This window comes from Vagococcus lutrae (assembly GCF_003987555.1).
Lineage (GTDB): Bacteria > Bacillota > Bacilli > Lactobacillales > Vagococcaceae > Vagococcus_A > Vagococcus_A lutrae.
In genome coordinates this window covers 173,014-230,502 of the sequence record NZ_NGJW01000002.1, presented here as the reverse complement: position 1 = coordinate 230,502, position 57,489 = coordinate 173,014, and the positions used below count along the sequence as shown (strand labels likewise).

The window sequence follows — 57,489 nt, the reverse complement described above, 5'->3', positions numbered from 1 at the left end:
ATTATGGATGCTTTCAGAAGCAAAAATCACGTGTCATTTATCCAACAACTAAAAGAACTACCTGAAACATTAGATTCAGAATTTCGTAAGAAACTTCAAAACCTTTTAAACTATGAAGAAGGGATTCTTAATTCCTTAATATATCCTTATTCAAACGGTAAGATTGAAGCTAAAAACACACATATTAAAACCTTAAAACGGGTATCCTATGGATTTAAATCATTTGAGAACATGAAATTAAGAATATTCATGATGAATCGTCTCATTGAAGTAAAATAAAAAAGATGAATGGAACGAGTTCCACTCATCTTTCGACTTCATTTTGACTCATCAGTCCTATTTGACAAAGAGCCATAATTCCATTAGTGAATGAGCTTTTATTTTAAGTGTAATAAATGTTAGTAAGCCCATTTAAAAAGATACAACATTATAAAAACTAATTGAGTTTTATTAGAAACCAAAATTAATTCTTAAAATACTCTTTAGCTAGGGTGGTATCCAAATACTTATTAGAAATTAAAATCCAGTCATCAACACCACTGAATTGTCCCATATAAGGCATATATTCCAACTGTCCATTCTCATTTACTCTAAAAGTCCCTGCTCCATCAGTTTGGTCTATACCAACATATACATATGCTAAGTTATCATCCTCATTTATATCAACTGTTAAGATGTATTTTGTTGGTGGTGGAGGAGTTAGATCTAAGATGGCCATAACCCACTTTTTTAGTTCTGCTTCTGTTAAAGTTAATTCTTTTACGAAAGAATTTTTTGTAGAAGAACTATTGGATTGATTATTTGAAAGGATTGTACTTGAATAATGTTCAGCTTTATTTTTGCGAATATTATTTTGGACTTGAGTTTTATAAAAATACAAAAATCCTAATAGTATAAGAATAATAAACGATAGTATATATACTTTTTTCTTTTTTTGTTTATTACTATATAAAGTTTTTCGAGTTAATTCTTGTGGCATATTCGTAAAGTTAGGATTTCTATTCACTTTATGGGATAAATTATTTTTTCTTTTTGAATTTATTTTTCCGTCTCTATTCATGTTACTCTTTCCCTAATGTTTTATATTTATTATATCAAGGTTATGATTAAAATCAAAAGTATTATAATAAGTCAAACAATTGATTTTTAGCTTATTTAAAAAGGGTTGGAAATAAGATAATAATAATTTAAGAGATATTATAACTGATTCAGGTTATAGTGTCTCTTTTTTGTCTAGATGTTTAGTATCTTTGAGCAAATTGATGAAAAATTAACAAAAACAGTTATTTAGTAAAAATAGTTCTGTTTTTTGTTAAAAAATATAGTAAAATAGAAAATAAGTTTCTAAAATAATTATAAAGGAGAGATAATATCGATGGAATGGATAAAACTTATTGGGATTGTCATTATAGTGCTAGGCTTTATCTTCAAGTTAGATACGATTGCGGTCGTCGTCATCGCAGGGTTTGCTACAGCATTAGTATCGGGCATTACCCCAGTTGAATTTTTAGAAGCGTTAGGACAAGCTTTTGTCAATCAACGGATTGTTACGATTTTCTTTTTAACACTTCCGCTAATTGGATTAGCTGAAAAAAATGGTTTGAAAGAACAGGCGGTTAATTTGATTAAGAAAGTGAAGGGAATGACCTCTGGTACTTTCCTGTCAATTTATTTAATAATTAGAGAAATTGCTGGTATGTTCTCGATTCGTCTAGGAGGACATCCGCAGTTTGTTCGCCCATTAGTTCAGCCAATGGCAGAAGCAGCAGCTGAAGCGAAACACGGTGAACTAGATGCAGCCGACAAGGAAACAATTAAAGCGAAATCAGCAGCAATGGAAAATTATGGGAACTTTTTTGGTCAAAATACTTTCTTAGGAGCTGCAGGTGTCTTGTTAATTGTTGGGACATTGGACTCTTTAGGATATAAGGTGTCAGGAATTGCGATTGCTAAAGCGTCGTTACCTATTGCGATGATTATGTTAATTATTGGTGTGACGTCGAACATTTTATTTGATCGTAAGTTGAAGAAAAAATATCAAAACAAAGGAGAAGGAAAATGACACAATTTTTTGATAATTTATTAGAATTTTTCTTTGTTTTAATCGGGTTGCAATTAATGTATACAGCATTTAAAACGGCGAAGGATACTTCTAATTCAAAACGAATGGGTTCGACAATATTTTGGTTGGATTTAGGCTTGTTATTTATGTTTGGAAAAGTGCTTCCGAGTGTGGTTAGTGGCTTGTTAGTTGTTTTATTAGGGATTATAACGTTATTTAAACAATTTGAAATTAGTCAATTTACGCCAGTTAAAGCGGAAGTTTTAGAATCACGAGCTAAAAAGTTTGGGAATTGGATATTTGTCCCTGTGTTATCACTAGCGGTGGTTTCTGTTGGATTAGCGATGAAAATAGAAGCATCAAGTAAGTCGGCTATTGGTGTCGCAGCTATTTTTAGTATTATTTTAGCGATGATTATTTTTAAATCAACACCTAAAGAAATGGTTCAAGAAAGTAATCGAATGATACAAGCGATGGGAACATCTGGGATTTTACCACAATTATTAGGAGCATTAGGTGCGATTTTTGCTTTAGCAGGTGTCGGTGACGTAATTGCGCAAATTATCGGTGGGTTTGTTCCGGAAGGCAATCGATTATTTGGTACTATTGCTTATGTTCTTGGTATGGTTGTTTTCACGGCTATTATGGGAAATGGTTTTGCTGCTTTTACTGTTATCACGGCAGGTATTGGCGTGCCGTTCGTTATTATGCAAGGAGCAGATCCAGCGATAGCAGGAGCTTTAGCCTTAACAGCTGGTTATTGTGGAACCTTGTTAACACCAATGGCGGCTAACTTTAATATCTTACCGGCATCATTATTAGAGATGGAAAAGCCTTATGGCGTGATTAAAGAGCAAGTTCCTGTTACGATTATTATGATTGTGATCCATATTGTCTTAATGTACTTTTGGGCATTTTAATAGCAAATAGGAAGGAAATGATAGAAATGAAAATTTTAGTAACTGGTTTTGACCCATTTGGGACGGATACAATGAACCCGGCGATTGAAGCTGTTAAGCGATTGCCTGATACTGTTAATGGAGCAGATATTATTAAATTAGAGATTCCAACAGTCTTTGGTAAAAGTGCAGAAGTCGTGCGTCAAGCTATGACGGAACATGATGTTGACTATGTTTTAAATATTGGCCAAGCTGGAGGTCGTTTTGATATGACACCAGAACGTGTTGCGATTAACTTAGATGACGCTCGTATTGCTGATAATGAAGGGAACCAACCTATCGATGTTCCAATTAAAGCAGATGGAGAAGCAGCTTATTTTAGTCAGTTACCGATAAAGGCTATGGTAACAGCGATGAAAGAAGCAGGTATTCCTGCCTCTGTTTCTAACTCAGCAGGAACGTTCGTATGTAACCACATTATGTATCAAACACTTTATTTAACACATACGGAGTTTCCAAAAGCAAAAGCAGGATTTATGCATGTGCCATTTTTACCTGAGCAAGTTTTAGAACGACCAAATACGGCATCTATGAGTCTAAGTGATATTGTCAAAGCGATTGAAGCATCACTTGAAGCGATTGTCGATTATCACGGCAAAGACGATTTAAAAGTTGTCGGTGGTAAAACGCATTAAAAATAGTTGTAAATCCAGGTGCATACGTACCTGGATTTTTGTTTTGATCAAAGTATATGGTAAAATGGAAAAGAAATAATGAGAAAAAAGGAGTAGATGATGAAAGAGCCTAAAATATATCAAATGTCGTTTGGCTCCGTGTATCCACTTTACGTTAAAAAAGTGGAGAAAAAAGGACGAACACAAGCAGAAGTAGATGAGGTGATTAGTTGGTTGACGGGATATTCGGCCGAAGAATTGTCTTTACAAATAGAAAAAAAGAAAACATTTAAGGCGTTTTTTGATGAAGCCCCCCTGATTCATCCAAATGCTTGGAAAATTAAAGGGATGATTTGTGGCTATCGAGTGGAAGAAATCGAAGAGCCTTTAATGCGTAATATTCGTTACTTAGATAAACTAATCGACGAATTAGCGAAAGGAAAGAAAATGGCGAAAATTTTGCGTTCTGATGATTTATAAAAAGTTTAAAGTAGATAGGATGTGTTTTATGAAAAAAGTGGGTTGGAGTATTTTGATCATAGTATTAGTATTCATGGTTGGTGGGCTCATTTATGGCGTACGATATTTATTTAATTACGCCATTGTTTCAGGGGACAAAGATTTTATAAAAAAAGATAATGTTGTCCAGCTTGAAAAAGAGTGGGAATTTGCACCATATGAAACAGTTTCGTTAGTGTCACGCGATGACTTGAAGCTAAAGGCGCGTATGATACGTCATCCCGAAAAAACTTCTAAAGTCGCAGTGTTAGCTCACGGTTATATGGGACAAGCGGCACAGATGGGGGAATATGCTCATTACTTTTATGAATTGGGTTATGATGTGTTGGTTCCAGATAATCGAGCGCATGGCAAAAGTGATGGTAAGTATGTAGGATTTGGTTGGCTCGACCGACTTGACTATGCTGATTGGATTAACCAAATCAATGAACTGTATGAAGAAGAAGCGGATATTGTTTTATTTGGGATTAGTATGGGGGCAGCCACAGTCATGATGACCAGTGGAGAGCCGTTACCTCCTCAAGTACAAGCTGTGATTGCGGATTGTGGTTATGATACGGTTGAGAATGAATTAAGATATCAATTGAAGCAAATGTTTAATTTACCGGCTTTTCCTCTAGTTCCACTGACCTCGCTTTATACGCAATATAAAGTTGGTTACGGATTTAAAGAAGCTAGTGCAATTAAGCAATTAGAAAAAAATAAGTTACCACTACTGATTATTCATGGCGATCAAGATGATTTTGTTCCCACTTCGATGACTGAAAAGCTGTATCAAGCCACCAAAGGACCAAAAGAGTTGGTTATTATTAAAGGAGCAAAGCATGCCGAAAGCTGGGATGTAGATAATGAGCAGTATAAACAGGTGGTTCGACAATTTTTAGAAAGACATGAAAATACTTTAGAAGCAACTCACTAAAAAGGTGAGTTGCTTTTTTGATTTAATTCGAAAGAGTTAGATTAAAAAACTCTGTGAAAAAGCATTGATATTCGAAAAAAGATGTAATTTTCTGACAATTAAAACGTTGTTAAATCAACGATGTAAGCGTTATAAAAGTTTTTAATATCGGAATTAAAAATAACAATTAGTCAAACAAAATATTCTCGTCTATTCTAAATGTAAGCGGTTGCTAAATAATGAAGAGGTGAGAAGATGAAAACAATTTCAGTGGCTGGAGGTTCGCAACCTGAAATATTAGAGCTTGTCAAAGAAGCGCACAAACGTTATCCAAACGAGCTTGAGTTTGTAGTATTTGATACAAACGAAAATATTGATAATGAAAATTTATGGCGTTATGAACAATGTCAAGATGAAAAAGAAATGGTCTTTCGCGCAGTTTCTTTAGTCGCCAAGGGTGAAGCCCAGCTGTTATTAAAAGGAATCGTACAGACACATGCTATTTTGAAAGAAGTTTTACAAAAAGAACACAACTTACGGGATCAGAAAGTTTTATCACATGTCGCAATGATTGACATACCTAAGCTTAATCGCACTATCTTACTGACAGACTGTGGCATGAACATTGCGCCTGATACGGAAACATTATCGAGTATTGTCGATAACGCGGTAGGTGTTGCACATAAAATTGGATTGACGCATCCTAAGGTGGCGTTGTTAAGTGCCGCAGAAAATGTCAATCCTAAAATGCCGTCATCTGTTTTAACAAAAGAGGTAAGTGATCGCTATCAAAATAGTAAAGATTGCACCGTTTATGGTCCGATTTCACTCGACTTAGCATTATCACAAGAAGCAGTTGCTCATAAAAAATTTGAAGGACCGGTAGCTGGAGACGCGGATATATTAGTTGTTCCTTCTATCGATACAGGAAATTGCTTGTATAAGTCGCTAACACTTTTTGGTGATGCATTAGTTGGAGGAACGATTGTTGGGACAAAAGTTCCAGTCATACTAACATCGCGAAGCGACAAAATAGAAAGCAAACTTCACTCATTATCATTCGCATTAAAGCAAGTTTAAGAAGCAGGGGGGAAAAGAATGGGAGCTATTTTAGTTATTAATCCGGGTTCAACATCAACGAAACTAGCAGTTTTTGCTAATCATGAATTACTAGCTGAAGAAACAATACGACATACGGTAGATGAAATCGAACAGTTTGAAGGTGTGATTGATCAAACTGCTTTTCGCAAACAGTTGATACTTGAATTTATTGAAACCTATAATTTCGCCGACGAATTGGTGGCGATTGTTGGGCGTGGTGGTTTATTAAAACCTATTCCAGGCGGCACGTATTATGTAGATGATGCGATGCTTGAGGATTTATTGACAGAAAAATATAACACGCACGCTTCAAACTTAGGTGGTATTTTAGCACATGAATTTGGTCAAGAATATCATGTTCCTGCCTTTATCGTAGATCCAGTAGTCGTCGATGAGATGATGCCAATTGCACGTATCTCAGGCTTAAAAGGAATTGAGCGTCGTAGTGTTGCTCACGTCTTAAATCAAAAAGCAGTAGCAAGAAAAATACTCGAAGAAAATAGTCTGACTTATGAAGATGGGCGTGTGATTGTGGCACATTTAGGTGGCGGTATTAGTGTTGGTGCCCATGCAAACGGCAAAATGATTGACGTCGTAAATGGTTTGGATGGCGAAGGTGCTTATTCACCAGAAAGAAGTGGGACATTACCACTGATTGAGCTATCTAAAATTATTATTGACAATGAAATGACGTTAGCAGAAGTCAAAAGTTTAATCGCAGGTCATAGCGGTTTGAAATCATATCTGAATGAAACAGACTTACGAAATATTCAAGAAAAAGTCGATAATGGTGATGAAGTTGCAAAATACTATTTAGATGGTATGTGCTATCAAGTAGCAAAGAGCATTGCCGAAATGTCTGTCACTTTAGAAGGAAAAGTAGATTACATTATTTTGACAGGCGGAGCGAGTCACTCTAAATATATTTTAGAAAAAATCAATCAATATGTTTCTTGGATGGCGCCTGTGGAAGTCTATCCAGGAGAGATGGAGATGGAAGCATTATATGAAGGAGCTAGACGTGTATTAGAAGGCGAAGAGGAAGTTCGTCATTACGCAAATGAAACAATATCAAGAGTGGGAGTGAAATAGATGGCAGAAGAAACAGATTTACTTATTTTAGGTGGTGGAACGGGCGGTTATGTAGCTGCAATAAGAGCAGCACAAAAAGGCATGAGTGTGACAATCGTTGAAAAAAATAAGCTAGGAGGAACCTGTCTTCATAAAGGGTGTATTCCAACAAAAGCGTTATTACGCAGCGCGGAAGTCTATGACACCTTAAAAGACGCTGAATCGTTTGGTTTAGAAGGGATAGGAAAACCAACCGTTAATTTTAAACGAATTCAAGAGAGAAAACAAAACATTATCAATCAACTACATATGGGAGTTGAAGGATTATGTAAGAAAAATAAGATTCGTATTCTTGAAGGGGAAGGTGCGGTACTTGGTCCCTCCATTTTCTCTCCAGTATCTGGTGCTGTGGCGGTAACGTTTAACGACAAAGAAAAGGAAGAAGAAATCATTGTTCCTAAAAAAGTATTAATTGCAACTGGCTCACGTCCGAGAACATTGCCTAATTTACCTCTTGATGAAGAAATGATTTTATCTTCTGACGGTATGTTAGAATTAGAAACTTTACCAAAATCCATGGCTATAGTAGGTGGCGGTGTGATAGGAGTAGAGTGGGCGTCTCTTCTCAATAGTTTAGGAGTAGAGGTCACATTGATTGAATTTATGGATCGCTTATTAATCAATAAAAGTACCACTGTTTCGCGCGAATTGAAAAAGCAGTTTGAACAGCGTGGAATCAACGTCATGTTGGGAACGAAAGTGGAAGAAGCGAAAGTAAATAAAAAGAGCGTTGTTTTACAATTAGGAGAAAAAGAAGAACTAAAAGTGGAGAAAGTCATGGTTGCGATTGGACGTCAGCCAAATGTTGACGGAATTGGCTTACAAAACACTTCAGTAAAATATGATGAAAAAGGAATTCATATTAACGAATATTATCAAACAACTGAAGGACATATTTATGCAGTTGGTGATTGTATTGATACGTTACAACTCGCGCATGTTGCGATGAAAGAAGGAGAAATTGCGGTAAGTCATATGTTAGATGAACAAGTTGACACTATTCATTATCATAATGTACCACGTTGTGTCTATACGCAACCAGAAATCGCTAGTGTGGGTTATACGAAAGAAAATGACCCTGAAGGAAAAAATGTTAAAGTGGGAACATTTAACTTTGCAGGAAATGGAAAGGCGTTGGTATATGGAGAAGGTTCAGGATTTGTAGAAGTCATTCGCGATACGGACACGGATGATTTACTAGGTGTCACAATTATCGGCCCTCATGCAACAGATTTAATCTCTGAAGCAAGTACGTCGATATACATGGATGCAAGTCCAATAGAAATTGGAGAAGCGATTCATCCGCATCCAACCATGTCCGAAGTGATTCAAGAAGCAGCATTAGATACGTATGGTAAAGCAATACATAAATAGAAAGGTTGATGAAAAATGAAAGCGCTAAAAAAATCAGGCTTATCAAAAGAAGAGATTATTCAAGCATATCGTGAAGTGTTGAGAGGTCGTCGTTTAGATGAACGTTTATGGCAATTAACACGTATCGGAAAAACATCATTTAATATTTCAGGTCAAGGAGCTGAAGTTGCACAAGTTGCGATGGCAATGGCTTTTGATCATCAAAAAGATTATTTCTTACCGTACTATCGTGACATGACGGCTTGTCTCGTATGGGGAATGACACCAAAAGATATCATCATGGGTTCTTTCGGTAAAGAAGATGATCCATCATCTCATGGTCGTCAAATGCCAAACCACTATGGCTCAAAAGAACATAATATCGTTTCATTTGCTTCAACGGTAAGTACACAAATGCCGTTAGCGACAGGAGTGGCTTATGGTGCTCAATTAGCGAATGAAGATTTTGTCGCTCTAACGACAACAGGGGAAGGTTCTGCTAACCAAGGGGAAGTCCAAGAAGCGATGAACTTTGCCGGTGTTAAAAAATTACCAGTTATTTTCGTTGTTGAAAATAACGAATATGCAATCTCAGTAGGAATTGAAGAACAATATGCTAACGAAAAAATGTCAGACCGTGCACATGGTTATGGTTTTAAAGGAGTGACGGTAGACGGTAATGACTTTACAGAAGTGTATTTAACTTTCAAGAAAGCAGTCAAAGATGCTCGCGACAAAAAAGGACCAATGTTAATTGAATTGATGGTATCACGTTTAACATCTCACTCTGCAGATGACGATCAATCAGTTTACCGTTCAAAAGAGGAGTTAGAAAAACTAAAAGAAACAGATGCGCTCCTAGTCTTTGAAAAACAATTAATAGATGAAGGATATTTAACAAAAGAAGAAATTGCCAAAATCGATGAAGAAGTAAAAGAAGAAGTTAACAAAGCAACAGACGAAGCGGAAGCAATGCCAGATCCAAAACCAGAATCAATGATGGAACAAGTTTACGCTGAATAATTTGATAAATTCGAGAGAGGGATGAATAAAATGGCAGAAATGACATATTTAGAGGCAATTAACTTAGGTATCTCTGAAGAAATGGCTCGTGATGAGAAAGTCGTAATCTTTGGAGAAGACGTAGGTGGCGATAAAGGTGGCGTGTTCGGTGTCACGAAAGGTTTAGCAGCAAAATATGGAGATGACCGTTGTTTCAACACTCCATTAACTGAGGGATTAATCGGGGGGCTAGCAGTCGGTTTAGGGTTACTAGGGTATCGCGCTATTGGGGAATTCCAATTTGCTGATTATATCTTACCAGCTACCAACCAAATCTTATCTGAAGCGCGTACAATGCGTTATCGTTCAAAAGGTGATTGGACAGCACCGATAGTTTATCGTACGCCTTATGGTGGTGGTGTTCGTGGTGGACTATATCACTCTCAATCAACTGAAAAAGTTTTCTGTGGTCAACCTGGCTTACGTGTCGTAACACCGTCAAATCCTTATGACGCGAAAGGCATGATAAAAGCAGCGATTCGTTCAGATGATCCAGTTATCTTCTATGAACATAAACGCTTATATCGTTTGCTAAAAGCAGATGTACCAGAAGAGGATTACATCGTGCCAATCGACAAAGCAAATGTTGTGCGCGAAGGATCAGACATTACAGTTATTGGCTATGGAATGGTTTTACAATACGCAATCTCAGCTGCTGAGCAATTAGCAAAAGAGGGCATTGAAGCTGAAGTAGTTGACGTTCGTTCGCTGTATCCTTTAGACCGAGAAACGTTAGTAGAAGCAGCGAAGAAAACTGGAAAAGTTTTATTAATTACTGAGGACAATAAAGAAGGCAGTGTCATGAGTGAAATTGCAGCCATGATTTCAGAAGATGCTTTGTTCGATCTTGATGCACCAATTCAACGTTTGGCTGGGCCAGACTGCCCAAGTATGCCTTATGCTTTATCGCTTGAGCGTGAGTTCTTAGTCAATGAAGAACAAGTATTAGAAGCAATGAGAAACTTAGCAGAATTTTAGAGGGGGAAAAATATATGGCAATCAAAGAAGTATTAATGCCGAATTTAGGAGAAAGTGTGACGGAAGCATCTGTTACCAATTGGTTAGTAAAACCTGGAGATAAAGTGAAACGCTATGATCCTTTAATGGAAGTCGTTTCAGATAAAGTCACAACAGAAGTACCGTCTGATTTTGATGGTGAAGTGAAAGAATTCTTGATTGACTTAGATCAAAGTGTTCCAATTGGGACGGCTATTTTAACATTAGAAGTTGAAGGAGCGGCTGATGAAACCCCAGCTGTTGAAGAGAAACAGAGTGAAAGTAGTCAAGAGAAACCAAAAGCCACTCAACCAACACCTGCTAAAGCAGAAAAACCTAAAAATATCGGACGCTTGTCGCCAGCTGTTGTTCGATTAGCACAAGAAAAGGGAATCGACCTAGAACAAGTAACAGGTACAGGTTCAGGTGGTAGAATTACGCGTAAAGATATTATGAACTTTAATCCAGAAGACCAAGTTGTTTCTGGAGCTGAAATGCCAGTGGATATTGAACCAAAAGAGCAAGTTAATGTCGACGTACCACAAGAAAATAAAGCACCTGCGCCAAAACCAAAACATGAAGAACCTGTATCTAGCAGTCATGCAGAAAGCGTTCCTGCTGATGGTGTGAGAAAAGCTATCGCGAAGAAAATGGTTCAAAGTGTTAATGAAATCCCACATGCATGGATTATGGTCGAAGCAGATGTCAGCAATATTGTAAAACTTCGTAATGAAGTGAAAGAAGACTATAAGAAACGTGAAGGTCATTCACTAAGTTTCTTCCCATTCTTTGCTAAAGCGGTTATTCAAGCATTGAAGAAAAATCCAAAAATCAATACGTCTTGGGATAATGGAAATATCAATTACCACAAAGACATCAATATGTCGATTGCTGTCACAACAGATGAGCATCTATATGTACCGGTGATTCATCAAGCGGATAACTATTCAATCTCAGGGTTAGCAAAAGAAATCAATCGATTAGCTGGAGATGTCCGCAAGGGAACACTAAAATCTCAAGACATGCAAGGTGGCACATTTACACTTAATAACACAGGTTCAATAGGATCTGTTCAATCAATGGGAATTATTAATCATCCACAAGCAGCTATATTGCAAGTAGAATCTATTAATAAACGCATTGTACCAACTGCTGATGGTGGATTTAAAACAGCTGATATGGTGAACCTATGCTTATCAATTGACCATCGTATTTTAGACGGTCAACAAGCTGGAAAATTCTTAAAAGATGTCAAAGAAAACTTGGCACGTTTCTCATCGGAATCAGACGTTTACTAATTAAAAAGAAAGAGATAAGACTGAGAAAGTAGAAAAGGGGGACAGCCTTATCTTGTACTAAAATCTAATAAATAAGTGAAACGTGAATTCTTCGTTATGAGTCCTAAGCTATCTCATTACCAGAAGAATTCACGTTTTAAAATGAAAACGATTAGGAGAATGAATCATGACAGAAAAAGCAGAAAAAATCACACCTAAAATATTTATGAACAAAGTTCTTGCAGGGACAGCACTAGGTACGATTGTGGCACTTATTCCAAACGCTGTGTTAAGCGCGATTTTAAAATATTTTGCTCAGTACAAAATAATCGCAATGATTATAGATGCAGCTGTTATTTTTCAGTTAGCAACACCTTTGATAATTGGTGGATTGATTGCGGTTCAATTTGGTTTTAATCCAGCTAAGATCATGGTTACAGCAGGGGCAGCCTTTGTTGGCTCAGGTGTTATTAAATTTAATCCAGATATGAAAGTTTTTGTAGGGGCTGGTACAGGGGATATCATTAATATTATGTTGACAGCGTCAGTAGCTGTTTTAATGTTACTCTATATTGGTGATAAATTTGGATCAGTGGCAATTATTGGTTTACCGATTGTCGTCGGCATTGGTGCCGGTGTTTTCGGTATGTTGACCTACCCATTTGTGACCCAAATCACAGTAGCAATTGGAAAAGTGATTAATAACTTTACCGATTTCCAACCTGTTATCATGAGTATCTTGATTGCTTGTTCGTTTGCTGCGTTAATTATTTCACCGATTACAACGGTAGCGATTGGCTTAGCTATTCAGCTTAACGGTGTTTCGGCAGGAGCGGCAGCAATGGGAATTGCTGCGACAACAGTCGTCTTGGTGATTAACTCTTGGAAAGTCAATGAATCTGGTGTCACACTAGCGATTGCATTAGGTGGAATGAAGATGATGATGCCTAACTTGTTTAAGTATCCGATTATTTTACTGCCTTGTCTCTTTACCGCGACTATTTCAGCGATTCCAGTCGCCATGCTGTCGATTTCAGGAGTACCACAATCAGCAGGGTTTGGTTTAGTTGGCTTGGTTGGCCCGCTTGCCTCACTTGATGCAGGTCTTAATATTGTAGCCGTCATCGTGTGTTGGTTTGTTATTCCTATTATAGCGGGCTTTGTTTCCAAGTTTTTATTTGAAAAGACATTGAAACTATACGATAGCTCAGTTGTTTTTGCTTTCCAAGGTTAGTTTTCTTTTAAAATTGAAATAAATTTATCAATCAGTTCCGTGCGATGGAAATCTTTTCGTAAGGCAATGCCGATAGAAAAGTAATTGCAGCGATCTTTTAATGGAATCCATTTTACACCTTCGACTTCACTGACTACCCGATACTCTATCGGCAGTAGGCAGATGGAGTCGTTTTTCTTTAAACTATATAAAAGCACCTGTAAATCATCATTATGCATGACAACATTTGGTTCGAAACCAAAAGCTCGAGCTCGGTCAGTAAGCATACGTCCAATCATATAATCGTCAGTAAGAGATGAAAAGCGTTCATTTTTCAAATCGTTAAAAATAAGCTCGTCATATTCAGAAAGTGGATTTGTTTCAGGCACGACCACATATACATGATACCCCTTTGTCGTCGTTTCTAATGGTTCAATGGTGATGGATTCGGGATGATAGTTTGGGAATGAAATCAACCCTAAATCAATTTGCTTATCGACGAGTAAATCTTGCAGTCGATGTGATCCATCTTGTTTGATTACTAACTCAACATTGGGATGAGTGGCTAAAAACTGTGAAATTTCTTTCATAAATTGAATCGCAAATAACGTCGTCAGCCCTAATCGAATCGTTTGCTTCGTCGGTTTGCCTTGCATATCATAAATGTCATCAATAAGTTGGTCAAATTGGCGTACGAGTTCTCGCCCACGATTATACAAAACAAGACCTGTATCTGTAAGTTGGAATGGACTATCAGTATGAACAAAAAGTTTGGTATTTAAATCGTTTTCCATTTTTTTTAGAGAGAGGGAGAGAGTTGGTTGCGTAACAAATAAGTTGCGTGCAGCATCTGAAATATTACGCGTATTCGCAATTTCTACAAAATAACGTAACTGTTGAATATTCATGTAATCTTCCTTTCTTCACAAACATAAGACTCACTCATATCATACGAAAACGTAGATGTTTATTCAATTGAAAACCCTTACTTTTATCTGAAAAAACGCTGTTATGATGAAATTAATTTTGATGTTTTATTAAAGTTAATTACAACAATATATTAAATTAATCAACAGAGCGGTATCTATTTTATTTCTTGCGAATATGTTTAAAAATGTTTGCATTTGTGTTTACATTTGTTTTAAGTTGTGATATATTGAATCTAACAAATGATTGAAAGGGGTTTCAGTATGGATAGAGAAGAAGCGCAAATGTTGGGTTTTGAAATTGTAGCTTATGCCGGTGAAGCTACGTCCAAGTTAATGAAAGCGTTACAATTGTTTTTGGAAGAAAATTATGATGAATCAAGATCGATTTACAATGAGGCAGTAGAGTGCATTGTTAGTGCACATAATGTTCAAACATCAATGTTACAGAAGGAGGCAATGGGAGAAGAGATACCTTATAGTTTTACAATGGGACATGGACAAGATCATTTAATGAGTTCTGTATTATTGAGAGAAGTTATGGACACATTATTAAAATCTAAGAATGTTTAAAAATGTTTATTTATGAATAGGAGGATTAAAAATGAATGCAGTAATTAAACAATTAGAAAAAATGAAACCATTTTTCGATAGATTTACAGCAAATACTTATGTAAGTGCTATGAGAAATGGGTTAATTGCACCGATGTATGTTTTATTATTTTCGAGTTTATTTATGATGATTGGATATATCCCTAATACATGGGGTTTTTACTGGAGTGACGAGATTATGTCGTTAATCTTAAAACCTTACGACTTCACAATGGGAATGTTTGGTTTAATTATTACGATGACAATTTCTAAATCATTAGCAGAAATTTTGAATCAAAAAATGCCTGTTGGGAAAAAAATTAATGTAGTAGCTACAATGGTTTCTGCAATTTCTGTTTATTTAATCATGATGGCAGATCCTATTGAAGGTGGTATATCGATTGAGTATTTGGGTTCATCAGGTATGTTAGCAGGGATGATTATTGCATTTATCATTCCAAATATTTATAAATTTGCGATTAAAAGAAACTTGACTATTAAGTTGCCTGATGAAGTACCTCCAAATATATCAGAAACATTTGCGAGTCTGATTGCCTACTCATTAACAATTGCTTTTTTCTGGATATTCGATATTATTTTCCGAGAGCTTTCTGGAGGTATGAACGTTGCTGAGGCGCTGATTAGTGTTTTAAACCCAATTTTTAGTATGGCAGATTCATATTTTGGTTTATCATTATTATTTGGTGCTACTGCATTCTTCCAATTTCTTGGATTGAATGGTCCGGATGTTGTTTTTCCAGCTGTAAAGCCGGCTATGTTTATGAATTTGGCAGCCAACCAAGATGCATACGCTGCAGGATTACAACCAACTCATGCTTTGACTAATTCAAGTTATGATATGGCCATTGCTATGGGAGGGACAGGAGCGACCTTAGTTTTAGTACTTATGTTCGCTTTTCTTGCGAAGTCTAAAGCAAATAAAGCGGTAGGTAGAGCAGCTACGATACCTGTGCTATTCGCTGTTAATGAACCTTTGACCTTTGGAGCTCCATTAATTATGAATCCGATGTTCTTTATTCCTTTCATGTTAGCTCCAATTGCTAACAGTATACTTCTGAAATTTTTCATTGATGTTCTTGGAATGAGTGGATTTATTATGGAAGTTCCTTGGACTATGCCGGGGATTTTAGGCTTGCCATTAGGAACAAATTTAGATCCTCTTTCATTTGTTTTAGTCGGGGTAATATTATTAGTGGACGCTGTGATTTATTATCCGTTCTTTAAAGTTTATGATAATGAACGTTATCAAATGGAACAAGAAGAAAAGGATAACGACAATAATGATGATAATGAAATTTCACTTACTGAGTTGAAAGGAAGAATTGGCTCTGTTAAAAAAGATTTAAATGTTCTTGTTTTATGTGCAGGTGGCGGAACAAGTGGTTTGTTTGCCAATAGTTTGAACAAAAATAAAGAAACTATAAAAGAAACTTTTGATATTGATGTCAATGCTCAAGCATCACATTATGGACAACATAGTAGTATTATACAAGACTATGATGTTATTGTTTTAGCTCCTCAAGTATCTAGCCATTATGAAAATTTAAAAGAGGAGGCAGCTCAGTATTCTGCGAGTGTTATAAAAACATCTGGAAAAGAATATATTGAATTTACTAGAGATAGTGATAAAGCAATGAGATACATTTTAAATATAATTTCAGAAGGAGAAGATAAAAATGACTAAACAATTTCCAAAAGATTTTATGTGGGGAAGTGCTTCAGCCGCTTATCATTTTGAAGGAGCTTACAATAAAGACGGAAAAGGACTAACAGTACAAGATGTTACTCCATATGGAGCGCGCGGTTTAATAACTGATGGGCCTATAAAAGAAAACTTGAAGTTAGAGTCAGCTAATTTTTATGAGAACTATAAGGAAGATATAAAGCTATTTGCAGAAATGGGATTCAAAGCTTTCAGAACATCTATCTCTTGGGCAAGAATATTCCCGAACGGAGATGATAAAGAGCCTAACGAAAAAGGACTTGAATTCTATGATAATGTAATAGATGAATTATTAAAATATAATATTGAACCTGTTATTACACTTTCCCATTATGAAACACCTTTAGCTCTTGCAAAAAAATATGATGGTTGGATGGATAGACAACTAATAGAACATTTTGCTAACTATGCCAAAGTTGTTTTTGAAAGATATAAAGAAAAAGTAAAATATTGGATCACATTTAATGAAATTAATGCTATTTTGGAAACGCCTTTTATTGGTGGGGCAATTCTAACGCCAGAAGAAGACTTATCACCTTCAGAATTATATCAAGCTGCACATCACCAACTTGTTGCAAGTGCTCTTGTCACAAAGATAGCAAAAGAGGTTAATCCAGAATTTCAAATTGGTTGTATGATATCTTCTAAAGGAGTATATCCATTAAGACCTCATCCGGAAGATGGCGTTCAAGCCATGTTAAAAGAACAGGAACTAGATTTTTTCACGCATGTTCATGTAAGAGGAACATATCCTAACTATATGAATCGCTTTTTCAAAGAGCAAAATATAAATATAGACATCACGGAAGAAGATAAAAAAATACTTAAGGATTATCCTGTCGATTATATTTCTTTAAGCTATTACAGAAGCTGCTGTTGTACAAGTTTAGGAGATGATATGCCTGATGTAAGAGATGTTTCAGAAGACACTTTTACTGTTAAAGAAGTAGCGAATCCATTTTTGGATGAGAGTGAGTGGGGATGGCAAATTGACCCAATTGGGTTTAGGATTTTATTAAATAATATGTGGGAAAAGTATAATGTTCCTATTTTTATTGTTGAAAATGGATTAGGTGCTAAAGACACATTGGAGAAAGATAATGAAGGTAATCTGACTGTTAAAGACCCGTATAGAATAGATTATTTAAAACAACACATTCAACAAGTTTATGAGGCTATCGAGGACGGTGTCGAGATAATGGGTTATCTAAGTTGGTCTGCAATGGATGTTGTAAGTACAACTGAAGGATCTATTGAGAAACGTTATGGTTTTATTTATATAGACCTAAATCAAGATGGATCAGGAACGAGAAATAGAATTAAAAAAGATAGTTTTTATTGGTACAAGGACTTAATCGAGCAAAATGGTACAAATATCTTATAATAATGTTTGTAATGAATAAGGAGGATGTATGTCAAATAAGGTAAAAGGGACATTAGCTGTATTGATTGCAGCAATGATTTGGGGTGGTGGCTTTATAGCCACTTCCAAGTCATTAGATAGTTTCCCAACTCTAACAATGTTAGCTATTAGATTCTCTTTATCGGCAATCCTTATATTACTTTTATTTTTTAAAAGAATAAAACTAATGAAAAGACAGGAATTTTTAAAAGCATTACCTTTGGGAGTTTTTCTATTTTTAGCTTTTGCAACACAGACTTATGGCTTGAACTTTACAACAGTATCTAACAATTCATTTTTGACAGCTATGAATGTTGTGTTTACCCCTTATTTAGGGTGGCTATTATACAAAAAAAAGCCTAGTAAAACTATTTTCTTTGCTAGCGTATTATCACTAATTGGCGTAAGTCTGTTAACGCTAAATGGATTTAGTTTTAAATTAAATATAGGTGATGGCATTACACTTATTGCAGCCATATGTTTTTCTTTACATGTATTATGGGCTAGCAAAGTCTGTGATATAGATCATGTTATTACAACATTTGTTCAAATGTCGGTTGCAGGAGTTATCTCTTTAATTGGTGCATTATTATTTGATTCAGAGATAAAAGAAGTATCTCTGAGTTCCCTTTATTCACTTGTTTATTTGATAATTGTGGCAACGGTTGTGTCATATTTGTTACAAATGTATGGTACTAAGCACATAAGCCCTAGTATGGTTTCAATATTATTGTCAACCGAAGCAGTATTTGCTACAATTCTGTCTGTCATTTTGTTAGGCGAGAAAATAGACATAAAGTCGTTTATAAGTATATTGTTAATGAGTATAGCTGTTTTTATAAGTTCGAGAGACGAAAGTGCTTTGGACACTATAGAAGAGCCAGTTTAAAATAGAAGGGTGATTTCAATGTTAAAAACTGAAAGACATAATATTATATTATCTGTATTAAAAGAAGAGGGTGTAGTTTCAGTTTCTGCATTGAACGAGTTACTACATGTATCATCAATGACTATTAGACGTGACTTATCGGAACTAGAGGAAGCTGGTTTATTATTAAAAGTCCATGGCGGAGCTCAAAGTATAGATTTTAATAAACAATCAGAGTTATCTCATTATGAAAAAAAAGAGATAAACATTGATGAAAAAAGGGAAGTTGCAGAAATAGCAGCGAGTTTAATCAATGAAAAAGACACAATATTTTTAGGACCAGGAACTACAATTGAATTGATGTCAGAGTTTATTCAATGTGACTACATAAGAATCGTAACAAATAGCTTACCTGTTTTTGAAAAATTTAAAGATAATTCAAGTTACGAGATTTATTTAATTGGTGGTGTGTATAGGGAACGAACTGGAGCTTTTGTCGGTGGATTGACATCTGAGATTATAAAATCTTTAAAATTTCAAAAAGCCTTTATCGGTACTAATGGGATTAAAAATAAAGACATTTATACTGCTAACATCGAAGAAGGTAGTAATCAAAAACTTATATTGGATAATTCATTATATAAAATAATAGTGGCAGATCATCATAAATTAGGCAAAGAGGATTTTAATGCTTTTTATACTTTGGATAAGGTGGATTTACTTGTAACAGATCGAAGTATATCGAATTCTAAGAAAAAAACTTATGAAAAGTACGTAAACATATTACATGATATAAAGGATGTGTAGAAATGAAAGTAATTATTGGTGCAGATAATGATGGTTTTGAACTCAAAGAAAAAATAAAAAATGTTTTAACAGAGGAAGGATTTAGTATTTTAGATGTTTCTGAAAAAGCATCTGATACTTTTGTAGAATCGACCGAAAAAGTAGTTAATGAGTTGAAAAAGAATAAAGATAATTTGGGTGTTAGTTTTGATGCATACGGCGCAGGAAGCTTCATGGTAGCAACAAAACATAAAGGTATGATTGCAGCTGAGGTGTCTGAAGAAAGATCAGCATATATGACACGAGAGCATAATAATTCTCAGATGATTACTATAGGTAGTCAAATTGTAGGAGAAAAACTAGCTGAAAACATTGTACTAGCGTTTTTAAAAGCTGAGTATGATGGTGGAAGACATCAAATAAGAGTAGATATGTTGAATAAAATGATATAAAGGAGAATCTATATGAAAATAGCGATTGGATGCGATCATATTGTTACGGATGTAAAAATTGCTGTAGCTGACTTTTTTAGAAATTTAAACTATGAAGTGATTGATGTAGGGACATATGGTTTTCAAAGAACACACTATCCAATTTATGGAAAAAAAGTAGGCGAGTTAGTTGCATCAGGAGAAGTTGATGCAGGTATTGTGATTTGCGGAACAGGTGTAGGTATTACAAACGCAGTTAATAAAGTGCCTGGTGTGAGAGCTGCGCTAGTGAGAGATATGACAAGTGCAATCTATGCCAAAAGTAGTCTTAATGCTAATGTTATAGGGTTTGGTGGTAAAATCACAGGAGAATTTTTAATATGCGATATTGCTAAAGCCTTCTTTGAAGCACAGTATCAAGAAACAGATATGAGTAAAAAAGTCATCAATCATTTAGAAGAGTTAGATAGTGAAAAGGAGATTGTTAAAGAACAAGAACTTTTTGATGATTTATTAGAGAAATGGGACAACGGCGAGTATACTGATTAGGAGTGATTATATATGTTATTATCTAAAAATAAACGTCAACATATGGAGAATCTATCAACGAAAGATGGTGTAATTGCTGCATTGGCCATAGATCAGCGTGGAGCTTTAAAAAAAATGCTGAATAAAGAGCAGTATACTGGTGATGAAGATTGTGCTATTACTGAGTTTAAGAAGTTAGTTTCTAAAGAACTAACGCCATATTCATCATCAATATTGCTTGATCCTGAGTATGGAATTCCAGCTAGTCAGCTCAGAAATTCAAAGGCAGGCCTAATAGTTGCATATGAAAAAACAGGGTATGATACTAGTGAATCGGGTCGATTTCCTGATTTGATAGATGATATATCTGTTTACCGTTTGAAGGAAATGGGAGCGGATGCTGTGAAATTTCTTCTTTATTATAATTCAGACGATAATGATAAAATAAATCAAAGAAAACACGCGTTCGTTGAGAGAATTGGGTTAGAGTGTGTAGGGGCGGATCTTCCGTTCTATCTTGAGTTATTATCGTATGATAATGAAATTACTGATAATAATAGCAAAGAATTTGCGAAAATTAAACCTAATAAAGTAATAAATATGATGAAAGAATTTTCAAAAGAACGCTATCATGTGGATGTATTGAAGGTTGAAGTACCAGTGAATATGAATTTTGTTGAAGGCTTTACCAATAGAGATGATGTCGTATACAGTAAAGAGGAAGCCTTAGAACATTTTCGTAATCAAAGTATGTCTACTCACTTACCATTCATTTTCTTAAGTGCAGGTGTAAGTGCTGATTTGTTCCAAAAAACATTATATTTTGCAGCTGAAGCTAACTCTGAATTTAATGGTGTTTTATGCGGAAGAGCAACATGGCAAAATGGCTTACCTGCTTATGTGCGTGGAGGAGAAGAAGAAGCAACTGAATGGTTAAAAACAGAAGGAAGAAAAAATATAGAAGATTTGAATAAAGCTGTCTTCGAAACCGCAAGCTCATGGCATTCTAAATTTAAGTGAGGTAAGAAAATGATATTAACAGTAACAATGAATCCTTCTGTAGATATCTCATATCGCCTCAATCAATTAATGTTAAATAATGTCAATAGAGCAGAAGAATATGAAAAAACTCCTGGTGGAAAAGGGTTAAACGTGACACGTATAATAAAGCAAATGCAAAAACCCGTTTTAGCTACAGGATTGGTGGGTGGAGCTAATGGAACGTTTATCACAGAAGAGTTATTAAAAGATAGAATAAAACACGACTTCACGTTCACTAAAAAAAATACTAGAAATTGTATAGCTATACTTCATGATGGGAATCAAACTGAGGTTCTTGAACGAGGACCATTCATCGAAAAAAGTGTGCAAAATGATTTTTTGGATAAATTTTCTGAGCTAGTGAAGTACGCAGAAGTAGTCGTGATATCTGGAAGTGTTCCTAATGGTGTAGAAACTAACTTTTACAGAACATTATTAGAAGAAGCCGAAGAAAATCAGAAAGTAATAGTAGATGCTTCTGGAGAATTATTACAGAGTGTAATTAGATCTGAAAAGAAACCATTTGCTATAAAACCTAATGAGTCTGAAATATGCGAACTATTACATGTTGAGGTTGAGGAATTTGAGATTAACGCTAAAGATATCGTATTAAATAACGTCTTGTTAAAAGAAATACCTTTAATATTAATTTCTAGAGGGAGCAAAGGTGCTTATGTCAAATATTATGACGACTTTTATGAAGTTAATATACCTACAGTTTCGGTGGTTAATCCGGTAGGTAGTGGAGATGCAACTGTCGCAGGTATTTCGGTAAGTTTATTAGAAAATAAATCAATCGAGGAAGTAATGAAGTGTTCTATGTCCTTAGGTATTTTGAATGCTATGGAGAAGAAGACTGGTTACGTTAATTTAAAAGAATATGAAAACATCTATAGTTCTGTTAAAGTAGTTAAGTTATAATGTTAGAAAACTCATAAGGAGCCTTAATATGAATCCTTATGAGTTTACTTTTGTTTATATAGGGTGAAAGGGCGGTGTTAAATGATGAAAGTGGCTATTATTGGTTATAGTGGGAGTGGAAAATCGACTTTAGCTCGTGAGATAGGAGTAGTGAATGACATTCCTGTACTTCATCTCGATACCGTCCAATTTTTACCGAATTGGCAAGTTAAAGAAGATAAAGAAGCTCTTAAAGAAGTAAGTGACTTTATGGCAAGAGAACAATGGATTATTGAGGGGAATTATACACGATATCATCAAGCACAAAGATTGGAAGAAGCAACGTGGATTATTTGGCTGAAGTTCTCGCGTTGGGCTTGTTTAAAGCGTGTTATTAAACGTTATATAAAATATCAAGGAACGACAAGGCCAGACATGGCAAAAGGCTGTGAAGAAAAACTGGATTGGGAGTTTATTACTTGGGTTTTATATAAGGGAAGAACGCGAGACAAACAGCAACATTATCAAAATATTGTCAATAGATATCCTGATAAGATGACGCTTATCAAGAATCAACGACAATTAAATAAAATAAAAAACGTTATGCTTAAACATTAGCATAACGTTTTTTGCTTACATAAGTGGGGCAAAAACATTTAAAACAGCTCGTCCTAAATGTCGCCACCAACCAACTCGTCTTACTTCATCAATAGTAATTTCCTGACATAACGCTTGGGTCGCGATAAAGTCATCATATACTTCTTGGACCGCTGTCGTTTTATACATCCATACGCCACATTCAATATGAAGATATAAACTGCGATAATCCATGTTAATCGAACCGACCACCGCATATTCGTCATCAACCACAAATGTCTTAGAATGGATAAAGCCAGGCGTGTATTCATAAATCTTTACACCTGCTTCTATTAGTTGGTCGTAATTAGAGCGTGTGACAGCATGTACATACCATTTATCAGGAATATGAGGTGTTTGAATTCTAACATCAACCCCACTCTTCGCGGCATTACATAGAGCTTCCATTAATAAATTATCAATAATCAGATACGGTGTTGTAATGTAAACATAGTGATCCGCTCGATTAATAAGTGATAGATAGACATTACTGCTGAGAGACTCTTCATCAAAAGGGATGTCAGTATATGGTTGATAAAATCCTTCCTCATCAGGAAGTTCTGGAAAATGACCAGGATGATAGTCTTCATAGACGTCATTCTCACCACGGACAAAATCCCAAAGTGTTAAGAACATCAGTGTAAATCCCCAAGCTGCTTCACCTTCTAAGCGAATCGCCGTATCTTTCCAGTGACCGAATCGCTCAATTTCATTAATGTATTCATCAGCTAGATTAGCGCCGCCAGTAAACGCTACTTTTCCGTCAATCACGGTAATTTTTCGATGATTACGATTATTGAAAATAGAAGAAAGAACTGGAACGAAAGGATTAAACACACAAGATTTTATTCCCATTTTTTCTAGTTCAAGATCATAGCGATGAGGAAGTGTAAACATACAGCCAAAGTCGTCGTACATTAATCTGACATCAACGCCTTGTTCAGCTTTTCGGACGAGTATTTCTAGTATTTCGTCCCACATTTTTCCTTTTTCGATAATAAAGTATTCCATAAAAATGTATTTTTCAGCTTTTTCTAATTCGATCTTCATCGATTCAAACATATCTTCACCTAGTGGGAGGTACTGACTCTTTGTGTTTTTAAATAAGGGTACAAGACCGTAGTTGGTGAGATAGTTTGATTGAATGATTGCATCCATATCATTTTCAGGCAAAGCGACTTTTTCTACCGTTTGTTCGATTGCTCGCGTTTCAGCCACTTGTACTTTACGCATGCGATTAACAAAATCGCTCCGTACATATAGATGACCGAAAATAAAATAAATCACCACACCTATATAAGGTAATAACATGACTGGGATAAGCCATGCAATTTTATAAGCTGGATTGCGACGACTATTAATAATACTTAAAATGGCAAATAAAGCTGCGATAACGTAAACGGCATAGAAGTAAACGAAGTACTCTTGAAATTGCCAAAGAATCCCGACAATTAGCAATAGTTGAATTAATAATAAAACACCAATTAAAAAGACTCGATTTGTTATAATTTTTAATAATTTCATACATCACCACTCTCTGAATCGTTACTCCCATGCCTTATTATAACTGATTTTATCTAATAGTGTTATTAAAATATCGGGTAGTTAAAAAATAAATTTATGAAAACGGTGTTATAATGCAGAAAGCCTTAAAAACACAACTGTATTAGTACAGAGAAAGGTAATGTTTGAAACAGTTAAAACAATCATTTTATATAAATTTGTGATAAGCATAACATTTTAAAATGTTGATATTAATAGCTTTATTCACTTTTTTTAAAATAAAAAAAGAAAAATAGATTATTTTCACACAAAATGCTTGTGATATTTTTATCTTGTGTTATACTGTAATTGTAAAGCTGTTACAAAGATGTAAAAAGAAAGAGGAGGTCCAGTTAATGGGACATTGGGATGGATTTAAAGGCGAAGCGTGGAAAAAAGAAGTTAACGTACGTGACTTTATTCAAGCAAACTACACTGAGTATCGCGGAGATGACAGTTTCCTAGAGCCAATCGCACCAAGCACAGACAAATTATGGACTAAATTACAAGAACTTTTTGAAATTCAACATGAAAAAAATGGCGTATACGACATGGATAGTAATATTCCTGCAACGATTACGTCGCATGAACCAGGTTATTTAATCAAAGAAGAAGAAAAAATTGTCGGATTACAAACAGACGTACCATTGAAACAAGCATTCATGCCTTTTGGTGGAATCAAAATGGCAAACAATGCCTTAACATCAAACGGTTATGAAACAGATGAAGAAATGACGAAAATCTTTACTGACTGGAGAAAAACACATAACCAAGGTGTTTTCGATGCTTACACACCAGAAATGCGTGCTGCTCGTCGTAACAAAATTATTACTGGTTTACCAGACGCATACGGACGTGGCCGTATAATCGGTGACTACCGTCGTATTGCTTTGTATGGTATTGACTTCTTAATGGAGCAAAAAGCCAAAGATCATGCTAACACTGGTAACAAAGTGATGACAGATGATGTTATTCGTTTACGTGAAGAAATCACAGAACAATATCGTGCATTAGCACAAATGAAAGAGATGGCAGCTTCTTATGGATTTGATATTTCTCGTCCAGCTGAAAATGCAAAAGAAGCTATTCAATGGCTATACTTTGGTTATTTAGCTGCTATTAAATCTCAAAACGGTGCTGCAATGTCTATCGGACGTATCTCAGCATTCTTAGATATTTATATTCAACGTGATTTAGAACGTGGATTAATCACTGAATTCGAAGCACAAGAGTTAATTGACCACCTAATTATGAAATTACGTATGGTTAAATTCGCTCGTACACCAGAATATAACCAATTATTCTCTGGTTACCCAATTTGGGCAACACTAAGTATTGCGGGTATGGGATTAGATGGACGTTCATTAGTAACGAAAAATGATTTCCGTATTTTACATACATTAACAAATATGGGACCATCTCCAGAGCCAAACTTAACTGTTTTATACTCATCAAGATTACCAGAAGGTTTCCGTACTTTTGCTGCAAAAATCGCAAAAGAAAGCTCATCTATTCAATTTGAAAATGATGATTTATTACGTGAAAACTGGGGTTCAGATGACTGCGCTATCGCATGTTGTGTGTCTGCAACAGTCGTTGGTAAAGATATGCAATTCTTTGGAGCACGTGCTAACTTAGCTAAAGCTGTTCTTTATGCGATTAACGGTGGTGTCGATGAAATGACAAAACAACAAGTGGCACCTCGTTTCCGTCCAATGACTGGTGATAAATTAGACTACGATGAATTTATCGAAAACTACAAAGATATTATGGACTGGTTAGCAGAATTGTACGTTAACACATTAAATGTTATTCACTTCATGCATGATAAATATGCATATGAAGCACCTCAATTAGCTTTAATGGATAGCGACTTAAAACGTACTTTCGCAACAGGTATTGCAGGTATCTCACATGCTGCGGATAGTTTAATGGCTATCAAACATGGTAATGTTGAAGTAATTCGTGATGAAGATGGTTTAGCAGTAGACTATGTACCAACAAACGAATTCCCTACATACGGTAATGACCAAGAAGAAGCAGATGCTACAGCAAACTGGATTCTTGAATACTTTATGACACAAATTAAACGTCAACACACATACCGTAATTCAACACCAACAACATCATTATTAACGATTACATCAAACGTTGTATACGGTAAAGCAACAGGTAATACACCTGATGGACGTCGTGCAGGTAAACCATTAGCACCAGGTGCTAACCCAAGTTACCAAGACGGTAAATATTTAGGTGAGAAAAATGGCTTGTTAGCTTCATTAAACTCAACAGCACGTCTTGATTATACAAATGCTCTAGATGGTATTTCTAATACTCAAACGATTAACCCTAATGGATTAGGTAAAGATGATGCAACACGTATCAATAACTTACGTAATGTAATGGACGGATACTTTGACAAAGGTGGTTACCACTTGAACGTCAACGTCTTCACAAATGAGTTATTACTTGATGCACAAGCACATCCAGAAAAATATCCAAACTTAACGATTCGTGTATCTGGTTACGCTGTTAAATTCCGTGACTTAACACCGGAACAACAAGCAGACGTTATCGCAAGAACATCACACGATCACATGTAATAAAAAATAATGGGATGGCGAGAGTCATCCCTTTTTTAAAAAATGGAGATGAGAAAAGATGTCGAAACAAGTTGTCGGAAGAATACATTCCACTGAAAACTTCGGAACCGTAGACGGTCCTGGTGTACGCTTTATTATTTTTACTCAAGGGTGTCAAATGAGATGCCAGTTCTGTCATAACCCTGATACATGGAAAATCGGTGGGGGACGTGAAGTCACGGCAGATGAGATGATAGAGGAAGCTTTAAAATATCGTAGCTATTGGGGAGCAGAAGGGGGCATCACAGTAAGTGGTGGCGAACCTTTACTTCAGTTAGATTTCTTGCTAGATTTATTTAAAAAAGCTAAAAAAGAAGGTATTCATACGACTATCGACACTTGTGGGAAACCTTTTACTCGTCGCGAACCATTCTTTAGTAAGTTTGAAGAATTAATGCAGTACACAGATTTGCTGTTATTTGATATCAAACATATTGATAGTGATGGACATCGTGAATTAACATCCCATCCAAATGAGAATATTTTGGAAATGGCACAGTACCTTTCAGATATTAATCAACCGGTATGGATTCGTCACGTCCTTGTTCCACAACGTACAGACTACGATGAATATTTAATACGTTTAGATGCTTTCATCAAAACATTAAATAATGTTGATAAAGTCGAAGTATTGCCTTATCACACAATGGGGATATACAAGTGGCAAGAGTTAGGCTTGGATTACCCGTTAGAAGGTATCAATCCACCTGCTCAAGAGCGTGTTAAAAATGCTCAGCAACTATTACATGTCGATGATTACAAAGGCTATCAAACACGTGTATGGTCATAAAAGTTTAAAAAGACGTCTATTTTGACGTCTTTTTTATTTGCTCGTTTAAAACGGTATAACATATAAGGTGATTTATGATATAATGAAACCACATGAAGAAAGAAGGAGTTTTTGTATGTCAACGATTTTAATTTTTGGTCATAAAAATCCGGATACGGATACTATTACTTCAGCTATTTCAATGAGCTACTTACAAAATCAATTAGGTCTTAAAACAGAAGCGGTTGCATTAGGTGCTCCTAATGAAGAAACACAATTTGCGTTGGATTATTTTAAAGTAGCTGCGCCACGTATTATAGAGCGTGCGAGTGACGAGACGAACCAAGTTATGTTAGTGGATCATAATGAAGCACAACAAAGTGTCGACGATATTAAGGACGTCGAAGTTTTAGCTGTTGTTGATCATCATCGTATAGCTAATTTTGAAACGGCGAATCCACTGTACTATCGTGCAGAGCCAGTTGGTTGTACGGCGACAATCTTATATAAAATGTATCAAGAAAATGACATTGCTATTCCTAAAGAAATTGCAGGATTAATGCTTTCTGCTATCGTTTCTGATACGCTTTTATTCAAATCACCAACATGCACGCATCAAGATGAAAAAGTTGCAAAACTTTTAGCTGAAATAGCAGATGTTAATTTAGAAGAATACGGTCTGGAAATGTTAAAAGCAGGCACGAATCTTGCTACAAAAACAGATGAAGAAATTTTAGACTTAGACGCGAAATCATTTACGATGAATGGCAAGATTGTGCGTATTGGTCAAGTTAACACAGTGGATGTGGCGGAAGTTTTAGCACGTCAAGCGTCATTAGAAGCATTGATGACTGAAAAAAATTCCAAAGATGGCTTTGACTTATTCGTTCTTGTTATTACTAATATTTTAGATAGCGATTCCGTTGTTTTAGCTATTGGAGAAGAGATTGCGGCTGTTGAGAAAGCCTTTAACGTGACCTTAGAAAATCATACTGCGTTACTTCCTGGTGTTGTTTCTCGTAAAAAACAAGTCGTGCCACAATTAACTGAAGCATTTTAAAACCTAACAGTCAAGCCACTCTTCTGAGAGCTTGGCTGTTTTTTAAGTCGTAAGAGAAAGAGGCGTTCTAAAGATGAAAAAGGCAAGATTGATGAGTCATCAACATGCAAATCCTTCGCAACTAATACAGCATGAGCAAGCCGACGCGATTCGTCTGAATAAGTACATTAGTCAGTCAGGCTTTTGCTCGAGAAGGGAAGCAGATCGCCATATCGAAAGTGGTGCTGTAAAAATTGATGGTCAAGTAGCAGAAGTGGGAACTAAAGTTTTTGCTCACCAACACGTTACAGTCAATGGACAAGCTATTGTACCGAAGCAAGCGCATGTATACTTGGCATTAAATAAACCAGTAGGAGTTACCTCAACCACCGATACTAAAGTTGAGGGGAATTTAACTGAGTTTATGGATTATCCCGAGATGATTTTCCCAATCGGTCGTTTAGATAAAGAGTCTACGGGACTTTTATTGATGACCAATGACGGAGATATCGTCAATAAAATATTAAGAGAAGAAAATGGACACGATAAGTCGTATAAAGTGGCCGTAGACCAGCCAATTTCCGAAGAGTTTTTGAAACAAATGGCGCAAGGGGTGACAATTTTTAATCCTGTAACAGGTAAGCATCAGAAAACTAAAAAATGTCAGGTGAAACAAGTATCGACTTATCAGTTTGAGATTACGTTACAACAAGGGTTGAACCGTCAAATAAGAAGAATGGCTCAAGCACTTGGTTATCACGTGACAGCCTTAGAAAGAACACGCGTGATGATGATTGAGTTAGGAAATTTAAAGCCAGGTTACTATCGTTATCTATCAGAGAAAGAGCTGATTGCTTTAAACGAAGCTCTTAAAAATTCAACGAAGTGAGGAGTGAAAAAATGTTAGATGAGATTTTTTCATTGTTTAAGATCCAACAAGATGCACAAGGTCGAACGTTGTTAGAACGTTATTTACATCCGAATAATCGTTGGTCGCACGACAGACAGGAAACAGTTCAGCAGTACTTGACGGACAAATTTAAGCAGATAACCTCTGTTTTTGACTTGGAGGCCATAGAGATATTTAGTTACTGGTCGGATTTAGAAATCCGCACGCGTTGTGGTGGCTATCGTGTAGAGGAATTTAGCGAAGCCATTATCGATTTTCAAAAAGGAGAAGCTGGTTTTACCTGAGGGGCGAAACGGCCGGTCGCAGTTCTTAGCGACCATTTATTCGAGTATTATAATATTGATTTAAGTCAGTATGAACAAGTTTCATCTGACATGATTGCTGAAACTTTTTGTCTTACTAAGATTAAGAAATGAGGAATGAATATGACAACCTATCAATGGGGAATCGTTGGTTTAGGAAATATCGCACATCGTTTTGCTAGTACGATGAATGAACATGGTTTACAACCATATGCCGTAGCATCTCGTAATCAAGCACGTTCAGATGAATTTAAAGAGAAATTCAACGCTGTTAAATCATACGGGGATTACACGTCACTCTTTCAAGATGAAGATGTGGATGTCGTCTATATTGCGTCAATTAATAGTCAGCATTTTGCGTTAATTAAAGAGGCGCTTGAGAATGGCAAACACGTGTTGTGTGAAAAGGCTATTTGGCACGACAGCCGTGAATTAGCGCTTTTAAAACAATTGGCCGACGACCGTCAACTTATTTTAGCAGAAGCGATGACGATTTTTCATATGCCTTTAATGCACGAGTTGAAACGATTGATTGCGAGTGGTAAATTAGGTGAGATTAAACAAATTCAAGCTGATTTTGGTAGTTTGAAAGAAGATGATCCGACTAACCGCTTTTTCTCTAAAGAAAAAGGGGGCGGGTCAATGTTGGATATTGGAACGTATGCCTTATCTTTCTTAAGTTTCTTTTCGGGTGGCGCTCTTGTAGAGTTGGATAGTTTCATGATTCCTTATGCGCCAACAGGTGTCGATGAGCGATGGGCTATTTCAATGCGCACGACGGACGATATTATGTTGATCTCTAATTTAAGTTTTCGTGCGAAATTACCAAAGCGTGCATTGATTGCTGGAGACTTAGCATATGTTGAAATTATGGAGTATCCACGGGCAGATGAAGCAACGATTGTTTATCCAGATGGTTCGGAAGAAGTCGTTCGTGCAGGTCGAACTGAAGACGCTTTATGGTATGAATTAACGAATATGGAAGAGGCGATCGCGGGTAATCGCGAAGCCATTCTTTATGAAAAAACAGCGCAGACAGTTGACTGGATGTCTACATTGCTGAAGCGCGAACATTTAATCTAAAAGAGAAATTAAAGGGTTAGGAGAGAGTAACATGCAACGAAGTGATATCTATGCAGTGGTTGATTTGGAAACCACTGGCGCAAATATTGAAGAGGATGCATTAATTCAAATTGGGTGTGTCTTTGTTCAAAATGGCATAACGATTGACCATTTTGTGACCGACATTAATCCTAACCGAACACTCTCTCCACATATCCAACAATTAACTAAAATTACGAATGAACAGTTGGCAACAGCCCCTTATTTTGAAGAAGTGGCTGCCGATTTATATCAACGTTTGCAAGGTTGTGTTTTTGTCGCACATAATGTGCATTTTGATTATCAGTTTTTAAATGAGTCTTTTTCACGGGTTGGATTGCCTCGCTTAAATATTCTGGCGATTGATACGGTAGAATTAGCTCAGATTTTTTATCCTAGACTTGCTAGTTTTCGCTTGACGGATATTGCCAATGAACTGCAGTTAACACATGAGCGTCCGCATCAAGCTGATAGCGACGCTGAAGTCACGGCACAGTTATTACAAAAAATTACGGATAAGGCATTATCTCTTCCTCTTGTAACACTTGAACGTATTACGGTTTTAAGCACGATGTTGGCGTTTGATACACGCGAATTCTTGCAAATGCTTTTAGCGGAAAGTCGGCAACAAAAGAAAGATTTACCTGAGGAGCTATTTATCCATTATGGTATAGCTTTAAGAAAAAAAGAAGTTTTTTTAAATGAAAAAATCGCTAATCCAGAAGACTATCCGAAAACACGTGCCGACAAGCAACGAATATTTGCTGGAGAGATTGAGTATCGAGATGAACAAGTAAAAATGATGGATGAGGTCTTTGATTATTTTTCACAAAAGACGAAAAACAGACCGTTTGTATTAGAAGCACCAACGGGAAGTGGTAAAACAATAGGATATTTGTATCCTTTAAGTTACTTAGCTACGTCTACTAACCCAGTGGTTGTAAGTACGCGCTCGATTTTATTAGAAGAACAACTCATGCTATATGCAGTTCCTGAAGTAAACCGGCTTCATCCGGATGCGTTACAAGCCACATTAGTGAAAAGTCATCGTCATTATCTTGATTTGACACGCTTTGCTGAAACGCTGTCACATCCAGTTGAACAAAAGCAATACTTGCTTTATCAAATGGGGGTTCTCGTGTGGCTGACAGAAACAGTCACAGGAGATTTAACAGAACTTCAATTGGCTAACTACGAACACTTATTTTTTGAACATGTTCGACATAGAGGAGAGCAGTGGTTAATAGCGACCGACCCGTTTTATGATGTAGATTTTTATCGTCATTTGAAAGAACGACAACGAGTATCGAATGTCATCATCGTCAATCATGCTTATTTAATAGAAGAAGATAGACGTGAAACATTTCAGTTGCCTTGTAGTGATTTTCTTATTATAGATGAGGCGCACCACTTACCAGACATGTTGTGGCAACGAAATCAAGAAACGAGTAACAAACGCCTTCTTTTTTATCAAGTAACAGAGTTATTGAAAGGGCCTGAGTTAAGTGTTGCTCAGTTGTTAAAACATGATGAGTGGGGCAATCTTTTACAACATATGACCTTAATTTTGACAGAGATACATACTTATTTAGAGCATGTTTTTTCTGATATTACGGAAATAGCGCAAATTGATTATGGTCTAGCATACGGTGAAACGTATCATTTTAAACCAGATGAAAAACGTCGTTTACCTTTATATTTAGAAAGCGATTTGGCAAATTTACTGTCATGTGTCAATGAATTACAAGAGTTGATAAATGAAGCGAAAGAGACCTTTGAATCACATCAAGAGAAATGGCTTTTATCGGAAAGACTGGCGTTTAGTCGTCAAATAGAATTGTTAGAACAATTCATTGAGCGGTTTCGTATTTTACAGTTATGGCAAGATGATGTTGATACTATTTTTTGGATACGTCTAGAGAAAAAACATGAAAATGTTGTGATAGGATGTTTGTCAAAAGGGAAAATAGAAGTCACTGAGCAAGTCTGGTATCAACGTTACCGTCAATGTTTATTGACAGGTGGCACGTTGCAAGTCAACCGTGACTTTCATTTTTTGATGAATCAATTAGGAATTCAGACGTTTCAAGAACTGACTTTAAAAGAACCATATGCTTACGATGAACAGGCATGTATTATGACGTTAGAAGATAGTCAGGATTATTTTTACCAGTCGCCGTTTGTCTACGCAAAGTATTTAAGCCGTTTAATTACCGCTATTGCACGTGAAAAAAAGGGGTCGATGTTGGTTCTCTTCACTTCACATGAACAGTTAGCAAAAGTTTATCAAATGACGCACGAAGTTCTTTTACAAGAGGGCATTGAAGTATATGCTCAATCGATTTCGGGAACGAATGAACGAATAACTAAGCAATTTAAACGCAAACCTAATAGCATTTTACTTGGAACGGATACATTTTGGGAAGGAATCGACTTACCGAGAAACGAATTAGAAATTTTGATGATAACCCGGCTCCCATTCGAGTCACCTGAGCGATTATCAGCGCGCATGCGTTTAGACGAAATTGAGCGAGCAGGTGGGAATGGCTTTTATAATTATACGTTACCTAAGGCGACGTTGCGTTTAAGGCAAGGTGTCGGAAGATTGATACGGTCGATAGATGACCGTGGCATTATTATTATGACCGACCCACGTTTTACACGTGCGAGCTATGCGTCAATGATGCAAAGGTCTTTACCACGTGACTTACCGATTCACCTAACGTCTTCAGATGACATTGCTACAGATGTACGTGATTTTTTTGAGAATGTGTCATCAGAACGTGACAATTAAAAATCTAATTTGTTATAATAGACGGTAAAAGAGAAAGAGGTGTCCTTTTGAAAAAAACAATGACCTTTATCAGTGTAATGCTATCGCTATTTATCTTGTTTTCTACTGTTTTTTACGTTAGGGCACAGCGTCCTTATCGACAAGCGAAACAAGAGGCTATCGAGGTAGCGCAAGCACATACTAATTTAAAACATGTCGATAAATTTTATTGGTATAATCGTGAAGAAGATTACTTTTCACTCTTAGGAAGAAGTGAAAAGGGCGAAAAAATGTATGTGATTATTCCAAAATCAGGAGAAAAAATACAGTTGCTTGACCCGGAAAAAGGTTTATCGGAATATGAAGCGTTGAAATTAGTGGAAGATGAGTTTAAACCACATAAGTTGTTAAAGGCAACAATTGGCCTTCACCGAGATATACCGACTTGGGAAGTAGTGACTCAAAACAAAGATAAATCACTAAATTATTATTTGATTAACTTTGAAGATGGTCAGTTACAAACGGTACTAGAAAACGTATAGTAAGGAGGTTTTTATCGATGAAATTATCCGCTAAAGCACAAAATATGTCAGCATCTGTTACGTTAGCAACTGCTGCAAAAGCACGTCAGCTAAAACAAGCTGGTCATGATGTCTTAAATCTGACGTTAGGCCAACCAGATTTTCCGACACCTTTAACCATTCAATCAGAAGCCATTCGTGCTATTTCATCTGGAGAGGCGAGTTATTACACGGCATCTGATGGGATTTTACCTTTGAAGCAAGCCATTCAAAAACGGACGAAGCTCGACTATGGTTTGGACTATGATTTGTCAGAAATTGTGGTAACTGATGGCGTCAAGTTTGGTCTTTTTGCTTTGTTTCAAGTGTTGCTAGATGAGGGTGATGAAGTGCTCATTCCAGTCCCTTACTGGGTTAGCTATGCTGAACAAATCAAATTAGCAGGCGGACGACCTGTCTTTGTAGAGCCTTCAGATGAAGTGAAGATGAAAATAACGGTCGAAGAGCTTGAAAAAGCACGGACGGACAAGACGAAAATAATCGTATTAAACTCTCCTTCCAATCCAACGGGAATGATTTATTCCGCTGAAGAGCTTCGCCAAATAGGTGAATGGGCTGTGTTACATCAAATAATCATTTTAGCAGATGATATTTATGCCAAATTGGTATATAATCAACATGAGTTCACGTCGATTGCAACGCTTTCTGATGACATCAGAAAGCAAACGATTATTCTGAATGGTGTTTCAAAAAGCTATGCGATGACAGGTTGGCGAATTGGTTATTTATTAGGTAATCAATCTGTTATAAAAGCTGTGACCAAGCTGATTAGTCAATCGGTTAGCAATAGCGCAGCCGTCAGTCAATATGCTGCCGTAGAGGCATTAACTGGTGATCAGTCTGCCGTAGAGCAGATGCGCTTGGCATTTGAAGCGCGCTTAAATAAGTTTTATCCCAAAGTTGCTGCTCTAACTGGTTTTGAAATCGCAAAACCAGAAGGTGCTTTTTATCTGTATCCTAATATCAAAGAATGTTTGACTCTTTGTGGGTATCAATCTGTCACGCAATGGGTGAATGATTTACTCGAGGAAGAAAAAGTGGCAGTGGTAACGGGTGAAGGTTTTGGTAGCGCTCATCATATTCGGATTAGTTATGCTTCTGATGATGAAACATTGGAACGTGCAATACAACGTATTCAGGCTTTTATAGCAAGAAAAATGAACGATACGCAACAAGCGTAAAGAAATGGAGAGACACTGATGGAAAGAATTCGTATAATTGATTCAAAAAAACACGTGGGAGAAGTTGTAACGATAGCGGGTTGGATTGCTAACAAGCGCTCAAGTGGTAAAATAGCTTTCTTACAAATTCGTGACGGTTCTGCTTTTTTCCAAGGGGTAGTAGTCAAAAACGAAGTAGGAGAAGAAGTTTTCGACTTAGCTAAGTCATTAAACCAAGAGACATCTGTTATTATTACAGGTGAGATTCGTGAAGATACACGCTCTAAATTCGGCTATGAAATTGGCGTGCAAGGTATTGAAGTAGTTGGAGAAAGTCATGACTATCCGATAACACCAAAAGAACACGGAACAGACTTTTTAATGGATCATCGTCATTTATGGCTACGTTCTAGTCGCCAACATGCTATCATGCAAATACGTAATGAAATGATTCGTGCGACTTACGAATTTTTCAACACGCGTGGCTTTATTAAAATTGACCCACCTATTTTAACAAGTAGTGCACCAGAAGGGACGACAGAATTGTTCCACACTGACTATTTTGGAGAAGAAGCTTATCTTTCTCAAACAGGCCAGTTATACTTAGAAGCTGCTGCGATGGCTTTTGGAAAAGTCTTTTCATTTGGGCCAACATTCAGAGCGGAAAAATCTAAAACACGCCGTCACTTAACGGAGTTTTGGATGATGGAGCCAGAGATGGCATTTGTCAAACATGATGAGAGTTTAGAAATTCAAGAACAATATGTGGCCTTTATGATTGAATGTGTTTTAGAGAATTGTGATTATGCTTTAGATGTCTTAGGACGAGATAAAGACTTATTGAAATCTTACACAGAATTGCCATATCCACGCATTAGTTATGATGATGCTGTCACATTGTTACAAGAAAATGGATTTGAAGATATTGAGTGGGGCGATGACTTTGGTTCTCCTCATGAAACCTTTATTGCAAATCATTTTAGCAAGCCAGTTTTCATCTTAAACTATCCGAAATCCATGAGTCCTTTCTACATGAAGCCACATCCAGATCGCGATGATGTTGTTATTCGTGCTGATATGATTGCGCCAGAAGGTTATGGTGAAATTATCGGTGGTAGTGAACGTGCTATTGGCTACGATTACTTGATGGAACAATTAGAAAAAGATCAACTCAACTATGACGATTATGCTTGGTACTTAGATTTAAACAAATATGGTCCTGTACCACATTCAGGCTTCGGATTAGGTTTAGAGCGTGCCGTAACTTGGGTGTCTGGAATTGAACACGTACGTGAAGCAAGCCCATTCCCACGTTTATTGCACCGTATTTACCCATAATAATAAAAGTCAAAACCGTTATTTCATATGAAATAGCGGTTTTTTTTTCTAAGTAAAAACACTTGCGTTTTATCGTTTACAAATGTAAACTTAAGTAGAAAGGAGGCGTGGCAAATGAATGAAACGACAATTAGTGAAGCAGAATGGGAAATCATGCGTGTTGTCTGGGCGAATAGTCCGGTAACCAGTCAGACGATTATAAATGTGCTTACGCCTAAAATGGATTGGAAACCGAGTACGATTAAGACCTTGATTAATCGGTTGTTGAATAAAGGATATATCAAAGCTGAGAAAGAAGGGCGCGCCTTTCTTTATGAAGCGACCGTCTCTGAAAAAGAAATGCTGATGACAGCATTTAAGGCATTGCTTGGTCAAACATGCGCGCGACGATCGGGTGAATTACTACAAGAATTAATCACCGATACAGTTTTAAGTCAAAAAGATTTAGCACGACTCGAGCAAGTTATTCAAGATAAACAATTAACAGCCCCACTTGAAGTGCCGTGTGATTGCTTACCCGGACAGTGTCAATGTCATCTATTTTATGGAAAAGGAGAGAAATAAATTGAAAAAGAAATTAGTCATGAAAATACCTAATATTAGTTGTGAACATTGTGTGGCACGTATTGAAGATGCCTTAACAGAAATAACAGGTGTTGCGAAAGTGAAAGGCAACGTGAAAAAGCAGCAGATAACGGCTGTTTTATCGGATTCAAGCGTGGAAAATGATGTGAAAGAAAAACTATCAGAAATAGGCTACCCAGTAAAGGAGTGAGAATGTGAGTAAGGAAACGACACAAATAGAAACACTTGCGATATCAGGCATGACGTGTGCAAACTGTTCCGCAAGAGTTGAAAAAGGATTGTTAGAACAAGAGGGCGTTAAAACAGCTCATGTTAATTTAGCGACAGAACGCGCGACTGTTGAGTTTGATGAACGTACTTCAGTGACTAACTTATTACAAGCAGTAGCTGACAGCGGCTATCAAGCGATTCTTTATGATGAGGCACATCGCGAGCAAATCAAACAAGAACAATTAAAAGAACAGCGCCATATGAAACTTCAGTTGATTATCAGTGCGGCGTTGAGTTTACCAATGGTAATAGGCATGATATTGATGATGCTAGGTGTTACGCATCCTATTGTACATTGGTTACATTTACCTATGGTGCAGCTCTTATTGGCGACTCCTGTTCAATTTTATATCGGTATGCGCTTTTATAAAGGAGCGTACCATGCGATTAAAGCCAAAGCCCCTAATATGGATGTCTTAGTAGCGATGGGCACTTCAGCAGCCTATGGTTTAAGTGTTTATAACGGCTTTTTTGGCGGCAATCCCGAGCATCTGTATTTTGAAAGTAGTGCGGTAATTATCACGCTTATATTACTAGGTAAGTATCTAGAACAACGTGCGAAAAGCAAAACAGGCGAAGCGATTAAAGAGTTAATGAATTTGCAAGTGAAAATCGCAAATGTCTTGCGTGATGAAAAGGTCGTCTCCATTCCTATTGATGACGTGCTAGTTGGTGATATCGTCGTCATTCGTCCCGGAGAGCAAGTTCCTATCGATGGGGTTATTGTATCTGGACGCTCTGCGATTGATGAAAGTATGTTGACTGGTGAGAGCATGCCAGTAGAAAAAGAGAGCGAAGACCGTGTATTTGGAGGAACAGTCAATCAAACAGGTGTCTTGCAAGTCGAGGCAACGAATATTGGTGCTACCACTGCACTCTCACGTATCATTCGCATGGTAGAAGAAGCACAGGGGACGAAAGCACCGATACAAAGTGTGGCGGATCGTATATCACATATTTTTGTCCCTGTAGTGTTACTTGTAGCTTTTGTCACCTTCTTAGTGACGTTCTGGGTCTCAGGTTATATGGAACAAGCTGTCTTACATAGCGTGGCAGTATTAGTGATTGCCTGCCCATGCGCTTTAGGACTTGCGACACCAACAGCCATTATGGTTGGAACGGGGCTTGGTGCTAAAAATGGAATTCTGATTAAAGGCGGCGGTGCGCTAGAAAAAGCAGCGACAATTAACGCGGTCGTACTTGATAAGACAGGAACGATTACGGAAGGAAAGCCAAAAGTAACAGATGTCAAATGGGCGAGTGACGATGACGCTCGTCAACAAGAATATCTTAAAATATTAATGGCGCTAGAAAGAGATTCGGAACATGCTTTAGCACGAGCTATAGTCGCTTACGGAGAAGCGTATGAAATTGAGATACCTGATGCACATGAGGTAGAAGCGTTAGTTGGAATGGGTATTACTGGGATAGTCAGTCAAGCTCGATACAGCGTCGGAGCAGAACGCTTAGTTAGGCAGCATAAATTAACGATTCCTACTCATTTTGATTATCGGAAATTAGAAGAAGAGGGCCAAACAGTCATGTTTTTACTTTCTGAAACCGAAGTACTGGCTCAAATTGCCGTATCTGACCCGATAAAAACTACTTCTAAACAAGCGATCCAGACGTTACACGAACAAGGTGTCGCAGTTTATCTATTAACAGGTGATAACAAGCGAGCTGCACAATCGATTGGGAAGCAAGTCGGGATTGATGCTAAACGAATTATTGCCGAAGTTTTACCAGAAGAAAAAGCAAGCGTGATTCAAGCAAGACAAGCAGAAGGCGAAATCGTTGCGATGGTAGGAGATGGAATTAATGATGCACCGGCACTTGCAGTTGCTGATGTGGGAATTGCAATGGGAAGCGGGACGGATATTGCAATGGAAACGGCAGATGTCACACTGATGAGTAGTGACTTACGTCAAATTGCCAAAACTATCCAGCTTTCGGAATTAACGATGAAAAAAATCAAGCAAAATCTGTTTTGGGCATTTGTGTATAATACGATTGGTATTCCGTTTGCCGCACTTGGCTTACTAAACCCTATGGTAGCTGGAGGCGCTATGGCTTTTAGTTCAGTCAGTGTTTTATTAAACTCATTGCGATTAAATCAAGCGAAATTAAAATAAAAAAAATAACTATTTATAAAATAATTTCGATAAGTCAACATAAAAAGGTGAATGGAACGAAGTCGTTTCATTCACCTTTTTATTTAAGGGTAATAGAAGAATGTTAATAATATAGTGGTTGACTCTACTACTAAAAAGTTGTTATACTAAGTTTTAGTGGTAAACACCACCACTAAAAGTCGTGAAGAGAAGGAGAGCGCTATGAGTAGAGTACAGTTTTATCCGGATAAGGATCTTTTAAAAGCATTAGATAAAGATGCAAAACGATATGGCGTTACGATGAGCATGCTTGTAAATGATCTTTTAAAAAGACACTATGGATTGGTTCCAGAAACATCTTTGTCAGAAACAGAATTAAATTCAATAATATTTCAAGAGATTAAGGATTTTATTGAGTCGAAAAAAACAGGAGAAGAATTTGATTTACTTAGAGCGTCTAAAACATTTAGTGAAATCGAAATGACTTACTCTGGTCGACCTAGTATTATAAGGGCAAAGATTGGGAAGAATTTTGCTAAAGTTGTTGGTCATCATCCTGATTTTAAAGAGGTAGAAGTTGTTAAAATAAATGATAAAATCAAAAGAAACCTAAATAATGCTGCAATATACCGAATAAAATAAGATTCTATTCAATCAGTAAGAATTATTTTGACAAGAAACGAGTGAAGACATGAGAACCTATCGTAAATAACTCTTTTGATGAAACATAAAAAATAAAAAGGCCTGTTGAATTAAAAAATTCATCAGGCCTTTAAAATATATTGTTACTATTGAAAGAGTTCAAACTTGATTAAAATGTGATAGAAGATAATTCTTTTTCTTTAGATTTTGCTTGCGTAAAAACAGGGAAATCGAACTGTTTGCTAAGTGTTTTTCCTAAATAAAATGCGATACTGTAATCAATCATACTATGAATAAATCCACCGACTCCGATTAAACCGACTACAACATATAGAAAACTGTGTTCATAGGTTGCGGCACTCATATTACCTGCAAAGAAGAATACACTGACGACAGCTAACTCCACAACAGCATGAATCACACCGATAACAGCATTAAACATAAAAAATTGCTTGCGGTTCATTACGATATTAGGATGTTTCTGCAAGTAAACAGCACCTAGATAGGCGAAAATCACATGAGAAAGAGCACGAAACGCGATAATCACGGGCGTGGTTAAAAAGAAACCAAAGGCAGTCCCTAAAGCGACGATGACAGCGACTTGGGGCGAAATGAACATGGCTAGAAAAGTCGGAACATGACTCGCTAGTGTAAAGGATGCTGGACCAATAACCACTTTGACAGGCATAACCATTGGAATTAAAATCCCTAGAGCGACTAAGATGGCCGAGAACGTTAAGCGTTTGACAGAACTATTGGACATGAGATGAATCCCTCCATTTATATTGTTGTGATAATCTTATACAAACGTTCACAGACTGTCAAGTTTAAACGTTCATTATTTAACAATGAGAGTAGATTATTTTGATTAGAGATTAACCTTTAAAATATTAACTTTTTATCTCCATTTTATTGATACACCTTATAAAAATAAGTGAAAACGATTGAAATACGAACAATAACATTAAAAAATGATTTAAAGTGAAGAAAAAGCTTGCTTGATTAAAAACTTAGTCTTATAGTGTAAATGTAAAGATTAATCAAAAATGTGCGTCATAGCACAAAAGGAGAAAAGTCTAACATGGAAAAGTTTTTTAAGCTAAAGGAAAATGGTACGACAATAGGGACAGAGGTAATGGCAGGTTTTACGACCTTCTTTGCGATGAGTTATATTTTATTCGTTAACCCGTCAATTCTGGCTATCTCAGGCATGCCGTTTCAGGCGGTGTTTCTTGCGACGATTATAGCGGCAGCGATTGGTACATTGATTATGGGGTTGTTCGCTAATGTGCCGTATGCTCAAGCACCGGGTATGGGACTCAACGCGTTCTTTACTTTTACGGTAGTTATCGGATTAGGATATACGTGGCAACAAGCTTTAGGCATGGTATTTTTATGTGGAATTATTAATATTATTATTACAGTTACTCGTATAAGAAAATTGATTATTCGAGCAATTCCAGAGAGTTTACAACATGCAATCGGTGGCGGTATCGGGATTTTTGTTGCCTATGCAGGTTTAAAAAGTGCCAACTTATTAAGTTTTTCAGCGGATCAAGGTGCCATTACACATGCTGTCGTTGAAGACGGTGAAGTAACAAATGTTTTTATGAATGGTGGTATCGTGCCAAGTTTAACGACTTTTAATCATCCAGAAGTTATTTTAGCGGTGATCGGCTTATTACTTACAATTGTATTAGTCGTATTAGATGTCAAAGGTGCGATTTTAATTGGGATTATCGGGACGACTCTTGTAGGGATGATGATGAATGTCGTAGACGTTTCAGCGATTGATTTTGAATCAAATTCTTTAAGTAGTTCGATTAAAGAATTAAAAACAACATTTGGTGCAGCATTTGGTGCAGAAGGATTGCCAAGTCTATTTACTGACAAAGCTAAAATTCCACAAGTATTAATGACGATTTTGGCATTTAGTTTATCGGACACATTTGATACGATTGGAACATTTATTGGAACAGGTCGACGCACTGGTATTTTTAGTCAAGAGGATGAAGAAGCACTGGAAGACAGTAAAGGACTTAATTCTAAGATGGACCGTGCATTGTTCGCTGATGCGATTGCGACAAGTATCGGAGCTGTTTTTGGAACGTCTAATACGACGACTTTCGTTGAAAGTGCAGCGGGTATTGGTGCAGGTGGACGTACTGGTCTAACATCTGTTGTTGTAGCAATTCTATTTTTATTAAGTAGTTTATTTGCACCGATTATTGGTGTAGTACCGCCTCAAGCAACCGCGCCTGCTCTAATTGTTGTAGGTGTCATGATGTTAGCTTCATTTAAAGAAATCAACTGGTCATCATTAGAAGAAGCGGTTCCAGCGTTTTTTGCTTCTATTTTTATGGGCTTATCTTTTAGTATTTCTTACGGAATTGCTGTTGGATTTATCTTCTATGTTTTATTGAAAGTTGTAAAAGGGAAAGCGAAAGAAATCAGTCCTATTTTATGGATTGTCACTGGCCTATTCATTTTAAACTTCGTCATTTTAGCAGTACTATAATCATTCAAAATATGATAAAATTAAAATCTCACTATAAATTAGTGAGATTTTTTTCATGAAGGAGTGACGAGAAAATGCAGAAAATTACCCAATCGTATACTTTTGAAGATGGTGTCAAGGCTTGCTTGCCAACTGTTCTTGGCTATGTTGGGATTGGCTTAGCTGCTGGAATTGTTGGCAAAGGAGCAGGCTTAAGCGTACTAGAGGTAACGCTGATGTCATTATTAATATATGGGGGTAGCTCTCAGTTTGTTATTAGTGGGTTACTCTTGTCGGGAGCGTCACTATCAAGTATGGTGCTAGCGACTTTTCTTGTAAATTTCCGTCATTTATTAATGAGTCTTTCCGTATCTTTTCATTTTAAAGAAGCAACACTCGCGCATCGCGTGGGAATTGGCAGTTTGTTAACGGATGAATCTTATGGCGTCTTGATGACAGCTATTCAAAATAAAGAAGCTATTAATACAGCATGGGTACATGGATTAAATATTATGGCGTATATTACGTGGGTGGTTTCAACAGCGATAGGTGCTTTGTTAGGATCGGTCATTCCCAATCCTGAAATTTTTGGGTTAGATTTTGCGATTACAGCGATGTTTATCGGATTGGTTACATTGCAAGCGGAGTCTTTTATGCGAGTTAAACGTCGGGCAACTATCATCGTTATAATAAGTGTGGTGGTGACGTTTATCGTCAGTCAGTGGTTGTTATCAGCTGAAATGAGTGTCATCGTTGCGACATTGATAGGATGTTTTATGGGGGTGCAAGTCGATGAGTCTAAGAATTGAAATAGTTATTTTAATCATATTGGCAGCACTTGTGACTTGGGTACCACGTGTGCTACCGTTTTTACTTTCTTCAAAAATGAGTTTTTCACCTAAGAGCCAAAAATTCTTGTCTTTTTTACCTATTGCTATTTTAGTCGCTTTATTAACGCAGTCATTTATTAGTTTAAATGATGTCGGACGTTTGACGGTTGATAGTTTAAAACTCATAGCAACGATACCGACATTGTTAGTTAGTATTTTAACGAAAAACTTAATGTGGACCGTGCTTGTTGGGATGATAAGTATGGCGCTTTTACGATTCTTCGTGTCCTAATCGGTAGGATATGTTATAATAATAGCTACTTTAAGGAATGGACTGAGGAAATTATGAAAGAACTTTTAGGGACAACATTTACAGGTCTAGTGACCGATGAAAATGAACACTCTTATTTTATTCAAAAACAAGGGATTACTTTTCGCTTAGATAAAAGCGAAGGGGAACATGAATTAGGCGAAGCGGTTGAAGGGTTTGGATATGTTAACCAACAAGGGGACTATCGTATGACAACGGAAATACCAGCTATTCGTCAAGGACAATATGCTTTTGGTGAAGTGGTGGCAACACGTCGTGATTTAGGTGCTTTTGTTGATATTGGATTACCGGACAAGGAGATGGCGTTATCTTTAGATGAACTATCTGAAATGCGTGAACTATGGCCTAAAAAAGGGGATAAACTTTGTGTGACCTTGCGTGTCGATGATAAAAATCGTATGTGGGCAAGTTTAGCTGAGGACGAGTACATTCACAGTTTGAGCCGAGTGGCAACAGAGGATATGCATAATAAAGATGTTTTGGCGATCGTTTATCGGACAAAACTGGTCGGTACGTTTGTCTTAACAGAAGATTATCATCTTGGTTTTATTCATCCAGATGAGCGTGAACAAGAACCGCGTTTAGGTGAAGAGGTTAAAGCACGTGTTATTGGAGTGCGTCCAGATGGCATGTTAAACTTATCGTTAAAACCGCGCGCTCACGAAGTTATCAGTGATGACGCGATGATGATTTTAACCTTCTTGGAACAATCAAGAGATGGCGTGATTCCCTATTCAGACAAATCGACACCTGAAGAGATTAAGCAAATGTTTGCGATTAGCAAAGGACAATTTAAACGTGCTTTAGGATCGTTAATGAAGCAAGGGAAAATTAAGCAAGAGAACGGAAAAACGTATTTAATTAAAAAATAATTTACAAAGGAAGACGATTGCTTCGGCTTCCTTTTTCTCATGATATTGGGGGAAGAGAGAATGACAGACATTACGTCTATGCAAACGCGTTTGCATTTGCATGTCACACAAGCGATATATTGGATTTCATTTTGTTTTATTTCTGGTTATGCAACGGTTTACTTGTTATCTAAAGATTTTTCAGATGGTCATATAGGGATGATTATCTCGTTAGCTAGTCTTTCGTCGGTCGTGATTCAATTTTCAACAGGGCGTATTTTAGATAGCGTTAAAGGACTGACCGTTCGTAAACTCATGATGTTTTTTGTGGCATTGATTACAGTCACGAGCTTTTTACTCGCACGGTTTACTTTTTCAGACGGACTTTTATCTTTCTTATATTGTTTATCCTTAATCTTTTTATTAAATTTACAACCATTAGTGACATCATTAATCTATGAGTACATTAACTTGGGAACGCCAATGTCTTTTTCGTTTTCTAGAGGAATTGGTTCACTAGTATTTGCGACGACCTCTTTGATTTTAGGGCAATGGTTAGCCACACATTCGACACAGTGGCTTCCAAACTTATCGACATTAAGCATGGCGTTACTTTGGGTGTTACTATGGCGCCTGCCTGTTGTAAAGGATGAAAGGCATCATGAAGAGTTAGCTGAACAAGCCTTGAAAACTGCAACTCATGAAGAAAAGATGAACGACTCATCTCAAGCAACATCGCTTTTTAAAAAGTATCCTAATCTGGCATTGTTCATGTTGGGAATGACCTTTATTTTTTCTTTTCATACAATTGTTAACGTCTACTTGCCACAGATATTACATCGTTTAGGTGGCGGAACATCAGCAGTGGGAACGGCGATTGCTGTCGCAGCATTTTGCGAAATTCCTGTTATGTTTGGTTTTCAACGTTTAGAGAAAAAAGTCTCGGTTGAAAAACTGATTCAGTTTTCAGTCGTCTTTTTCTTCATTCGTAGTTTGATTTATTTATTTGCCAGTCAACTTTTAGCTATTGTACCCGCACAACTTTTACAAGGGTTATCGTTTGCTATTTTAACACCAGCCTATGCTCACTATGTCAATCAAAATATGTCGGCACTAGACCGCGTGAAAGGGCAAACGTATATGATGGCCTGTGTCACTCTAGGGAACGTGATTGGGAGCTTTGTTGGTGGCTATATCTTAGAATGGCGCGATGTCACAGCGTTATTAATATTCGGAACAATCTTAGCATTTTTAGGGATGGTCAGTTTGATTCGCAGCGTGCGCACACATGAGAATGTTTCACAGTAAATCTAATTGAGAATCGCTTGATTAAGCAGTGGATTTAGATTATAATGAGTTTAATTTGGTGAAACGTTAATAATTCTAATTGAGAATGAGAAAAGGAGAATGAACATGGATGCCACAACTTCGACATTAAAAAATATTCGGAAACAATTACACGAAGGTGGCTATAAATTGACTCCTCAACGTGAAGCAACGGTTTTAGTTTTACTAGAGAACGAAAAAGATCACTTGTCAGCAGAAGAAATCTATATGTTAGTCAAACAAAAGAGCCCAGATATTGGGTTAGCAACAGTCTATCGTACGTTAGAGATGTTAACAGAATTGAAGATTATTGATAAAATCAGTTTCAATGATGGTTTATCACGCTATGATATGAGAAAAGAAGGCGCTAAACATTTTCATCATCACTTGTTATGTTTAGAATGTGGTGACATAGAAGAAATAGAAGAGGATTTGTTGATTGATGTGGAGAAGGTCGTCGAACGACGCTTTCGTTTTCAGGTTACCGACCATCGTCTAACATTTCACGGTGTCTGTCATCAATGTCAACGTCAATCACCTAAACGAGCTCGTTAAGTTAAAAAAATCAGACCTCATAAAAAGGTCTGATTTTTATTTTGCTGCTTGTATACATAATCAGATTATTGTAAACTTGTTAAAAAGGAGAGGGTTTTTATGATGCGCGAAATAGAAGATTTCTTATATTATAGTAAAATTGAACGTGGATTATCGCAAAATACGATTATCAGCTACCAACGTGATTTAAATCAATATGTAGCGTATCTGCAAGAAGAAGGGATAAACAGTTGGTCGGATATTGATGTAACAGTTGTCAAAGTGTTTTTGCAGCGGATGTCGGAAGCAAACAAATCAGCCGCTACTATTACGAGAATGATTTCGACGTTGAAACGATTTCATCAATATATCCGTCAAGAACGGATCATCGACCATGACCCTATGCAACACATTAAGCGTCCTAAAAAAGGCGTCCAGCTTCCTAAAACACTAACGCTTGAAGAGATTGAAACGTTAATTCAAACACCCGATACGACCACAGCTCTAGGGTTGCGCGACCGTGCTATTTTAGAAGTCATGTACGCGTCAGGTTTGCGTGTGAGCGAGTTGACGCATTTGAAATTAGACGATTTACGACTAGAATTAGGGTTAATCCAAACTATCGGAAAAGGGGATAAAGAACGCATTATTCCACTAGGTGATCATGCAATTTATTGGATTGAACAATACTTAGAAAAAGCACGGCCTGAACTAGTTCAAGATTCAAGTGTGCCTTACTTATTTTTAAATCATCGTGGCGGAGGCTTTTCACGTCAAGGAATTTGGAAAAATTTAAACCAGCATGTTTTAACAGCAGGTATTCAAAAAAATGTCACCCCGCATATGCTTCGTCATAGTTTCGCTACGCATTTACTAGAAAATGGGGCGGATTTAAGAATCGTGCAAGAACTTTTAGGTCACGCGGATATTTCGACGACGCAAATTTATACGCACGTTTCAAAACAACGCATGAGCGAAGTCTATCAGCAATATTTTCCTCGTGCATAAAAAAGTAAACGTCGCTAGGCGTCTATGTTATAATAAGAGATTGACAAACGCTGTTGGAGGTAAGTATGAGTGAAGAGCTAAAAGTGAAACTGGATGTGTTTGAAGGGCCGTTAGATTTGCTACTTCACTTGATTCAGACATTAGAAATAGATATTTATGATATACCCATTGCGGAGATTACAACTCAGTATATGAATTATATTGACACGATGACGATTTTACAATTGGATGTCGCGGGTGATTACATTGTGATGGCCGCGACGTTGATGTCGATTAAAAGTCAAATGTTATTGCCCATCGAAGACGTGACACATGATGACTTAGAGATGGATTATGAAGTGGAAGATCCACGAGAAGCCCTTGTTCAGCAATTATTAGAATATAAAAAGTACAAAGTAGCGGCAACTGTCTTACATGAAAAAGAAGCCGAACGCCAACATTATTTTTCTCGTCCACCGACTAACTTGGATGACTTTAAAGAAGAAGTCCCACCATTAGAGCCAAATCAAGTGAATACATTAGACTTATTTTTGGCGTTTCATGATATGATTGAGCGTCAGAAAAAACGTCTGCCACGGCATACGACAGTTCAAAGTGAAAATAGGACTATCGAAGAACAGATGACACGTGTCTTAGAAAAAGTAAAGACAGCTTCTGCGAGTGAAGCCGTACGTTTTGATGATTTATTTGACGTGTTTACCCGTCCTGAAATCGTGACGACATTTATGGCGGTTTTAGAACTTATAAAAACAAAAGAGATTGTCGTGCGTCAATCAGAGGCGTTTCAACCAATCTATGTATTTCAACACTCGGGGAATGAAGAAACAGAATTAAGGAGTGAAATCGATGACACTGCAAGGTAAAATCGAAAGTTTATTATTTGTGGTAGGGGATGAAGGGTTAACGTTAGACGAACTGGCGTATCTGTGTGAAGATAATACGGCCACCATCTATCGCATGATTGAACAGATGAATGAACGCTATACATCGGAAACGCACTCGAGTTTTTATATCATGGAAACAGGTCATCGCTTCACGCTTGTGACTAAAAAGGAATATGCGCCATTGTTACAAAAATACGCACAGTCGCCGATGTCTAATAAATTATCGCAAGCTAGCTTAGAAACACTGGCAATTATTGCTTACAAACAGCCGGTAACACGCGCTGAAATTGATGAAATTAGAGGCGTGCAATCATCTGGTGCTTTACAAAATCTCGTCACGCGACATTTGATAAAAGAAGTGGGTCGAGTTGAAGGGCCGGGTCGTCCAATTTTATATGGTGTGACGGATTACTTCATGAATTACTTTGGATTAGAACAGCTGAGTGAATTGCCGTCAATCAGTGAGATGGAAGCTGAACTATCTGAAATGACAACAGAAGATTTATTTTTTCAATCGTCAGTCGAAGAAATAATCGAAGAAGAAACAGGGTTAATGGAAGGGGAAATATAAAAAGTGGAACGTTTGCAAAAAGTGATGGCTCAAAGCGGTGTGGCTTCACGCCGAAAATCAGAGCAACTAATATTAGAGGGTAAAGTAAAGGTCAATGGCAAAAAAGTAACAGAACTTGGTACAAAAGTAAGTAAGAAAGACACGATTGAAGTAAATGGTGTACCTGTTTTACAAGAAGAACACGTCTATTTCATGTTATATAAACCTAGAGGCTATATATCAGCTGTTACCGATGATAAGGGAAGAGAAACGGTAGTAGACTTATTACCAGGTGTAACAGAACGCATCTTCCCAGTCGGTCGTTTGGATTATGATACGTCTGGCCTTATCTTACTGACTAACGACGGTGAGTTTACCAACCAATTAAACCATCCTCGCCATGAAGTAGATAAAGTATATGTCGCGAAAGTAAAGGGCGTCCCTACCAATGCGATGTTATCGCCTTTGAAAAAGGGTGTTAAAATTGATGGACGCATGACAGCGCCAGCACGCTATGAAATATTATCTACTGATCGAAAAGCAGATACGGCGATTGTTTCTTTAACAATTCATGAAGGTCGTAATCATCAAGTTAAAAAAATGTTAAAAGAAGTAGGCTTTCCAGTGATGAAATTGAAGCGTGAGCAGTATGGCAATCTAACATTGAAAGGATTAAAACCTGGACAATATCGTAGCTTGTCACAAAAAGAAGTGCGTCAACTATTAGATCTTTCAAAAGAGGGATAGAGGGATGAACTATCGGATTTTGTTGCTAGAAGAAAATCCACGAACCGTTCGCTTAGTTCGCACACTTTGTGAGATGAACGGTTACGAGATGACTGTTTTATCGGATTTAACTAGACTTGAGAAAACACTCGCGCTCGTAAAACCTCATTTAGTAATAATGAATTTAAATTGGCAAAATCATTTTACCTATCAACCACTTAAAAAGGTGGTCACAACAACGCAATTACCTGTTTTCGTCCTTTCACGTTTCGAAGATGATGGACAGGTAATTCGCGCGTTTGAGGAGGGAGCGCAAGAAGTATTGCGTCAGCCTTTCCACGAAGCAGAGTTGCTTCATCGAGTGCATCGCTTACTCTCGCTCTACTATGCTCCGCCAGCTTTCATTCGTATTAATGGTTATCGTTTTTTTGAAGGATTGCGGCTAGATGAGGAGCGACAGGTCGCTTGGCTATTTTTACAACAAATTGATTTAAAACCCTTAGAGTTTCGCTTGCTCGCTTTTTTGATTGACCATGTAGAAGAAGTTTGCACGCGTGAGCAATTATTAAAAGAAGTCTGGGGGTATCATCTGACCGACCACGGTCGCGTCGTCGATGCACAGATTACGCAGTTGCGTAAACAGATTGGTCGCGTTTCGCCAGCCTACGCCGAACTGATTACAACAGTGCGTGGCAAAGGCTACCGATTAGTTAAGCCAAAGACTTGCATCTTGTGAGAAATTTGGTATACTAATAAATGAACATAAAATTAAAAAGGTTCGTCTTCAGGGCAGGGTGTAATTCCCGACCGGTGGTGATAGTCCACGACCTATCTTGGCAACAAGATGGCTGAATTGGTGAAATTCCAATACCGACAGTAAAGTCTGGATGGAAGAGGATAGAGCTTATTTGGTGAACAATTCCAATTAAGACTTTAGCTATTTTCTGCCCTTATACAGAAAATAGCTTTTTATTTTGGTTAATTGTTGACAAACAAAGCTCCATGAAGATGAATTCTTCACAGGAGGAAGAAAAATGAAGAATTATCGTGCAAGAAAAATGGTCACAGTAGCAATGTTGGCGTCTATTTCGTTCGTTATTATGTTTTTTGCGTTCCCGGTTGTCCCACTATTTCCTTTTATGAAAGTCGATTTTAGTGAGATTCCGATTTTAATCGGTGCATACTTATTGGGACCAGGAGCAGCGGTTGCGATTGCAGGACTACGTTCGATTTTGCACCTTTTAGCAACCGGAAGCGACTTATCACAAGTCGTCGGTAATTTTGCGAGCTTTTTAGCAGCTTTAGCGTACGTCTTACCGATATACTATATTACTAATCGCTCAAAGGCAGACACTTCAAGACTAGGATTGGGACTTGTCACTGGGACGACTTCCATGACTGTTCTGATGATGCTAGCGAACTATACGTTTATTTTACCGCTTTACATGAAAATCTTAAACTTTGATTTAGGAATGAGCACGATGAAATATTTAGTCGTCGGAGTCTTACCTTTCAACGTTATTAAAGGAATTATTGTTAGTACGGTATTCGTTCTTGTCTATAAAAAATTAATTCCTTGGCTCATTTTAAAGCAAGGGTTTGGCAATGAAAATCAAATCATAAAAAAATAAGAGAAAAAAAGGAGCGTTTATGTGCGAACACAAACGCTCCTTTTTTTATGCTTGTTTGTCAATTACAATTGCGCGTGTCGGACATTTACGATAAGCGGCAAGCGTACTTTCTTGTAATGCAGGGGGAATGACTTGTTCCTTCATCGTCTGATTGTCTTTAAAAAGGACTAAACCGTCTAAATCATAATCAAAGACGTCAGGCGCTTTTAATTGACAAAGTCCGCATGCAATACATTTTTCTGGTATAATTTTACATAACATAGATGATAAACTCCTAACGAGGTGAGAATTTTGCTGACGACTGACCATTTTATTTTAACGTGTTTCGACCATGGATACAAGGTGCGTGTGAGTACGTTGTATCATGTACTCGTAGGGAAACGTACTGGCTCTGTTTTAGTCTACGCTTTTTTTTATCACCAAATGAGATATTTCGGCCTGCTCCCAAATTTAAACCGCGACGTGTATGATGACGTATTAGCGCGACTTGTTGCGAATGAGTTTTTATTACAAGATGAAACGACCGTTCAGTTGACGTTAAAAGGTCAGCGTGAATTAACTAGGTTACGTGCGTTACCTAATGAGAATATTTGCTCTCATCGTTATTTAAAAATCGACGATGAGTTTTTAGACTTACTATTGTTTGCCACGCAAGTGATTTCTCATTTAGCGTACGTTGAAAAAGACTACACACCGATTGAGGTACGCGTTGATAAACAACGTTTTATACGAAGTTGGTTGCAAGTTCAAACGTCTGACAGATATGTGCTGGCTGAAGCGTTTTATCAAGAGTGGTTTTCGCTATTAACAAAACTCCCATTAGAAGAAGCGACTTATTGGACAAAACGTCTGTCAGGTCACGAGAAGATAGGACGGACGAGTCATCAATTATTGACGGAAAGTACGACAGATGCTTTTGCGGTCTTTTTGTGTGAGAAAAACTATCAACATCATTTATTATCAGTCTTGGAGCAAGATATTGTTCATCTTCCTATGATGAGAAGTCTGAGAAAAGGGCTGACACATCACCCATACAATCAAAGTATGTTAGAAACCGTAGAGGTGATAAAAGAAAAAGGAACGCTAGAAGCCGTTCAAACAATACGACGTTTAAAATATAGTACGGTCGTCGATCATTTGATTGAATGGGCAATTTACGACGAGCATTATCAAACGTGGTTCAGTCTAGCACCGCAAACAGTTGCGAAGCTGAAAGTATATGAGAAGCAACATCCGATGATTAGAGATTGGCGATTTAAGGATGTACAAGCAGTATTGCCTGAAATTGAATTTTATGAAATGCGGCTGTTTCAAATCAATGAAATAAGAGTGGAGGGAAGACGATGAAAGACTTACAGTCGGCTTTATCACACTATTTTGGCTATCAAGACTTTCGAAAAGGCCAACGTGAAACGATTGAAGCCGTTATGGAACAACGGAATGTCTTGGCAATATTGCCGACGGGAACGGGCAAATCGTTATGTTATCAGTTACCGACTTTATTGTTAGACGGTTTGACGGTCGTCGTTTCTCCTCTGATTGCCTTAATGGATGACCAAGTACAGTCGCTGAAACAAAAAGGGATTTTTTCGGCAGTTACCTATAATAGTTCGTTAGATTTTAATGAAAAACGAGCGTTGCTTTCTTCTCTTTCTCAACAAAAGTTTTTGTTCATCAGTCCAGAAAGCTTGGCAACCTCAGCTGTTATCGAAGCCCTTCAGAGATGCTCGATTAGTCTGTTTGTTGTAGATGAGGCTCACTGTATTTCTGAATGGGGGTTAGATTTTCGTCCAGAGTATGAGCAGATTCCTCAAATTGTCGCACAATTAACTATTAAAAAATGTCTAGCACTTTCAGCTACTGCCACTGCTGCCGTCCAACAAGATATCGAACAAAAATTATTTTTGAACGAAGAGGTAAAAGTCATACGCTATTCGGTTGACCGGCCTAATATTACCTACTCGGTTGTGACATGCACGACTAAAAATGAAAAAGAAGACTTTATAGATTCATTTTTAGACCGTCATACTTTGCAACAAGGTATTTTATATTTTTCTAGCAAAGCAGAAGCCGTGCGTATTAGCGATTGGTTGCGTCATGAACGTCATCAATCAAGTGCTTTTTATCATAGCGATTTATCTCATCAAGATCGGCGATTGATTCAAGAACAGTTTTTAAAAGGCGACGTGCGCATACTCTGTGCGACGAGTGCTTTTGGTATGGGGATAGATAAGTCGGATATTCGTTTTGTAATACATTTTCATTTGCCTAGTAGTTTAGAAGCGCTTGTGCAAGAGTCTGGTCGAGCGGGAAGAGATGGCAAACTCGCTCACAGCATTGTACTGTATCAACCATCTGACTGGCACATACATCGTCATTTAGCAAGTGAGAGTTTGGCAGAATATCGTGATTTTAAAGCACGTATGGAAAGTGCACAAAAAGACGTCCAATCCTTTACTGATTTACAAAAAACGTGGTATGACCATTACCAACAAGGATGGCTGTCGCTTAGTCGACTTGAAAAAATGTGGGAGAAAAAACTGCAACAACGTGAAAGACAAACTACTATCATGCGTAGGTGGTTGGAGATGACGAATTGTCGCAGACTGGGTATTCATCATTATTTTGAAAGTGGGATGTTTCCAGCGCCCATCAAGAATGAGCATTGCTGTGATAATTGTCAGCCAGACATTTGGCAAACACGTTTACCGGAAACTGAAAAAGTAGAAAGTCATGATTCGACAGAATGGCAGACGGTATTAAAAAAACTTTTTAACGTTGGCTATTCAAGTCAAAATATTGTAAAATAAGAAGCGAGTATAAAAAGAGGGGGATTCAGACGTGAGTAAACAACCAGATGAAAAACAACCATGGGAACAACCGATTTATGAGACGGAATATGAAACGAATAGTTCACGTTCCGAAAAACGAACAGGTAATAAAGGAAATATCGTCTTTATGTCGATATTAGTCCTGTTATTAGTTGCGATTGCTGCCATTTTAGTCTATATATTTGTTATTGCAACCAAAGGAGATGTCGCTGAACCGCCGAAAGAGCCAGCTAAAGTCGAACAAGTAGAAAAGAAAGAATCTGAGGCTTCTAAGAAAGAAAAAGCTGAGAAAGAAAAGGCTGAAAAAGAAAAAGCTGAGAAAGAGAAAGCGGCAAAAGAAAAGGCTGAAAAGGAAAAAGCTGAGCAAGAAGCAGCTGAAAGAGAAAAGGCTGAACAGGAAGCAGCACAACAAGCTGAGCAAGAAGCAGCTGAACAAGAAGCGGCGCAACAACAAAACCAACAAAACCAAAATAACCAACAAAATCAACAGAATCAAAATAATCAACAAAACCAAACGCAACAAAATGAACAACCGCAAGCTGGAGGACCAGGAACGCACACAGTTCAGCAAGGGGAATGGTTGTGGAGCATCGCTAGACAGTATGGAATAGACCCTAAACATTTAGCTGAATTAAATGGATTAGGTACTGACTCAGAGCTTCAACCAGGTCAAGTATTACGAACACAATAAGCAAAAAGTCGTCAATTGACGACTTTTCTTATGGTTAAAATGTAGGATGGATTAGGGAGAGAATCATGAAGAATAAGATGCAAATTGCTATTGACGGACCAGCCTCAGCTGGAAAAAGTACGGTCGCTAAGATACTGGCGAAAAAACTCGGTTATGTTTACTGTGACACGGGAGCTATGTATCGAGCGCTAACTTATATGGCGCTTATGAATAAAGTTTCGTTAGCTGATGAAAAACGGCTCGTATCTCTTTTGGACGAGATGACGATTAGTTTTCGACAAGAGGCAGACGGACAGCGCGTTCTCGTTAATCATCAAGATGTCACCGATGAGATTCGTGAAGCTAATGTTAGTCAAAATGTTTCGGAAGTATCTGCTCACTCAGGTGTACGAGAAGCGTTAGTACGCCAACAGCAAGAAATTGCTGCACAAAGTGACATTGTGATGGATGGTCGTGATATTGGGACGATTGTTTTACCTAACGCTCCTGTTAAGATTTTTCTGATTGCCAGTGTCGCTGAACGTGCGCAGCGCCGATATGAAGAAAACAAAGCTAAAGGGATGACCGTAGAGCTTGAGCAGATCAAAAAGGAAATTGAAGAGCGAGATTACAAAGATACCACTCGCAAAGTATCACCGCTTGTTAAAGCAGAAGACGCGATAGAATTAGATACAACGGGACTGTCTATTGAACAAGTCGTAGAAAAAATCGAGCAAATTATCCAAAAACACGACTTTTTTCAATAAATAAGGGTATATCCTAGAAATCGTCCGTTAGATAAGGTACAATGGTATTAGAACTTTTTGTTGGTAAGGAGGCCACGAGTTATGTCAGAAATGGAAAAAAATGAAATGGAAACGACAAGCATGATGGATGCTCTAGATAGCGTTCAAGAAGTTAAAATTGGAGATGTGGTGCAAGGGGAAGTTTTACAACTTGAAGATAAACAAGCCCTTGTTGGAATCGTAGGAGCTGGATTAGAAGGCGTTGTTCCTTTGAAAGAGTTATCTACTATGCCAGTTGAGGATATTAACGACGTCGTAAGCGTTGGAGATGTTTTAGACTTGGTAGTCATTACCGCTATCGGCAAAGATAAAGAAAATGGTAACTATTTATTGTCTAAACGTCGCTTAGAAGCGAAAAAAGTTTGGGAAGAAATCGAAGAAGATTTCAAAAACAATAAAATTATCGAAGCCCCTGTGACAGATGTTGTCAAAGGTGGTTTAGTCGTCGACGTAGGTGTTCGCGGATTTGTGCCGGCATCTATGGTAGAAGATCATTTTGTCTCTGATTTTTCTGAATATAAAGGCAAAACAATGACCTTCAAAATTATTGAAATTGAACCATCAGAAAACCGTTTAATTTTATCTCACAAAGCTGTTGTTCAAGAAGAAAAAGCTGAAATGAAAGAAAAAGTTTTAGCTGACCTTGAAGAAGGAGCAGTTGTGACAGGGAAAGTTGCGCGCTTAACAGACTTTGGTGCGTTTGTTGATTTAGGAGGAATCGATGGCTTAGTTCACGTTTCTGAAATTTCACATGCACACGTTGCAAAACCATCAGATGTCTTAGAACCAGGACAAGAAGTAGAAGTGAAAGTTCTTTCAATTGATCCAGAAAAAGAGCGTATCTCACTTTCTATTAAAGAAACATTACCTGGACCTTGGGCAGATATCGAAGAGAAAGCAGCCGTTGACACTGTTTTAGACGGAGTTGTTAAACGTCTGACAACCTTTGGAGCTTTCGTTGAAGTCTTCCCTGGAGTTGAAGGGTTAGTCCATATTTCGCAAATTTCACATAAACATATTGCAACGCCTCATGAAGTGTTAACAGAAGGTGATGAAGTCCAAGTGAAAGTATTGGATGTACGCCCAGAAGAGCACCGCATTGCTTTAAGTATTAAAGCATTGGAAGAAAAAGAAGAGGAAGAGCCAGTCGTTGAGGAAACATACGAAGTAGAAGAAGAATCAACAGGCTTTACACTTGGTGATATGATTGG

At 37.2% G+C, this 57,489-nt stretch carries 59 protein-coding genes and 1 riboswitch (1 of these 60 only partly in view); of the genes, 54 read left to right on the top strand and 5 right to left on the bottom strand.

Going from position 1 to position 57,489, the window contains the following annotated elements:
* Positions 1-279: transposase (locus CBF33_RS02810; RefSeq protein ID WP_148112232.1), on the top strand; the 279-nt coding region annotated here is incomplete at its 5' end.
* Between the two features lie 184 nt (positions 280-463).
* Here the strand turns inward: CBF33_RS02810 and CBF33_RS02805 are convergent.
* Positions 464-1,060 (bottom strand): hypothetical protein, encoded by a 597-nt coding sequence (locus CBF33_RS02805; protein WP_126761399.1) that lies wholly within the window; start codon positions 1,058-1,060, stop codon positions 464-466.
* Positions 1,061-1,375: 315 nt separating this feature from the next.
* On the opposite strand from CBF33_RS02805, the gene CBF33_RS02800 reads away from it, so the two are divergent.
* The 12 genes from CBF33_RS02800 to CBF33_RS02745 all read left to right on the top strand — a co-directional run bounded on the left by CBF33_RS02800 (position 1,376) and on the right by CBF33_RS02745 (position 13,206).
* Positions 1,376-2,062, top strand: a complete 687-nt coding sequence (locus CBF33_RS02800; RefSeq protein WP_126761397.1) for a DUF969 domain-containing protein — start codon at positions 1,376-1,378, stop codon at positions 2,060-2,062.
* Positions 2,059-2,982 (top strand): DUF979 domain-containing protein, encoded by a 924-nt coding sequence (locus tag CBF33_RS02795; protein WP_126761395.1) that lies wholly within the window; start codon positions 2,059-2,061, stop codon positions 2,980-2,982. Before CBF33_RS02800 ends, CBF33_RS02795 begins: the two co-directional genes overlap by 4 nt.
* A 26-nt stretch (positions 2,983-3,008) precedes the next feature.
* A complete protein-coding gene (gene pcp, locus CBF33_RS02790) occupies positions 3,009-3,656 on the top strand; it encodes a pyroglutamyl-peptidase I (RefSeq protein ID WP_126761392.1) in 648 nt (215 codons plus the stop codon).
* A 99-nt stretch (positions 3,657-3,755) separates the two neighbouring features.
* Complete coding sequence (locus CBF33_RS02785; RefSeq protein WP_126761390.1) at positions 3,756-4,115, top strand: DUF2200 domain-containing protein; 360 nt, start codon at positions 3,756-3,758, stop codon at positions 4,113-4,115.
* Positions 4,116-4,143: 28 nt separating this feature from the next.
* Positions 4,144-5,073, top strand: coding sequence for an alpha/beta hydrolase (locus tag CBF33_RS02780; protein WP_244919675.1), 930 nt, complete (start codon positions 4,144-4,146; stop codon positions 5,071-5,073).
* A gap of 234 nt (positions 5,074-5,307) precedes the next feature.
* Complete coding sequence (locus CBF33_RS02775; protein ID WP_126761386.1) at positions 5,308-6,132, top strand: phosphate acyltransferase; 825 nt, start codon at positions 5,308-5,310, stop codon at positions 6,130-6,132.
* Positions 6,133-6,150: 18 nt separating this feature from the next.
* A complete protein-coding gene (gene buk, locus CBF33_RS02770; protein WP_126761384.1) occupies positions 6,151-7,245 on the top strand; it encodes a butyrate kinase in 1,095 nt (364 codons plus the stop codon).
* Positions 7,246-8,658 carry a dihydrolipoyl dehydrogenase gene (gene lpdA / locus CBF33_RS02765; RefSeq protein ID WP_126761382.1) on the top strand — a complete coding sequence of 471 codons (1,413 nt, stop codon included), beginning with the start codon at positions 7,246-7,248 and terminating at the stop codon, positions 8,656-8,658.
* Between the two features lie 15 nt (positions 8,659-8,673).
* Positions 8,674-9,660, top strand: coding sequence for a thiamine pyrophosphate-dependent dehydrogenase E1 component subunit alpha (locus CBF33_RS02760; RefSeq protein WP_126761380.1), 987 nt, complete (start codon positions 8,674-8,676; stop codon positions 9,658-9,660).
* A gap of 30 nt (positions 9,661-9,690) precedes the next feature.
* On the top strand, positions 9,691-10,677 hold the full coding sequence (locus tag CBF33_RS02755; RefSeq protein WP_126761378.1) for an alpha-ketoacid dehydrogenase subunit beta: 987 nt from the start codon (positions 9,691-9,693) through the stop codon (positions 10,675-10,677).
* 14 nt (positions 10,678-10,691) lie between these two features.
* Positions 10,692-11,993: a dihydrolipoamide acetyltransferase family protein gene (locus CBF33_RS02750; RefSeq protein WP_126761376.1), complete on the top strand. Its 1,302-nt coding sequence runs from the start codon at positions 10,692-10,694 to the stop codon at positions 11,991-11,993.
* Between the two features lie 166 nt (positions 11,994-12,159).
* Complete coding sequence (locus CBF33_RS02745; protein WP_170167732.1) at positions 12,160-13,206, top strand: PTS sugar transporter subunit IIC; 1,047 nt, start codon at positions 12,160-12,162, stop codon at positions 13,204-13,206.
* Here the strand turns inward: CBF33_RS02745 and CBF33_RS02740 are convergent.
* Complete coding sequence (locus tag CBF33_RS02740; RefSeq protein WP_126761372.1) at positions 13,203-14,093, bottom strand: LysR family transcriptional regulator; 891 nt, start codon at positions 14,091-14,093, stop codon at positions 13,203-13,205. The genes CBF33_RS02745 and CBF33_RS02740 overlap by 4 nt on opposite strands.
* 282 nt (positions 14,094-14,375) lie before the next feature.
* Between CBF33_RS02740 and CBF33_RS02735 the strand changes: the two genes are divergently transcribed.
* From CBF33_RS02735 to CBF33_RS02690, 10 genes are all read left to right on the top strand, one after another.
* Positions 14,376-14,684 carry a PTS lactose/cellobiose transporter subunit IIA gene (locus CBF33_RS02735; RefSeq protein ID WP_126761369.1) on the top strand — a complete coding sequence of 103 codons (309 nt, stop codon included), beginning with the start codon at positions 14,376-14,378 and terminating at the stop codon, positions 14,682-14,684.
* 31 nt (positions 14,685-14,715) lie between these two features.
* Complete coding sequence (locus tag CBF33_RS02730) at positions 14,716-16,407, top strand: PTS transporter subunit EIIC (protein WP_126761367.1); 1,692 nt, start codon at positions 14,716-14,718, stop codon at positions 16,405-16,407.
* Positions 16,400-17,830 (top strand): glycoside hydrolase family 1 protein, encoded by a 1,431-nt coding sequence (locus tag CBF33_RS02725; protein ID WP_126761365.1) that lies wholly within the window; start codon positions 16,400-16,402, stop codon positions 17,828-17,830. The genes CBF33_RS02730 and CBF33_RS02725 overlap by 8 nt, the downstream gene beginning before the upstream one ends.
* Before the next feature lie 28 nt (positions 17,831-17,858).
* Positions 17,859-18,737, top strand: coding sequence for a DMT family transporter (locus tag CBF33_RS02720; RefSeq protein WP_126761363.1), 879 nt, complete (start codon positions 17,859-17,861; stop codon positions 18,735-18,737).
* 18 nt (positions 18,738-18,755) lie between these two features.
* Entirely contained in the window at positions 18,756-19,523 is a 768-nt protein-coding gene (locus CBF33_RS02715) for a DeoR/GlpR family DNA-binding transcription regulator (protein WP_126761361.1), read from the top strand.
* Between the two features lie 2 nt (positions 19,524-19,525).
* Positions 19,526-19,954 carry a galactose-6-phosphate isomerase subunit LacA gene (gene lacA / locus CBF33_RS02710; protein WP_126761359.1) on the top strand — a complete coding sequence of 143 codons (429 nt, stop codon included), beginning with the start codon at positions 19,526-19,528 and terminating at the stop codon, positions 19,952-19,954.
* A 12-nt stretch (positions 19,955-19,966) separates the two neighbouring features.
* Positions 19,967-20,482, top strand: coding sequence for a galactose-6-phosphate isomerase subunit LacB (gene lacB, locus CBF33_RS02705; RefSeq protein WP_126761357.1), 516 nt, complete (start codon positions 19,967-19,969; stop codon positions 20,480-20,482).
* Between the two features lie 12 nt (positions 20,483-20,494).
* A complete protein-coding gene (gene lacD, locus CBF33_RS02700; protein WP_126761355.1) occupies positions 20,495-21,481 on the top strand; it encodes a tagatose-bisphosphate aldolase in 987 nt (328 codons plus the stop codon).
* 9 nt (positions 21,482-21,490) lie between these two features.
* A complete protein-coding gene (locus tag CBF33_RS02695) occupies positions 21,491-22,423 on the top strand; it encodes a hexose kinase (protein WP_126761353.1) in 933 nt (310 codons plus the stop codon).
* 81 nt (positions 22,424-22,504) lie between these two features.
* Complete coding sequence (locus CBF33_RS02690; RefSeq protein WP_244919674.1) at positions 22,505-23,020, top strand: DNA topology modulation protein; 516 nt, start codon at positions 22,505-22,507, stop codon at positions 23,018-23,020.
* A 15-nt stretch (positions 23,021-23,035) separates the two neighbouring features.
* Here CBF33_RS02690 and cls read toward each other — a convergent pair whose 3' ends face one another.
* The gene (cls, locus tag CBF33_RS02685) at positions 23,036-24,562 is read right to left on the bottom strand and encodes a cardiolipin synthase (protein ID WP_126761351.1); all 1,527 of its coding nucleotides are present in this window, start codon (positions 24,560-24,562) and stop codon (positions 23,036-23,038) included.
* A gap of 374 nt (positions 24,563-24,936) precedes the next feature.
* On the opposite strand from cls, the gene pflB reads away from it, so the two are divergent.
* The 14 genes from pflB to CBF33_RS02615 all read left to right on the top strand — a co-directional run bounded on the left by pflB (position 24,937) and on the right by CBF33_RS02615 (position 40,803).
* A complete protein-coding gene (gene pflB, locus CBF33_RS02680; RefSeq protein WP_126761349.1) occupies positions 24,937-27,183 on the top strand; it encodes a formate C-acetyltransferase in 2,247 nt (748 codons plus the stop codon).
* 58 nt (positions 27,184-27,241) lie between these two features.
* Positions 27,242-28,012, top strand: coding sequence for a pyruvate formate-lyase-activating protein (gene pflA, locus CBF33_RS02675; RefSeq protein ID WP_023605567.1), 771 nt, complete (start codon positions 27,242-27,244; stop codon positions 28,010-28,012).
* Positions 28,013-28,127: 115 nt separating this feature from the next.
* Complete coding sequence (locus CBF33_RS02670; RefSeq protein WP_126761347.1) at positions 28,128-29,051, top strand: manganese-dependent inorganic pyrophosphatase; 924 nt, start codon at positions 28,128-28,130, stop codon at positions 29,049-29,051.
* Between the two features lie 73 nt (positions 29,052-29,124).
* On the top strand, positions 29,125-29,919 hold the full coding sequence (locus tag CBF33_RS02665) for a pseudouridine synthase (protein ID WP_211329517.1): 795 nt from the start codon (positions 29,125-29,127) through the stop codon (positions 29,917-29,919).
* 11 nt (positions 29,920-29,930) lie between these two features.
* Positions 29,931-30,224, top strand: a complete 294-nt coding sequence (locus tag CBF33_RS02660) for a hypothetical protein (protein ID WP_126761345.1) — start codon at positions 29,931-29,933, stop codon at positions 30,222-30,224.
* A gap of 141 nt (positions 30,225-30,365) precedes the next feature.
* Positions 30,366-31,325, top strand: coding sequence for a Gfo/Idh/MocA family protein (locus CBF33_RS02655; protein ID WP_170167731.1), 960 nt, complete (start codon positions 30,366-30,368; stop codon positions 31,323-31,325).
* A 31-nt stretch (positions 31,326-31,356) separates the two neighbouring features.
* Positions 31,357-34,137 (top strand): helicase C-terminal domain-containing protein, encoded by a 2,781-nt coding sequence (locus tag CBF33_RS02650; RefSeq protein WP_126761341.1) that lies wholly within the window; start codon positions 31,357-31,359, stop codon positions 34,135-34,137.
* 47 nt (positions 34,138-34,184) lie between these two features.
* A complete protein-coding gene (locus CBF33_RS02645; RefSeq protein ID WP_023605562.1) occupies positions 34,185-34,658 on the top strand; it encodes a cell wall elongation regulator TseB-like domain-containing protein in 474 nt (157 codons plus the stop codon).
* 17 nt (positions 34,659-34,675) lie between these two features.
* Entirely contained in the window at positions 34,676-35,878 is a 1,203-nt protein-coding gene (locus CBF33_RS02640) for a pyridoxal phosphate-dependent aminotransferase (protein ID WP_126761339.1), read from the top strand.
* A gap of 18 nt (positions 35,879-35,896) precedes the next feature.
* Complete coding sequence (gene asnS / locus CBF33_RS02635; protein WP_126761337.1) at positions 35,897-37,195, top strand: asparagine--tRNA ligase; 1,299 nt, start codon at positions 35,897-35,899, stop codon at positions 37,193-37,195.
* A gap of 114 nt (positions 37,196-37,309) precedes the next feature.
* Complete coding sequence (locus tag CBF33_RS02630; RefSeq protein WP_126761335.1) at positions 37,310-37,759, top strand: CopY/TcrY family copper transport repressor; 450 nt, start codon at positions 37,310-37,312, stop codon at positions 37,757-37,759.
* A 1-nt stretch (position 37,760) separates the two neighbouring features.
* Positions 37,761-37,970, top strand: coding sequence for a heavy-metal-associated domain-containing protein (locus tag CBF33_RS02625; protein WP_211329516.1), 210 nt, complete (start codon positions 37,761-37,763; stop codon positions 37,968-37,970).
* A 4-nt stretch (positions 37,971-37,974) separates the two neighbouring features.
* Positions 37,975-40,182 (top strand): heavy metal translocating P-type ATPase, encoded by a 2,208-nt coding sequence (locus tag CBF33_RS02620; protein WP_126761328.1) that lies wholly within the window; start codon positions 37,975-37,977, stop codon positions 40,180-40,182.
* A gap of 201 nt (positions 40,183-40,383) precedes the next feature.
* Complete coding sequence (locus CBF33_RS02615; RefSeq protein WP_126761326.1) at positions 40,384-40,803, top strand: hypothetical protein; 420 nt, start codon at positions 40,384-40,386, stop codon at positions 40,801-40,803.
* 169 nt (positions 40,804-40,972) lie between these two features.
* Here the strand turns inward: CBF33_RS02615 and CBF33_RS02610 are convergent, their stop codons facing one another.
* Positions 40,973-41,566, bottom strand: a complete 594-nt coding sequence (locus CBF33_RS02610) for a hypothetical protein (RefSeq protein ID WP_023605555.1) — start codon at positions 41,564-41,566, stop codon at positions 40,973-40,975.
* A 318-nt stretch (positions 41,567-41,884) separates the two neighbouring features.
* Here CBF33_RS02610 and CBF33_RS02605 point away from each other — a divergent pair, with 318 nt between their 5' ends.
* From CBF33_RS02605 to CBF33_RS02550, 12 genes are all read left to right on the top strand, one after another.
* Positions 41,885-43,321, top strand: a complete 1,437-nt coding sequence (locus CBF33_RS02605; RefSeq protein WP_126761324.1) for an NCS2 family permease — start codon at positions 41,885-41,887, stop codon at positions 43,319-43,321.
* A 74-nt stretch (positions 43,322-43,395) separates the two neighbouring features.
* Positions 43,396-44,109, top strand: a complete 714-nt coding sequence (locus CBF33_RS02600; RefSeq protein ID WP_126761321.1) for an AzlC family ABC transporter permease — start codon at positions 43,396-43,398, stop codon at positions 44,107-44,109.
* A complete protein-coding gene (locus CBF33_RS02595; protein ID WP_126761319.1) occupies positions 44,093-44,422 on the top strand; it encodes an AzlD domain-containing protein in 330 nt (109 codons plus the stop codon). Before CBF33_RS02600 ends, CBF33_RS02595 begins: the two co-directional genes overlap by 17 nt.
* Positions 44,423-44,475: 53 nt before the next feature.
* The gene (locus tag CBF33_RS02590; protein WP_023605551.1) at positions 44,476-45,333 is read left to right on the top strand and encodes a CvfB family protein; all 858 of its coding nucleotides are present in this window, start codon (positions 44,476-44,478) and stop codon (positions 45,331-45,333) included.
* Between the two features lie 60 nt (positions 45,334-45,393).
* Positions 45,394-46,620, top strand: a complete 1,227-nt coding sequence (locus CBF33_RS02585; RefSeq protein WP_170167730.1) for an MFS transporter — start codon at positions 45,394-45,396, stop codon at positions 46,618-46,620.
* Positions 46,621-46,725: 105 nt separating this feature from the next.
* On the top strand, positions 46,726-47,193 hold the full coding sequence (gene fur / locus CBF33_RS02580) for a ferric iron uptake transcriptional regulator (protein ID WP_126761315.1): 468 nt from the start codon (positions 46,726-46,728) through the stop codon (positions 47,191-47,193).
* 99 nt (positions 47,194-47,292) lie between these two features.
* Positions 47,293-48,180, top strand: a complete 888-nt coding sequence (xerD, locus tag CBF33_RS02575) for a site-specific tyrosine recombinase XerD (protein WP_126761313.1) — start codon at positions 47,293-47,295, stop codon at positions 48,178-48,180.
* Positions 48,181-48,245: 65 nt separating this feature from the next.
* Complete coding sequence (locus CBF33_RS02570; RefSeq protein ID WP_126761311.1) at positions 48,246-49,043, top strand: segregation/condensation protein A; 798 nt, start codon at positions 48,246-48,248, stop codon at positions 49,041-49,043.
* On the top strand, positions 49,027-49,635 hold the full coding sequence (gene scpB, locus CBF33_RS02565) for an SMC-Scp complex subunit ScpB (RefSeq protein ID WP_126761309.1): 609 nt from the start codon (positions 49,027-49,029) through the stop codon (positions 49,633-49,635). Before CBF33_RS02570 ends, scpB begins: the two co-directional genes overlap by 17 nt.
* Positions 49,636-49,638: 3 nt before the next feature.
* Positions 49,639-50,361: a pseudouridine synthase gene (locus CBF33_RS02560; RefSeq protein ID WP_023605545.1), complete on the top strand. Its 723-nt coding sequence runs from the start codon at positions 49,639-49,641 to the stop codon at positions 50,359-50,361.
* A 4-nt stretch (positions 50,362-50,365) separates the two neighbouring features.
* The gene (locus CBF33_RS02555; protein ID WP_023605544.1) at positions 50,366-51,076 is read left to right on the top strand and encodes a response regulator transcription factor; all 711 of its coding nucleotides are present in this window, start codon (positions 50,366-50,368) and stop codon (positions 51,074-51,076) included.
* Positions 51,077-51,116: 40 nt separating this feature from the next.
* Positions 51,117-51,243: riboswitch (FMN riboswitch) on the top strand.
* A 131-nt stretch (positions 51,244-51,374) separates the two neighbouring features.
* A complete protein-coding gene (locus tag CBF33_RS02550; protein ID WP_023605543.1) occupies positions 51,375-51,971 on the top strand; it encodes an ECF transporter S component in 597 nt (198 codons plus the stop codon).
* Positions 51,972-52,016: 45 nt separating this feature from the next.
* Here the strand turns inward: CBF33_RS02550 and CBF33_RS02545 are convergent, their stop codons facing one another.
* Positions 52,017-52,232: a ferredoxin gene (locus CBF33_RS02545; protein ID WP_126761307.1), complete on the bottom strand. Its 216-nt coding sequence runs from the start codon at positions 52,230-52,232 to the stop codon at positions 52,017-52,019.
* A 30-nt stretch (positions 52,233-52,262) separates the two neighbouring features.
* Between CBF33_RS02545 and CBF33_RS02540 the strand changes: the two genes are divergently transcribed.
* The 5 genes from CBF33_RS02540 to rpsA form a co-directional block, all read left to right on the top strand.
* The gene (locus CBF33_RS02540) at positions 52,263-53,318 is read left to right on the top strand and encodes a helix-turn-helix domain-containing protein (RefSeq protein WP_126761305.1); all 1,056 of its coding nucleotides are present in this window, start codon (positions 52,263-52,265) and stop codon (positions 53,316-53,318) included.
* Positions 53,315-54,781: a RecQ family ATP-dependent DNA helicase gene (locus CBF33_RS02535; protein ID WP_126761303.1), complete on the top strand. Its 1,467-nt coding sequence runs from the start codon at positions 53,315-53,317 to the stop codon at positions 54,779-54,781. The genes CBF33_RS02540 and CBF33_RS02535 overlap by 4 nt, the downstream gene beginning before the upstream one ends.
* Before the next feature lie 31 nt (positions 54,782-54,812).
* Complete coding sequence (locus tag CBF33_RS02530) at positions 54,813-55,493, top strand: LysM peptidoglycan-binding domain-containing protein (protein ID WP_126761300.1); 681 nt, start codon at positions 54,813-54,815, stop codon at positions 55,491-55,493.
* A gap of 65 nt (positions 55,494-55,558) precedes the next feature.
* Positions 55,559-56,239, top strand: coding sequence for a (d)CMP kinase (gene cmk / locus CBF33_RS02525; RefSeq protein ID WP_202585703.1), 681 nt, complete (start codon positions 55,559-55,561; stop codon positions 56,237-56,239).
* 81 nt (positions 56,240-56,320) lie between these two features.
* On the top strand, positions 56,321-57,489 hold the 5' portion of the coding sequence (gene rpsA, locus CBF33_RS02520; protein ID WP_023605537.1) for a 30S ribosomal protein S1. It continues 28 nt past the right edge of the window; only the first 1,169 of its 1,197 coding nucleotides appear in the window; its start codon is at positions 56,321-56,323; its stop codon lies off the right edge, out of view.

Coding starts and splice junctions, on each gene's coding strand:
- CBF33_RS02570 (WP_126761311.1), top strand. CDS start 48,246: ATGAGTGAAGAGCTAAAAGTGAAACTGGATGTGTTTGAAGGGCCGTTA.
- CBF33_RS02655 (WP_170167731.1), top strand. CDS start 30,366: ATGACAACCTATCAATGGGGAATCGTTGGTTTAGGAAATATCGCACAT.
- CBF33_RS02605 (WP_126761324.1), top strand. CDS start 41,885: ATGGAAAAGTTTTTTAAGCTAAAGGAAAATGGTACGACAATAGGGACA.
- CBF33_RS02775 (WP_126761386.1), top strand. CDS start 5,308: ATGAAAACAATTTCAGTGGCTGGAGGTTCGCAACCTGAAATATTAGAG.
- CBF33_RS02720 (WP_126761363.1), top strand. CDS start 17,859: ATGTCAAATAAGGTAAAAGGGACATTAGCTGTATTGATTGCAGCAATG.
- CBF33_RS02785 (WP_126761390.1), top strand. CDS start 3,756: ATGAAAGAGCCTAAAATATATCAAATGTCGTTTGGCTCCGTGTATCCA.
- CBF33_RS02670 (WP_126761347.1), top strand. CDS start 28,128: ATGTCAACGATTTTAATTTTTGGTCATAAAAATCCGGATACGGATACT.
- CBF33_RS02795 (WP_126761395.1), top strand. CDS start 2,059: ATGACACAATTTTTTGATAATTTATTAGAATTTTTCTTTGTTTTAATC.
- CBF33_RS02660 (WP_126761345.1), top strand. CDS start 29,931: ATGTTAGATGAGATTTTTTCATTGTTTAAGATCCAACAAGATGCACAA.
- CBF33_RS02735 (WP_126761369.1), top strand. CDS start 14,376: ATGGATAGAGAAGAAGCGCAAATGTTGGGTTTTGAAATTGTAGCTTAT.
- CBF33_RS02640 (WP_126761339.1), top strand. CDS start 34,676: ATGAAATTATCCGCTAAAGCACAAAATATGTCAGCATCTGTTACGTTA.
- xerD (WP_126761313.1), top strand. CDS start 47,293: ATGATGCGCGAAATAGAAGATTTCTTATATTATAGTAAAATTGAACGT.
- CBF33_RS02585 (WP_170167730.1), top strand. CDS start 45,394: ATGACAGACATTACGTCTATGCAAACGCGTTTGCATTTGCATGTCACA.
- pflB (WP_126761349.1), top strand. CDS start 24,937: ATGGGACATTGGGATGGATTTAAAGGCGAAGCGTGGAAAAAAGAAGTT.
- scpB (WP_126761309.1), top strand. CDS start 49,027: ATGACACTGCAAGGTAAAATCGAAAGTTTATTATTTGTGGTAGGGGAT.
- lacD (WP_126761355.1), top strand. CDS start 20,495: ATGTTATTATCTAAAAATAAACGTCAACATATGGAGAATCTATCAACG.
- CBF33_RS02805 (WP_126761399.1), bottom strand. CDS start 1,060: ATGAATAGAGACGGAAAAATAAATTCAAAAAGAAAAAATAATTTATCC.
- CBF33_RS02740 (WP_126761372.1), bottom strand. CDS start 14,093: ATGAATATTCAACAGTTACGTTATTTTGTAGAAATTGCGAATACGCGT.
- lacA (WP_126761359.1), top strand. CDS start 19,526: ATGAAAGTAATTATTGGTGCAGATAATGATGGTTTTGAACTCAAAGAA.
- CBF33_RS02650 (WP_126761341.1), top strand. CDS start 31,357: ATGCAACGAAGTGATATCTATGCAGTGGTTGATTTGGAAACCACTGGC.
- cmk (WP_202585703.1), top strand. CDS start 55,559: ATGAAGAATAAGATGCAAATTGCTATTGACGGACCAGCCTCAGCTGGA.
- asnS (WP_126761337.1), top strand. CDS start 35,897: ATGGAAAGAATTCGTATAATTGATTCAAAAAAACACGTGGGAGAAGTT.
- CBF33_RS02665 (WP_211329517.1), top strand. CDS start 29,125: ATGAAAAAGGCAAGATTGATGAGTCATCAACATGCAAATCCTTCGCAA.
- CBF33_RS02550 (WP_023605543.1), top strand. CDS start 51,375: ATGAAGAATTATCGTGCAAGAAAAATGGTCACAGTAGCAATGTTGGCG.
- CBF33_RS02780 (WP_244919675.1), top strand. CDS start 4,144: ATGAAAAAAGTGGGTTGGAGTATTTTGATCATAGTATTAGTATTCATG.
- pflA (WP_023605567.1), top strand. CDS start 27,242: ATGTCGAAACAAGTTGTCGGAAGAATACATTCCACTGAAAACTTCGGA.
- CBF33_RS02590 (WP_023605551.1), top strand. CDS start 44,476: ATGAAAGAACTTTTAGGGACAACATTTACAGGTCTAGTGACCGATGAA.
- CBF33_RS02695 (WP_126761353.1), top strand. CDS start 21,491: ATGATATTAACAGTAACAATGAATCCTTCTGTAGATATCTCATATCGC.
- CBF33_RS02555 (WP_023605544.1), top strand. CDS start 50,366: ATGAACTATCGGATTTTGTTGCTAGAAGAAAATCCACGAACCGTTCGC.
- CBF33_RS02630 (WP_126761335.1), top strand. CDS start 37,310: ATGAATGAAACGACAATTAGTGAAGCAGAATGGGAAATCATGCGTGTT.
- lacB (WP_126761357.1), top strand. CDS start 19,967: ATGAAAATAGCGATTGGATGCGATCATATTGTTACGGATGTAAAAATT.
- lpdA (WP_126761382.1), top strand. CDS start 7,246: ATGGCAGAAGAAACAGATTTACTTATTTTAGGTGGTGGAACGGGCGGT.
- CBF33_RS02535 (WP_126761303.1), top strand. CDS start 53,315: ATGAAAGACTTACAGTCGGCTTTATCACACTATTTTGGCTATCAAGAC.
- CBF33_RS02755 (WP_126761378.1), top strand. CDS start 9,691: ATGGCAGAAATGACATATTTAGAGGCAATTAACTTAGGTATCTCTGAA.
- CBF33_RS02610 (WP_023605555.1), bottom strand. CDS start 41,566: ATGTCCAATAGTTCTGTCAAACGCTTAACGTTCTCGGCCATCTTAGTC.
- CBF33_RS02615 (WP_126761326.1), top strand. CDS start 40,384: ATGAGTAGAGTACAGTTTTATCCGGATAAGGATCTTTTAAAAGCATTA.
- CBF33_RS02730 (WP_126761367.1), top strand. CDS start 14,716: ATGAATGCAGTAATTAAACAATTAGAAAAAATGAAACCATTTTTCGAT.
- CBF33_RS02595 (WP_126761319.1), top strand. CDS start 44,093: ATGAGTCTAAGAATTGAAATAGTTATTTTAATCATATTGGCAGCACTT.
- CBF33_RS02800 (WP_126761397.1), top strand. CDS start 1,376: ATGGAATGGATAAAACTTATTGGGATTGTCATTATAGTGCTAGGCTTT.
- fur (WP_126761315.1), top strand. CDS start 46,726: ATGGATGCCACAACTTCGACATTAAAAAATATTCGGAAACAATTACAC.
- CBF33_RS02600 (WP_126761321.1), top strand. CDS start 43,396: ATGCAGAAAATTACCCAATCGTATACTTTTGAAGATGGTGTCAAGGCT.
- CBF33_RS02760 (WP_126761380.1), top strand. CDS start 8,674: ATGAAAGCGCTAAAAAAATCAGGCTTATCAAAAGAAGAGATTATTCAA.
- cls (WP_126761351.1), bottom strand. CDS start 24,562: ATGAAATTATTAAAAATTATAACAAATCGAGTCTTTTTAATTGGTGTT.
- CBF33_RS02545 (WP_126761307.1), bottom strand. CDS start 52,232: ATGTTATGTAAAATTATACCAGAAAAATGTATTGCATGCGGACTTTGT.
- CBF33_RS02715 (WP_126761361.1), top strand. CDS start 18,756: ATGTTAAAAACTGAAAGACATAATATTATATTATCTGTATTAAAAGAA.
- buk (WP_126761384.1), top strand. CDS start 6,151: ATGGGAGCTATTTTAGTTATTAATCCGGGTTCAACATCAACGAAACTA.
- CBF33_RS02750 (WP_126761376.1), top strand. CDS start 10,692: ATGGCAATCAAAGAAGTATTAATGCCGAATTTAGGAGAAAGTGTGACG.
- CBF33_RS02690 (WP_244919674.1), top strand. CDS start 22,505: ATGATGAAAGTGGCTATTATTGGTTATAGTGGGAGTGGAAAATCGACT.
- CBF33_RS02725 (WP_126761365.1), top strand. CDS start 16,400: ATGACTAAACAATTTCCAAAAGATTTTATGTGGGGAAGTGCTTCAGCC.
- pcp (WP_126761392.1), top strand. CDS start 3,009: ATGAAAATTTTAGTAACTGGTTTTGACCCATTTGGGACGGATACAATG.
- CBF33_RS02745 (WP_170167732.1), top strand. CDS start 12,160: ATGACAGAAAAAGCAGAAAAAATCACACCTAAAATATTTATGAACAAA.